The organism is Marinobacter sp. bablab_jr008 (assembly GCF_016464145.1).
GTDB lineage: Bacteria > Pseudomonadota > Gammaproteobacteria > Pseudomonadales > Oleiphilaceae > Marinobacter > Marinobacter nauticus.
In genome coordinates this window covers 113,781-171,223 of record NZ_JACDWW010000073.1, presented here as the reverse complement: position 1 = coordinate 171,223, position 57,443 = coordinate 113,781, and the positions used below count along the sequence as shown (strand labels likewise).

At 58.1% G+C, this 57,443-nt stretch carries 53 protein-coding genes and 1 tRNA gene (2 of these 54 cut by a window edge); 32 read left to right on the top strand and 22 right to left on the bottom strand.

Translation table 11 applies throughout. The features are described from left to right. A protein-coding gene (gene pgi / locus JIF53_RS14950; RefSeq protein ID WP_199453099.1) for a glucose-6-phosphate isomerase crosses the window boundary here: on the top strand, nt 1-595 show its final stretch. It extends 1,067 nt beyond the left edge of the window; only the last 595 of its 1,662 coding nucleotides appear in the window; its start codon lies off the left edge, out of view; its stop codon occupies nt 593-595. Here the strand turns inward: pgi and folK are convergent. Both folK and folB read right to left on the bottom strand, forming a co-directional pair. Further along, on the bottom strand, nt 569-1,093 hold the full coding sequence (folK, locus tag JIF53_RS14945) for a 2-amino-4-hydroxy-6-hydroxymethyldihydropteridine diphosphokinase (protein ID WP_199453097.1): 525 nt from the start codon (nt 1,091-1,093) through the stop codon (nt 569-571). The two genes, pgi and folK, sit on opposite strands and share 27 nt — an antisense overlap. Beyond that, nucleotides 1,090-1,461, bottom strand: coding sequence for a dihydroneopterin aldolase (gene folB, locus JIF53_RS14940; protein WP_121208290.1), 372 nt, complete (start codon nt 1,459-1,461; stop codon nt 1,090-1,092). Before folB ends, folK begins: the two co-directional genes overlap by 4 nt. A gap of 141 nt (nt 1,462-1,602) precedes the next feature. Between folB and plsY the strand changes: the two genes are divergently transcribed. Beyond that, nucleotides 1,603-2,196 (top strand): glycerol-3-phosphate 1-O-acyltransferase PlsY, encoded by a 594-nt coding sequence (plsY, locus tag JIF53_RS14935; protein ID WP_199453095.1) that lies wholly within the window; start codon nt 1,603-1,605, stop codon nt 2,194-2,196. A 12-nt stretch (nt 2,197-2,208) separates the two neighbouring features. Here plsY and tsaD read toward each other — a convergent pair whose 3' ends face one another. After that, nucleotides 2,209-3,264 (bottom strand): tRNA (adenosine(37)-N6)-threonylcarbamoyltransferase complex transferase subunit TsaD, encoded by a 1,056-nt coding sequence (tsaD, locus tag JIF53_RS14930; protein WP_011784191.1) that lies wholly within the window; start codon nt 3,262-3,264, stop codon nt 2,209-2,211. 233 nt (nt 3,265-3,497) lie between these two features. On the opposite strand from tsaD, the gene rpsU reads away from it, so the two are divergent. The 9 genes from rpsU to JIF53_RS14885 all read left to right on the top strand — a co-directional run bounded on the left by rpsU (nt 3,498) and on the right by JIF53_RS14885 (nt 16,363). Next, on the top strand, nt 3,498-3,713 hold the full coding sequence (rpsU, locus tag JIF53_RS14925) for a 30S ribosomal protein S21 (protein ID WP_007153483.1): 216 nt from the start codon (nt 3,498-3,500) through the stop codon (nt 3,711-3,713). A 154-nt stretch (nt 3,714-3,867) separates the two neighbouring features. Then, nucleotides 3,868-5,619, top strand: a complete 1,752-nt coding sequence (gene dnaG, locus JIF53_RS14920; RefSeq protein WP_022991890.1) for a DNA primase — start codon at nt 3,868-3,870, stop codon at nt 5,617-5,619. A gap of 118 nt (nt 5,620-5,737) precedes the next feature. Next, complete coding sequence (gene rpoD / locus JIF53_RS14915; RefSeq protein WP_199453093.1) at nt 5,738-7,594, top strand: RNA polymerase sigma factor RpoD; 1,857 nt, start codon at nt 5,738-5,740, stop codon at nt 7,592-7,594. 60 nt (nt 7,595-7,654) lie between these two features. After that, nucleotides 7,655-7,731, top strand: a tRNA-Ile gene (locus JIF53_RS14910). Nucleotides 7,732-7,914: 183 nt separating this feature from the next. Then, complete coding sequence (locus JIF53_RS14905) at nt 7,915-8,469, top strand: PEP-CTERM sorting domain-containing protein (RefSeq protein ID WP_011784179.1); 555 nt, start codon at nt 7,915-7,917, stop codon at nt 8,467-8,469. A gap of 298 nt (nt 8,470-8,767) precedes the next feature. Next, nucleotides 8,768-10,105, top strand: coding sequence for an alkane uptake protein AupA (gene aupA / locus JIF53_RS14900; protein WP_199453091.1), 1,338 nt, complete (start codon nt 8,768-8,770; stop codon nt 10,103-10,105). 11 nt (nt 10,106-10,116) lie between these two features. Further along, the gene (locus tag JIF53_RS14895; RefSeq protein WP_199453089.1) at nt 10,117-13,413 is read left to right on the top strand and encodes an Ig-like domain-containing protein; all 3,297 of its coding nucleotides are present in this window, start codon (nt 10,117-10,119) and stop codon (nt 13,411-13,413) included. Between the two features lie 164 nt (nt 13,414-13,577). Then, nucleotides 13,578-15,872 (top strand): molybdopterin-dependent oxidoreductase, encoded by a 2,295-nt coding sequence (locus JIF53_RS14890; protein ID WP_199453087.1) that lies wholly within the window; start codon nt 13,578-13,580, stop codon nt 15,870-15,872. Between the two features lie 32 nt (nt 15,873-15,904). Further along, on the top strand, nt 15,905-16,363 hold the full coding sequence (locus JIF53_RS14885) for a DUF2489 domain-containing protein (protein ID WP_011784175.1): 459 nt from the start codon (nt 15,905-15,907) through the stop codon (nt 16,361-16,363). A gap of 276 nt (nt 16,364-16,639) precedes the next feature. Here the strand turns inward: JIF53_RS14885 and JIF53_RS14880 are convergent, their stop codons facing one another. The 3 genes from JIF53_RS14880 to JIF53_RS14870 all read right to left on the bottom strand — a co-directional run bounded on the left by JIF53_RS14880 (nt 16,640) and on the right by JIF53_RS14870 (nt 21,169). Beyond that, nucleotides 16,640-18,010 (bottom strand): aminoacyl-tRNA deacylase and HDOD domain-containing protein, encoded by a 1,371-nt coding sequence (locus JIF53_RS14880; RefSeq protein ID WP_199453085.1) that lies wholly within the window; start codon nt 18,008-18,010, stop codon nt 16,640-16,642. A 116-nt stretch (nt 18,011-18,126) separates the two neighbouring features. Continuing rightward, the gene (recG, locus tag JIF53_RS14875; RefSeq protein ID WP_199453083.1) at nt 18,127-20,202 is read right to left on the bottom strand and encodes an ATP-dependent DNA helicase RecG; all 2,076 of its coding nucleotides are present in this window, start codon (nt 20,200-20,202) and stop codon (nt 18,127-18,129) included. Between the two features lie 7 nt (nt 20,203-20,209). Further along, on the bottom strand, nt 20,210-21,169 hold the full coding sequence (locus tag JIF53_RS14870; RefSeq protein WP_011784172.1) for a hydrogen peroxide-inducible genes activator: 960 nt from the start codon (nt 21,167-21,169) through the stop codon (nt 20,210-20,212). A gap of 76 nt (nt 21,170-21,245) precedes the next feature. Between JIF53_RS14870 and JIF53_RS14865 the strand changes: the two genes are divergently transcribed. After that, nucleotides 21,246-22,112, top strand: coding sequence for an NAD-dependent epimerase/dehydratase family protein (locus JIF53_RS14865; RefSeq protein WP_199453082.1), 867 nt, complete (start codon nt 21,246-21,248; stop codon nt 22,110-22,112). 3 nt (nt 22,113-22,115) lie between these two features. On the opposite strand, the gene JIF53_RS14860 is transcribed toward JIF53_RS14865, so the two are convergent. The 4 genes from JIF53_RS14860 to gmk form a co-directional block, all read right to left on the bottom strand. Beyond that, entirely contained in the window at nt 22,116-22,502 is a 387-nt protein-coding gene (locus tag JIF53_RS14860; protein ID WP_011784170.1) for a RidA family protein, read from the bottom strand. A gap of 74 nt (nt 22,503-22,576) precedes the next feature. Beyond that, nucleotides 22,577-24,775 carry a RelA/SpoT family protein gene (locus tag JIF53_RS14855; RefSeq protein WP_014420405.1) on the bottom strand — a complete coding sequence of 733 codons (2,199 nt, stop codon included), beginning with the start codon at nt 24,773-24,775 and terminating at the stop codon, nt 22,577-22,579. A 121-nt stretch (nt 24,776-24,896) separates the two neighbouring features. Beyond that, on the bottom strand, nt 24,897-25,109 hold the full coding sequence (rpoZ, locus tag JIF53_RS14850) for a DNA-directed RNA polymerase subunit omega (RefSeq protein WP_011784168.1): 213 nt from the start codon (nt 25,107-25,109) through the stop codon (nt 24,897-24,899). A gap of 88 nt (nt 25,110-25,197) precedes the next feature. Next, nucleotides 25,198-25,830 (bottom strand): guanylate kinase, encoded by a 633-nt coding sequence (gene gmk / locus JIF53_RS14845; RefSeq protein ID WP_199453080.1) that lies wholly within the window; start codon nt 25,828-25,830, stop codon nt 25,198-25,200. 146 nt (nt 25,831-25,976) lie between these two features. On the opposite strand from gmk, the gene JIF53_RS14840 reads away from it, so the two are divergent. Next, nucleotides 25,977-26,855 carry a universal stress protein gene (locus tag JIF53_RS14840; RefSeq protein WP_199453078.1) on the top strand — a complete coding sequence of 293 codons (879 nt, stop codon included), beginning with the start codon at nt 25,977-25,979 and terminating at the stop codon, nt 26,853-26,855. Between the two features lie 44 nt (nt 26,856-26,899). Here JIF53_RS14840 and JIF53_RS14835 read toward each other — a convergent pair whose 3' ends face one another. Beyond that, nucleotides 26,900-27,769 (bottom strand): YicC/YloC family endoribonuclease, encoded by an 870-nt coding sequence (locus tag JIF53_RS14835; RefSeq protein ID WP_199453076.1) that lies wholly within the window; start codon nt 27,767-27,769, stop codon nt 26,900-26,902. 182 nt (nt 27,770-27,951) lie between these two features. On the opposite strand from JIF53_RS14835, the gene rph reads away from it, so the two are divergent. After that, nucleotides 27,952-28,668, top strand: coding sequence for a ribonuclease PH (rph, locus tag JIF53_RS14830; RefSeq protein WP_011784093.1), 717 nt, complete (start codon nt 27,952-27,954; stop codon nt 28,666-28,668). Nucleotides 28,669-28,825: 157 nt separating this feature from the next. On the opposite strand, the gene JIF53_RS14825 is transcribed toward rph, so the two are convergent. Further along, the gene (locus JIF53_RS14825) at nt 28,826-29,632 is read right to left on the bottom strand and encodes an exodeoxyribonuclease III (RefSeq protein ID WP_183580139.1); all 807 of its coding nucleotides are present in this window, start codon (nt 29,630-29,632) and stop codon (nt 28,826-28,828) included. 81 nt (nt 29,633-29,713) lie between these two features. Here JIF53_RS14825 and pyrE point away from each other — a divergent pair, with 81 nt between their 5' ends. Continuing rightward, entirely contained in the window at nt 29,714-30,352 is a 639-nt protein-coding gene (pyrE, locus tag JIF53_RS14820) for an orotate phosphoribosyltransferase (RefSeq protein WP_183580136.1), read from the top strand. Nucleotides 30,353-30,355: 3 nt separating this feature from the next. After that, nucleotides 30,356-31,003, top strand: a complete 648-nt coding sequence (locus tag JIF53_RS14815; RefSeq protein WP_199453074.1) for a DUF4124 domain-containing protein — start codon at nt 30,356-30,358, stop codon at nt 31,001-31,003. A gap of 65 nt (nt 31,004-31,068) precedes the next feature. Here the strand turns inward: JIF53_RS14815 and JIF53_RS14810 are convergent, their stop codons facing one another. Next, complete coding sequence (locus JIF53_RS14810) at nt 31,069-31,488, bottom strand: hypothetical protein (protein WP_011784089.1); 420 nt, start codon at nt 31,486-31,488, stop codon at nt 31,069-31,071. Between the two features lie 263 nt (nt 31,489-31,751). Here JIF53_RS14810 and JIF53_RS14805 point away from each other — a divergent pair, with 263 nt between their 5' ends. After that, nucleotides 31,752-32,249, top strand: coding sequence for a fibronectin type III domain-containing protein (locus JIF53_RS14805; RefSeq protein WP_023008362.1), 498 nt, complete (start codon nt 31,752-31,754; stop codon nt 32,247-32,249). Between the two features lie 13 nt (nt 32,250-32,262). On the opposite strand, the gene JIF53_RS14800 is transcribed toward JIF53_RS14805, so the two are convergent. Further along, nucleotides 32,263-32,601, bottom strand: coding sequence for a DUF2782 domain-containing protein (locus JIF53_RS14800; protein WP_011784087.1), 339 nt, complete (start codon nt 32,599-32,601; stop codon nt 32,263-32,265). A gap of 85 nt (nt 32,602-32,686) precedes the next feature. Here JIF53_RS14800 and polA point away from each other — a divergent pair, with 85 nt between their 5' ends. Then, the gene (gene polA, locus JIF53_RS14795; RefSeq protein ID WP_199453072.1) at nt 32,687-35,413 is read left to right on the top strand and encodes a DNA polymerase I; all 2,727 of its coding nucleotides are present in this window, start codon (nt 32,687-32,689) and stop codon (nt 35,411-35,413) included. A 199-nt stretch (nt 35,414-35,612) separates the two neighbouring features. After that, nucleotides 35,613-35,981, top strand: coding sequence for a hypothetical protein (locus JIF53_RS14790; RefSeq protein WP_199453070.1), 369 nt, complete (start codon nt 35,613-35,615; stop codon nt 35,979-35,981). Nucleotides 35,982-36,018: 37 nt separating this feature from the next. Here JIF53_RS14790 and JIF53_RS14785 read toward each other — a convergent pair whose 3' ends face one another. The 3 genes from JIF53_RS14785 to JIF53_RS14775 all read right to left on the bottom strand — a co-directional run bounded on the left by JIF53_RS14785 (nt 36,019) and on the right by JIF53_RS14775 (nt 39,809). Further along, nucleotides 36,019-37,485: an OmpP1/FadL family transporter gene (locus tag JIF53_RS14785; RefSeq protein ID WP_181861288.1), complete on the bottom strand. Its 1,467-nt coding sequence runs from the start codon at nt 37,483-37,485 to the stop codon at nt 36,019-36,021. Between the two features lie 146 nt (nt 37,486-37,631). Further along, nucleotides 37,632-38,753: a PilT/PilU family type 4a pilus ATPase gene (locus JIF53_RS14780; RefSeq protein ID WP_011784083.1), complete on the bottom strand. Its 1,122-nt coding sequence runs from the start codon at nt 38,751-38,753 to the stop codon at nt 37,632-37,634. 21 nt (nt 38,754-38,774) lie between these two features. Beyond that, on the bottom strand, nt 38,775-39,809 hold the full coding sequence (locus JIF53_RS14775; protein WP_011784082.1) for a type IV pilus twitching motility protein PilT: 1,035 nt from the start codon (nt 39,807-39,809) through the stop codon (nt 38,775-38,777). Between the two features lie 52 nt (nt 39,810-39,861). Between JIF53_RS14775 and JIF53_RS14770 the strand changes: the two genes are divergently transcribed. The 10 genes from JIF53_RS14770 to JIF53_RS14725 all read left to right on the top strand — a co-directional run bounded on the left by JIF53_RS14770 (nt 39,862) and on the right by JIF53_RS14725 (nt 48,980). Further along, a complete protein-coding gene (locus JIF53_RS14770) occupies nt 39,862-40,575 on the top strand; it encodes a YggS family pyridoxal phosphate-dependent enzyme (RefSeq protein ID WP_199453068.1) in 714 nt (237 codons plus the stop codon). A gap of 62 nt (nt 40,576-40,637) precedes the next feature. Beyond that, nucleotides 40,638-41,471, top strand: a complete 834-nt coding sequence (gene proC / locus JIF53_RS14765) for a pyrroline-5-carboxylate reductase (RefSeq protein WP_023008365.1) — start codon at nt 40,638-40,640, stop codon at nt 41,469-41,471. A 22-nt stretch (nt 41,472-41,493) separates the two neighbouring features. Next, entirely contained in the window at nt 41,494-42,078 is a 585-nt protein-coding gene (locus tag JIF53_RS14760) for a YggT family protein (RefSeq protein WP_011784079.1), read from the top strand. A 261-nt stretch (nt 42,079-42,339) separates the two neighbouring features. Next, on the top strand, nt 42,340-44,304 hold the full coding sequence (locus tag JIF53_RS14755; RefSeq protein WP_199453066.1) for a dynamin family protein: 1,965 nt from the start codon (nt 42,340-42,342) through the stop codon (nt 44,302-44,304). Nucleotides 44,305-44,475: 171 nt separating this feature from the next. Further along, nucleotides 44,476-45,624, top strand: a complete 1,149-nt coding sequence (gene metX / locus JIF53_RS14750) for a homoserine O-succinyltransferase MetX (RefSeq protein WP_121208266.1) — start codon at nt 44,476-44,478, stop codon at nt 45,622-45,624. After that, on the top strand, nt 45,621-46,223 hold the full coding sequence (metW, locus tag JIF53_RS14745; protein ID WP_011784076.1) for a methionine biosynthesis protein MetW: 603 nt from the start codon (nt 45,621-45,623) through the stop codon (nt 46,221-46,223). The genes metX and metW overlap by 4 nt, the downstream gene beginning before the upstream one ends. Continuing rightward, the gene (locus JIF53_RS14740) at nt 46,220-46,672 is read left to right on the top strand and encodes a DUF4426 domain-containing protein (RefSeq protein ID WP_011784075.1); all 453 of its coding nucleotides are present in this window, start codon (nt 46,220-46,222) and stop codon (nt 46,670-46,672) included. The genes metW and JIF53_RS14740 overlap by 4 nt, the downstream gene beginning before the upstream one ends. Nucleotides 46,673-46,676: 4 nt before the next feature. Beyond that, nucleotides 46,677-47,276 carry an RdgB/HAM1 family non-canonical purine NTP pyrophosphatase gene (gene rdgB, locus JIF53_RS14735; RefSeq protein WP_011784074.1) on the top strand — a complete coding sequence of 200 codons (600 nt, stop codon included), beginning with the start codon at nt 46,677-46,679 and terminating at the stop codon, nt 47,274-47,276. A gap of 4 nt (nt 47,277-47,280) precedes the next feature. Next, complete coding sequence (gene hemW, locus JIF53_RS14730) at nt 47,281-48,429, top strand: radical SAM family heme chaperone HemW (protein ID WP_011784073.1); 1,149 nt, start codon at nt 47,281-47,283, stop codon at nt 48,427-48,429. Continuing rightward, nucleotides 48,429-48,980 (top strand): hypothetical protein, encoded by a 552-nt coding sequence (locus tag JIF53_RS14725; protein WP_011784072.1) that lies wholly within the window; start codon nt 48,429-48,431, stop codon nt 48,978-48,980. The genes hemW and JIF53_RS14725 overlap by 1 nt, the downstream gene beginning before the upstream one ends. A 2-nt stretch (nt 48,981-48,982) precedes the next feature. Here the strand turns inward: JIF53_RS14725 and trmB are convergent, their stop codons facing one another. From trmB to JIF53_RS14710, 3 genes are all read right to left on the bottom strand, one after another. Next, on the bottom strand, nt 48,983-49,699 hold the full coding sequence (gene trmB, locus JIF53_RS14720; protein WP_011784071.1) for a tRNA (guanosine(46)-N7)-methyltransferase TrmB: 717 nt from the start codon (nt 49,697-49,699) through the stop codon (nt 48,983-48,985). Nucleotides 49,700-49,770: 71 nt separating this feature from the next. Next, a complete protein-coding gene (locus tag JIF53_RS14715) occupies nt 49,771-51,303 on the bottom strand; it encodes a YifB family Mg chelatase-like AAA ATPase (protein ID WP_011784070.1) in 1,533 nt (510 codons plus the stop codon). Nucleotides 51,304-51,369: 66 nt separating this feature from the next. Next, on the bottom strand, nt 51,370-51,621 hold the full coding sequence (locus tag JIF53_RS14710) for an accessory factor UbiK family protein (RefSeq protein ID WP_011784069.1): 252 nt from the start codon (nt 51,619-51,621) through the stop codon (nt 51,370-51,372). Nucleotides 51,622-51,999: 378 nt separating this feature from the next. Between JIF53_RS14710 and glnK the strand changes: the two genes are divergently transcribed. Both glnK and JIF53_RS14700 read left to right on the top strand, forming a co-directional pair. Continuing rightward, nucleotides 52,000-52,338: a P-II family nitrogen regulator gene (glnK, locus tag JIF53_RS14705; protein ID WP_011784068.1), complete on the top strand. Its 339-nt coding sequence runs from the start codon at nt 52,000-52,002 to the stop codon at nt 52,336-52,338. 67 nt (nt 52,339-52,405) lie between these two features. Then, nucleotides 52,406-53,677: an ammonium transporter gene (locus JIF53_RS14700; protein WP_011784067.1), complete on the top strand. Its 1,272-nt coding sequence runs from the start codon at nt 52,406-52,408 to the stop codon at nt 53,675-53,677. Nucleotides 53,678-53,740: 63 nt separating this feature from the next. Here the strand turns inward: JIF53_RS14700 and speE are convergent, their stop codons facing one another. Further along, complete coding sequence (gene speE / locus JIF53_RS14695) at nt 53,741-54,622, bottom strand: polyamine aminopropyltransferase (protein WP_011784066.1); 882 nt, start codon at nt 54,620-54,622, stop codon at nt 53,741-53,743. 138 nt (nt 54,623-54,760) lie between these two features. On the opposite strand from speE, the gene speA reads away from it, so the two are divergent. Beyond that, nucleotides 54,761-56,674, top strand: coding sequence for a biosynthetic arginine decarboxylase (gene speA / locus JIF53_RS14690; protein ID WP_199453064.1), 1,914 nt, complete (start codon nt 54,761-54,763; stop codon nt 56,672-56,674). Nucleotides 56,675-56,701: 27 nt separating this feature from the next. Here the strand turns inward: speA and JIF53_RS14685 are convergent, their stop codons facing one another. After that, on the bottom strand, nt 56,702-57,443 hold the 3' portion of the coding sequence (locus tag JIF53_RS14685; RefSeq protein WP_153740803.1) for an AraC family transcriptional regulator. It continues 296 nt past the right edge of the window; 742 of the gene's 1,038 nt are visible here — the last part of the coding sequence; the start codon falls outside the window, past its right edge; the stop codon is at nt 56,702-56,704.

Here is a 57,443-nt window from a genome sequence, read left to right as displayed (position 1 = left end):
GGAGAGTAACGGCAAGCGCGTAACCCAGAATGGCATCAGCGTGGATTACCCTACCGGGCCCGTGCTCTGGGGCGGCGTGGGAGCTAACGGCCAGCACGCATATCACCAACTGATTCATCAGGGTACCCGGCTGATTCCTACCGACTTCATCATTCCCCTGAGGTCCCACAATCCGGTGGCCAGCCACCATGCTGCTCTGTTTGCCAATTGTCTGTCTCAGGCACGGGCCATGATGGCCGGAAAGACGGAAGCAGAGGCCGAACAGGAACTGCTGGCCGGCGGTCTTGATGGTGATGCCGCCCGCCAGCTGGCCCCACACAAGGCCATTCCCGGTAACCGGCCCTGCAACATCCTGCTGATGGAACGCCTGACTCCGCACACCCTGGGGGCACTGATTGCACTTTATGAACACCGCACCTTCGTGCAGAGCGTGATCTGGGATATTGATTGCTTTGATCAATGGGGCGTGGAGCTGGGCAAACAGATTGGCAACGAAATTCTTCCGAAACTGCTGGGCGAGAGTGAAGATGGCAGCGCTGGAGACAGCGCCACCGACAACCTGATCCGGTTATTCCGCGACCGCTCCGGAACTTGAGATCTGACGCCCCTGCCAGGTGAAATCGACGGGCCAGAGCTTCTGGTCCTTCTGGTAAGACTGCCAGAGGCTGCGATAGCTCTCTCCGCACACAGGGTGCAATTCGTCCGGAGCAATATCGGCCAGCGGCCTCAGGACAAATGCGTTTTTTAGGATTTCAGCCCGGGGCAGTTCAACCCCATCAAGGGTGCCGGTCGCATCGCCCCAGGTGAGAATATCCAGATCCAGAGTCCTTGGACTGAACTTGGGCGCCGAAGCTTTGCGGCCGTTGTCTGCCTCGAGTTTTTTGAAGCGCCGGGAAAGCTCTCCTACCGACATATTGGTATCCACACCCACCACCAGGTTCAGAAAATCCGAGCCATCGAAGCCGACCGATTCGCTCTCGTAAACCGGAGAAATGGCCAATTCTCCAAACCAACCGGCCAGAGCATCCAGCGCCGCGCTGACATGGCGATAGCGTTCAATATTACTGCCGATACTGATGTATACACGTTTCATGCCCGTGCCCCCCGCTCAATTCTCACGCCCACCGAGCGTGCGGCCGGCACAGCACCGGGCTTGCTCAACGTCAGCCTCAGCCAACGCACGCCAAACTCGCCCTGCAGCAAACGGGCAACTTCCTCTGCGGCCCGCTCCAGCAACTCCGGCTGCAGCGTTTGCAGGCACTGACTGACCCGCTCGCTAACGGCGGCGTAATCAAGTGCATCGGCAACATCGTCACTGGCGCCGGGCACCGAGTTATCCCACGCCAGTTCCAGATCCACCAGTAGCCGCTGTGTGACTTCGCGTTCCCAATCGTACACCCCGATCACGGTTTCCACCGCCAGTCCTTCGATCAGGACTGTGTCCCATTTGCCATTTGCCAAATCGGTCTCCCGAGCCTTCCACTGATGGCTGATTGAATATTACACAGGCAGACGATACTGTGACGGACAACCAGCCTGCCTTGATGCGGGCGGCATTTTCTCACAGAACACAGGGCCCAGTCTCTGTACAGCGGTTACGCCATGGACGTCTTTAGCCAACCCGTTGCGATTGTCTTGCTTTGCGCCAGCGCTTATCTGGCGGGTTCCGTGCTGTTCGCGATACCAGTGTGCCGCCTCTGGAAACTGCCAGATCCTCGCGCCCTGGGTTCCGGCAACCCCGGAGCCACCAATGTGTACCGGGCAGGTGGCTGGCAACCCGCGCTGGCAACCCTGATGCTGGATGCGTTCAAGGGCTGGTTGCCCGTCTGGCTCGGTCAAAGCCTTGGCATGTCCATTCTGGTGCAGGCCATGATTGCCCTGTGCGCGGTGACCGGACACATGATCCCGGCATTCTATCGGTTCAAAGGGGGCAAAGGTGTTGCAACGGCCCTCGGGGCAGGGTTGGCACTGGCGCCGCTCACCACCGCCATCATGGCAGGCTTATGGCTGGGCGTAATGTGGCGCTGGCGCATTTCAGCCGTGGCCTCTCTGGTGGCAATCACCAGCGGCCCGCTCATCAGCGCCCTGCTGGAACCGGAAACCCTGCCCCTGTTCGGACTGCTGACCCTGCTGATTGTGGTGCGTCACCGCAACAACCTGATTCGCCTGGCCCAGGGGCGGGAAACCGGACTCTAGCGTCTGATCAGGCTAGTCCACGAGGCCGTTCTGACGCGGTTCCGCCACTGGCGGCAAAGTGTTCATAGGCCACCGGGGGACCGCCACAATCCGCTCGCCATCCTGCTGACCGGCCTTTAGCCGCTGCGCACCGGCATAGGCAATCATGGCACCGTTGTCGGTGCAGAACTCCGGACGAGCGTAGAACACTGAACCACGCAGCTTTTCTGCCATGGCTTCCAGTGACGCCCGCAACCGCTTGTTGGCGCTGACCCCGCCGGCAATGACCAGCCGCTTACACCCTGTTTGCTCCAGGGCTCTGCGACATTTGATGACCAGGGTATCAACTACCGCAGCTTCGAACGCCAGAGCAATGTCTGCTTTTACCTGCTCATCCAGCGTACCTTTATCTTTTGCGTCGTTCACGGTGTTCAGGGTGAAGGTTTTCAGGCCGCTGAAGGAAAAATCCAGGCCGGGACGATCGGTCATCGGGCGGGGAAAACGGTACTGCCCCTCTCGACCCTTTTCCGCAAGGGCAGCTACCCGGGGGCCACCCGGATAATCCAGCCCCAGCATTTTCGCAGTTTTATCGAACGCCTCGCCGGCGGCATCATCCACCGATTCACCCAGCATCTGGTACTCACCAATGCCATCCACCCGCACTAACTGGGTATGGCCACCGGACACCAGCAGCGCGACAAACGGGAACGCCGGCGGATTGTCCTCCAGCATGGGCGCCAGTAGGTGACCTTCCATATGATGCACGCCCAACACCGGAATCCCCAGTGCAAACCCCAAGGCATGCGCCACCGAGCCGCCCACCATCAGGGCACCCACTAACCCCGGCCCGGCGGTATAGGCGATACCTTCGATATCGGAACGGGCTTTACCGGCTTGAGCCAGTACCTCATCGCATAAAGGAAGCAGCTTGCGGACATGATCCCGGGAGGCCAGCTCAGGCACCACGCCGCCATAATCGGCGTGCATACCGATTTGACTGTAAAGGGCATGGGCCAGCAGTCCCCGCTGAGCGTCAAACAGGGCTACACCGGTCTCATCGCAGGAGGTTTCAATACCAAGAATCAGCATAATGGGCACTACATCCAAGGGGTGTCGGGTACGTGGGCGGCATTTTAGCAGAAACCCGAAAGCTTCCGGCAGTTTCGTTGAACAGTGATTGACCTTGGCCAGCCCAGCGGCTATCATTGCCGCCCTAAATTAGCACTGGTCGAGTTTTAGCCAATCTGACCAGGGATCGAGCCCGTACGGCACTGGCCGACGGAACAAATTGAAACCGAATCTATCAGGTAGGTGATTTTCGAATGCCAGCTGTTAAAGTGAAAGAGAATGAGCCGTTTGACGTAGCACTGCGTCGCTTCAAGCGTTCCTGCGAGAAGGCCGGTGTACTGTCTGAAGTACGTCGTCGTGAGCACTACGAGAAGCCGACCGCTGTTCGTAAGCGTAAAGCAGCTGCTGCCGTTAAGCGTCATCTCAAGAAGCTTCAGCGGGAACAGCGCAAGTTCGAGCGTCTGTACTGAGTTCAGGCGCGCATCGACTGCACAACTGATTGCCGGAACGGCGTTTCGCCCCACCCGGCAAGCTGAAAATGCCGCCGAGGCCTGGCTTCGGCGGCATTTTTGGCTATGGCGAAAATGCCTTCGCACCCGGCACCCCGGCTGAAGTGGAGCCACCATGAGCGGATTGATCCCTCAACGCTTTGTTGAAGACCTGCTGGATCGCATTGATCTGGCGGAGCTGATCGGTTCGCGCATCACGCTGAAAAAAGCCGGAGCCAACTACAAGGCCTGCTGCCCGTTTCACGACGAGAAGACGCCATCATTTAACGTTCGACCGGACAAAGGCTTCTATCACTGTTTTGGCTGTGGAGCCCATGGCGATGCCATCAGCTTTGTTCGCGAATTTGAGGGCCTGGGTTTCACCGAAGCGGTAGAAGAACTGGCCAAGCGTGCCGGGCTGGAAGTGCCGTACGACCGAGCTGCCAAACAGGAAATGCAACAGGCGCGGACACTGACCGATGCCCTGGAGTTTGCCAACCGGTTCTATCACTCAGCACTGACCAGTCAGCAAGGCGGTTATGCCCGGGACTACCTGAAGCAGCGGGGACTGGATGAAAACATTATCCAGCAGTATCAGATTGGTTTTGCACCGGGCACCGGCACGGCACTTTACGACGCCGCCCCGAAGGATCTTAAAGCACCACTGATTGAGACCCGCACGGTGTCGGACCAGTACGGCCGCCCCAGGGATCTGTTCCGCAACCGGGTTATGTTTCCCATCCGGAACACCCGAGGCAAAACCATCGCCTTCGGCGGGCGCACGCTGGGCGACGACAAGGCCAAGTACATTAACTCGCCGGAATCGGACGTTTTCCACAAGAGCCGGGAAATCTACGGCCTGTTCGAGGCCCGGCAAGCCATTCGACAACTGGACAAGTTGCTGGTGGTCGAAGGCTATATGGATGTGATTGCGCTGGCCCAGCACGGCATCCATTACGCGGTGGCGACTCTGGGGACGGCCACCAACCAGGACAGCCTGACCGCACTGCTTCGGCACGTTCGGCATATCGTGTTCTGTTTTGACGGCGACCAGGCAGGTTTTCGGGCAGCGGACAGGGCCATGGAGAACGCCCTGGAGCTGATGGCAGACGGGCTGCACCTGCAGTTTCTCATGCTGCCAGAAGGCGAAGACCCGGACACACTGGTGCGCAAAGAAGGGCCGGACGCATTTCAGAAGCGTATTGAGGGCGCTACACCCTTCTCACGCTATCTGTTTGATCGCCAGAGCGAGGGCCTTGATCTGCAGTTGCCCGAACACCGAGGCGAACTTCGGGCACGGGTTGAGCCCTTGCTGAACAAGATGCCCCGCAGCACGTTGCGGGACGCCATGTGGCACGAAATGCTGCGCCTTTGCGGCGGCCGCAACCAGTGGCAGAACCGCCAGCAGGGCCAGAATTACAAGGCACGGGGCTGGCGCGGTGAAGGCCAAAGCCGGCCCACGGAAGAGCGGATTGACGTAAAACTCAGCAAAGACAGCACCTTGTGCCTGGCCTTGCTGGAAGCACCGGAACTGGCAACCGAAGTGAAAGCTCTGGCAGACAGCACCCGGCAGCTTGAACGCGCGGGGCGTTTTGCCCGCTGGTTACTGGAAGAAAAAATTCAGACCCGCAAGACACTGGTCGCGGGGCTGGCCACGAACAAACAGGCCAGGGACAGGTTTTACAACCTGTTTGACGAACTGGAGCACATACCGGCCCGGGAAAGCACACTGGCGGCTGCCAGAGAGCTGTTAAGCCCGAATGAAGAGGCCGCGCGTCAGCAGAGGCTGGCAACCCTGCTCCGGAACCTGGCACAGCTTTCCCCGGAAGAACGGGAGGAGCTGCGAACGCTCAGCGCCGGTACGTTAAATCCGAAGGCTGAAAGCTGAGCACTTGAAACCTGTTGCCCTGATCACCATCTAACCATTCGGTGGCAGCGCAACCGAGCGACAGCTATAATGGCTGTTTAACTTTTTTCCTTTTTAAAAGCGAGTTCACAGGGTGTCTATGTCAGGCAATTCGCAGAAATCACGTTTGAAAGACCTCATCGCACGAGGCAAGGAACAAGGTTACCTGACTTACGCCGAGGTAAACGATCACCTCCCGGAAGATATCGCAGATCCGGATCAGGTTGAAGACATTATCCGGATGATCAACGACATGGGTATCCAGGTGTGCGAAGAGACACCAGACGCGGATACCCTGCTGATGACCGAAGGTGACTCCACTGCCGACGAAGCTGCTGCCGCCGAAGCCGCTGCTGCTCTTGCCGCCGTTGAGACCGACGCTGGCCGCACCACAGATCCGGTGCGCATGTACATGCGCGAGATGGGCACTGTTGAGCTGCTGACCCGCGAAGGCGAGATCGTCATCGCCAAGCGCATCGAGGAAGGCATCCGCGACGTCATGGCCGCTGTAGCACATTTCCCGGGCACTGCCGGCACCGTGATTCAGGCCTACGACCGCATCATCGAGAATGAAGGTCGCATCAGCGACATCGTGACCGGCTTCCTCGACCCGGATGACGCCGAGCCGTTCATGGGTGAAGACACCAGCACCGAAGACACCTCTGCTGACGACAGCGATACCAGCAGCGATGACGACGATGACGACAGCACCAGCGAAGACGACAACGACAACGGGCCAGACCCGGAAGAAACCCGGCTGCGCTTCGAGCTGCTGAAAGAGAAGCTGGACGCTGCCGAGAAGGCCCTGGCCAAACACGGCCGTGGACACAAGAAAACCCAGGAAGCCCTGAACGAACTGGGCCAGGTTTTCGCCCCGTTCAAGCTGGCCAACAAGGCGTTTGACGAGCTGGTGAACGTCGTTCGTTCAACCAACGACCTGGTCCGCGAGAATGAGCGCGCCATCATGCAGATCTGTGTACGCGACTGCAAAATGCCGCGCAAAGACTTCATCAAATGGTTCCCGGGCAACGAAACTGATCTTGAGTGGGCCGGCGAAATTGCCGCCACCAAAAAGCCCTATGCGGCCGCTATCGGTGAGCGTGTGGACGAAATCGTTCGCCTGCAGAAGCGCATCCAGAACGTTCAGACCGAAGTGGATCTGGACGTAGCCGACATCAAGGAAATCAACCGCCGGGTGTCTATCGGTGAGGCGAAAGCCCGCCGCGCCAAAAAGGAAATGGTTGAGGCCAACCTGCGTCTGGTTATTTCCATCGCCAAGAAATACACCAACCGCGGCCTGCAGTTCCTGGATCTGATCCAGGAAGGCAACATTGGCCTGATGAAGGCGGTGGACAAGTTCGAGTACCGTCGTGGCTACAAGTTCTCCACCTACGCTACCTGGTGGATTCGCCAGGCCATCACCCGCTCCATCGCGGATCAGGCCCGCACGATCCGGATTCCGGTGCACATGATCGAGACGATCAACAAGCTCAACCGCATCTCCCGCCAGATGCTGCAGGAGATGGGCCGCGAGCCCACACCCGAGGAGCTGGGCGAGCGCATGGATATGCCGGAAGACAAGATCCGCAAGGTGCTGAAGATCGCCAAGGAGCCGATCTCCATGGAAACACCCATTGGTGACGACGAAGACAGCCATCTGGGCGATTTCATCGAAGATATCCAGGCTCTGTCGCCAGTGGATTCTGCCACCGCTGAAGGCCTGCGCGAAGCCACCCGCTCCGTGCTGGCCGGCCTGACCGCTCGGGAATCCAAAGTACTGCGCATGCGCTTTGGTATCGAGATGAACACCGACCACACTCTGGAAGAAGTCGGCAAGCAGTTCGACGTTACGCGGGAGCGTATCCGTCAGATCGAAGCCAAGGCCCTGCGCAAACTGCGGCACCCTTCCCGCTCCGATCACCTGCGCGGCTTCATTGACGACCAAGGCAACGGTTAATCCCCAAGACAGTAGCGGGCGCCACCCCTCGTGGGTATAATGGCGCCCGTTTTCTTTTCCGGGCCTATAGCTCAGTTGGTTAGAGCAGGGGACTCATAATCCCTTGGTCGCTGGTTCGAGTCCAGCTGGGCCCACCATCTCCCAAACTTCTGTCCAACTTATTTACACATACGCCTCCAACCTTCTCTTAAGCACTGCCCAAGCCTCTGTTTTAACGTCAAATAATCCTATTGGCACACACTGTGCTAAAAGTCAGACGTAAGTACAGATCGCGGCTTCGCCGCACTGCGTTCAGGGCTTGCCCTGAGAGAAGGTGAAAAATGAAACAGATTACAAAGCAGATAACACACGTTATTGCGGCTCTGGCATTAACCTGGTCTGCTGGGGCTATGGCCCTGATCCTTGGCCCCGCAGACGCCGACAAAACTGTCGACGTAGGCCCCCCAAATCCAGCGCTTGACGCCGGTGACGTTGCAGCCCTTTTTGGAACGTCCGACCTCACTTTGCTTTACAAGTCCAACTACGAAGGCCCGGAAGAAGGCTCCTACCAATCCTTCTACTCCACCAGTTTCACCGGAGACCCTAACAACGCGGTGATCAGCTGGGATGGCCCGGACTACATTGTGTGCCCTGAGTGCTATCTGGTTGTCAAAGACGGCAACGAGCCACAATACCTGTTCAACATCGGCAGCTGGAATGGCCAGGACGTACTGGATCTTCAGGGCTTTTATCCGAACAGAGGCGCCATTTCTCATGTAGCGATCTTTGGCAAGTCCGTTCCTGTACAGGTTCCTGAGCCAGGAACACTGGGCCTGCTGGGACTTGGCATTCTGGGCATGCTCACAATCAGAAGAAAGTTACAGAAACCTGCCTGAGTGTCGACATTCTTTACATGCCACTAAAGCTCCCTCGGGGAGCTTTTTTTGTGCCCGTTCACAAAACTGCAAACATTAAGTAACAGAAATACACAGAAGCCCACCTTTTAAGCTCATGAGTTTTCAGCCGTTTTAGACAATTCTTGAGGTACGTGGTTCTACCGACACCCTGTCGTGTCAAAAATGCCAACGTCCCGATCAGACAAGCCTCATACACTAAAACCTGAACAAGCGTACCAGTCCTGAAAGGAATCCCTCGGGACTGAGCACAAAAACAATGAGTGAACGGAGTGTATACATGGTTCTTTCCCCCCGATTCTCAGTACGGGCGGTATCCCTTGCCGTTGCAGCAGTTTCCGCCTCCCTGTCCATGCCCACCAGTGCCAGTATGGGCAACCTGGGCACCAGTTATGGTGTAATGCCGGTCGATGTGGCCACCGCCCAGTCCCTTTCGATGTTCAATGAGCAGGTTTCTGCCACCTACTACAATCCGGCAGCGCTGACGAAAGATCCTCGTGGCGAGCTTACGGCGGGTATCCTTCATTCTGAACAGGAGCTGCGCTCCGATAATCCCAACGCCAGCGGGGACATTGTCTCCGACTCCCCGAGCCAACACGTTTTGATCGGCATGAAGACCAACCTTGGGTCACTCACCCGGTTCGGGCACCCCATCTATCTCGGGTTTATTGCGGGCGTGGAAAAGTACGGTAAGGAGATGCTGGCTTTCAGCTCTGAAACCAGCGAGAGCGGACAGTTCCTTCAATACGGGAAAGAACCTTTGTTCCTTAACATCGGTGGTGCAACCCCGATCTGGCGCGGTATTTCCGCCGGTGCTTCGGTTCGGGTAACGCTCGAAGCGACCGCTAATCTTGATGCCGTCTCGACGCTGGGCGGCGAAACCAGCCGTGAGCGCCTTGCGGTCAATGCCGAGCCTTCTCTGAAGACGATTCTGGGCACGAACATCGATCTGGGCAGCACATTTTGTCCTGAATCTGACTGTTTCCTGAACGGATGGGAAACGGCGCTGACCTACCGGACGAAGTCATCGGCCTCAACCACAGTCGACTCCAACATCATCGTGACCCAGACCATCCCGGATCCCGGGCTCAGCCTGGCTGTGACAACCATCGACTCATTCCAGCCGGAAACGATTGCCATCGGCACACAATACTCCGGTGAGGGCTGGCGCATCGGCGGCAGTATCGAACAACAGAACTGGTCGGAACTGGAAGACGAATTCAGCGGCGACTCCATCAAGGATCAAGGTTCCGTGGCCTCCGGAAACCGGATCGGTTTCGACGACATCCTGATTCCCCGCCTTGGTGCGGAATATCAGTTGAACAAGAACTTCGCCCTTCGTGGCGGTGTTGCCTACGAAGAGTCTCCCCTTAAAACCACTCGTAATCCGGAGCTCAACTACCTGGATACCGACAAACTGGTGGTCGGCCTTGGTATCAGTGCCACTTACGACCGAACCCGCCTGCTCGCCTACCCGGTGCGGCTCGACCTGGGCTATCAGTACCAGCAACTGCAGGAGCGCGACTTCACCGTGGTGGACTACGACGGTGACGAAACCAGTGTCACTGCCGATGGTGATATCCACGTATTCAGCGGATCCATCACCCTGAAGTTCTGAGGAGGCTTGCCATGAAGTACAACAAGACCCTGGCACTGATTCCGGCCATTTTGCTGGCCGCCTGCGGCGGTGGCGACAAACAGTCCATTGACGAAAAACCCAGACCCGGCTCGATGGTCTATTCCTTCCCGATGGATGGGCAGGCTGATATCAGCCCGAAAGCCGACATCGTACTGCGCTTCTCTCATGCGATTACCGATGATGAAGCAACCCTGCAGAACAAGATCACCCTGCAGAGTAACGACCAGCCCCAGCCCTTTACCGTGACCTTGATCGATAATGGCAAAAGTCTGAAGCTTGAGCCTGCTAACCCGCTTGCAACCGGCGAAGAATTCACCGTAACCTTCCAGGAGCCGCTGGCCGCCGAGGGCGGCCGGCAAATCACTACTCCGAACGCGACAGGTGATGACGGCATCCAGTTCGCAACCCGTGGCGCCTATGCGGGTCTCGCGGGGCTGGCCAACACCGCAGACACTTTCGACATTGCCTGGCAAGTGCCCGCCAGCGACAGCCCATTCCAGGCCATGAATTTTTCGACCTTCCGGTTTGCCATGACGCAACCGGTTCATCCTGAATGGCAATCACTCGGCGGCAGTATTCAGCTACAGGACGCCAGCGGTGAAGAGGTTCCGGCGACGGTACTGGTTAAAGGCAACCGCATTACGGTTGACCCCTGCGTAACCCCCGAACTGTCGCAGTGCGGCAGCAAGCAGGATATTCTCGACACCGGTGAAACCTACACCCTGCATTTGACCAACCTCGCCAGCCTGACCGACAGCAGTGAGGACAACCGCTTCACCGGGGAATTCACCTTTACCCCGAGAGACACGGGCCCAACGGTTGTATTGCAACAGACTGCCGTGGATTCCGGCAACGGTGAGCTGAGCTCCGTGCTCAACGGCCAGGCCCTCAATGCCGTAACGCTCAACTCGGTACTCCAGGGCGAAGCCGGCCCCTCTCAACAAACCGGGGACCTGTTTGCCGAGCTCGCCTACGCCCCTGCGTTTGATGCTGACGAAGCACTGCCGCTGCGCATTCCCAAGGGCAGTGTGCTGGAAAGCACCAGCCTGAACGTACTCGTGGGTGGCAAGGTACAGGTTCTGGATGCCGCGACCGGCGAAGACCAGCAAACCGGCACCATCAAAGTGACCATGCTCTCGGATGCATCCGGCTACATGAGCCCGAACCAGTACACCGATGACATCAATGCCCCGCGGCATATCACCCTGTTCATGGACGTATCCATGAACACGGAGGCAGCACAGCCGAATGCCGCGCTTTCCCAGGATCTGATGGGGGTTGAACTGCGCGGTATTGCTCTGGTTCGGGACGGCGTTCTGACCATCGACGCCATCGGCATGGTGGAACCAAACCTGCTGGGCCAGGAATTCACCGATTCCACCATTGCCTTCCATCTGCAGGCCGCAACCGATGCCGACTCGGTTCTGGATGCCGAAAACCTGCGGGAACTGGATGCCACACCACCCAGCCTGGTGAGCTGGATGCCCGGCCCTGCGAACGCCGTTCCGCCAACCCGGCAGTCCATGCAGCGCCCGGGCGACCCGATCATTCTGTTCTTTGATGAGCCGCTTGATCCGAAATCAATCGAAACTGGCATCACGGTGTCGGAAAACGGCACCCCGATTGACGTTCAGCATGCTATCGACGGCACCACGGTAACCCTGAACAAAGCCGGCGGTCTGGAACATGGCAAAACCTATGATGTGAGCGTCAACGGCGTCTCCGATCTGGCCGGGAATGTCGTCGCCCTGGATACGCTGACCTTCTCACTGGATCCCATCGAAGGCAACAACGATGAGGTTCGCCCGCCACTGGCACTTACTACCTATCCCGGTTTCCCCTGCGAAACCAATCACAGCGCACTGGACCTTGCCAATGGCGTGCTTGGCCAGTGCTATGATGTGAGGGGCGATGCCTATAACGGAGGACGGTCAGCAACAGTCGACACCATGCCGGTAAGTGAAATGCCGGCGGATCGGCCCATCACCGTGGTTTTCTCAAAATCGATGGACATCAACTCCTTTATTCTCGGCCAGACCTTCGCCGTTGAGAAAGTGACTCAGTCCGGTATCGGCGCGGGAACTGTGAGCGTTGTCGAGAGCGTGCCCGGACGGCTAGAGAAAAACACTCAGCGGGTGCGGTTCTTTCCGGATCAACCCTGGGAACCCGGTGCTCACTATCGTTATACCCTGGCATCCTCAGAGAGCTCTGGCGCCTGCTCGCCCGGGAGCTACAGCGCAATCTGCGACACCGATGGCCTGGCTCTGAAAACGGATCTGCTCGAGGGTCTGAACGACCCGGATGGTGGAAATGATCCGCTGGTGATCTATTTTACGGCCACAGAAGCGGTCTCGACGGTATTCACACCGCTGAGGAACCTTCCCATTCGCGATACCAACTCGAACTTCCTGATTGACTGCAATCCCTATGACAGCAGCAAGGGTAACCGGGCATTTGAGAATACCGACGACTGCCTCGAGCCGTTTGCCCATGAAGGCAGTGATGCGGAGGGATGGGCACCCTCTGCCAACGCAACCAAGCTGGCCGTTCGCAATCAAACAGCTCAAGCCAGCGCTCTTGCCGGTGGTAATGTACCGGCGCAGGTCGGTTGTGACGCCGGCGAAGGGGTCTCCTGCCCTCGCAGCAAGTTCATTTATCAGACCTACGCCCTTAACACCGAGGTAAAAGGCCCCGGTACCTATGATCCGGATCCAACCGTTGAGGGTGATGAGATCGAGGGCATTCTTGTGGATCTCTATCCAACACTGCTCGCAACCAGCTCCATCAGCGTTTTCACCAAGATCAAGCTGGCAGGCCTTATTCCACTGCAGGAAGAAACGGTGACAAACACCCAGGTTCTCAGGATGCGTTACGCGAAAGATGATCCTTCGTGCACCGGTAGCAACTGCGCACGCAACTCACTCATTCCCGGGGTGATCGCTGAAGGCGAAAATGGACAGCCAGTGTTCATCACCAAGGCGGACCTGCTGCTGGACGCTCCAGACATGGTCATTCCACTGGGCGGCACCCATGATCTCTATGGCCGGCCATTCACTCTCGACCTCAAAGGAGACATCACCTTCTTTGATGACGGGCGTATGCAAATCGAGCAACGTAATGTGAATTTTGTTGGCAATGCGGATGAGCTTCTGGTGACAGCCAACACGGCGGGAATCTCTCAGATCGGCCTGGTAACCATCAAGTTACCGCTGGAGATTCCGGTTGGTGGCACCTACCTCAACTTCATCTCCAACCCGGTCAAAGACCTACCTGCACAGTACGAATAAAACACGGGTTACTCAGGTCTACCCTCCTCAGGCCAGTCTCCAGACTGGCCTTTTTTGTGGGCCTTTCGGGGCCACAATCGCAATCGGTTTTTCATTCCGGGTCGTTTTCCTGATAATCTGGTTGCAATATGAAACCCAACAACAAGAATTCCGGGAGAGCCTGCATGGAAAACGGCGTCCACTACCGCACCTGTCACCTCTGCGAAGCCATGTGTGGCGTTGCCATTGAGGTCAACAACGGCAAGATCACCAGTATCAAGGGCGACGACCAGGATCCTCTGAGCCAGGGCCACATCTGCCCCAAAGCCGTCGCACTTCAGGATCTGCATGAAGACCCGGAGCGCCTGAAGAAGCCGATACGCAAAACTGCCCAGGGCTGGGAAGAGCTATCCTGGGAGGACGCCTTTGATCTGGTTGCCGAGAAGCTTCATGGAATTCGGAAAACCTACGGCCGGAACAGTATCGGGGTCTACCTCGGCAACCCCAATGTTCACAATCACGGCGCGCTGATGACCACCATGCCGTTTTTGCGGGCCATCGGCACCCAGAATCGCTTCTCTGCCACGTCCAACGACCAGCTACCGCACATGTTGGCCAGCCTGGAGATGTTTGGTCACCAGATTCTGTTTCCGATTCCCGACATCGACCATACTGACCTATTCATCTGTATTGGCGGCAACCCGATGGCCTCAAACGGTAGTCTGATGACCGTACCGGACATCCGGGGCCGCCTGAAAGCACTGCGTCAACGGGGCGGGAAACTCGTGGTGATTGATCCCCGGCGCACTGAAACCGCCCGCCTGGCCGACGACTTCCATTTTATCCGGCCCGGCACCGATGCCTTCCTGCTGATGGCCATGGTACACACTCTGTTCGAAGAGAACCTAGTGGACCCTGGCGCGGCCGAGCGGCTGGTGAAAGACGTGGATCTTCTTCGCCTGGCCGCCCTGTCGTTCTCACCGGAAGCGGTAACCAGGCACACCGGCGTTGAGGCTGAGGCCATCCGGCAGCTGGCGCGACAGCTGGCCAAAACCCCACGGGCCGCCCTGTATACCCGAATGGGCACCAGCACTCAGGCGTTTGGCGGTACCACCACGTGGCTGGCGTACTGCCTGAATATCCTGACCGGCAAGCTGGATATACCCGGTGGCGTACTGTTTACCCAACCGGCGGTGGATCTGGTGGCACTCGGCGCCATGTCCGGGCAGCGCGGGCATTTCGGAAAGCGCCACAGCCGGGTTCGCGGTCTACCGGAATTTGCGGGAGAGTATCCGGCCAGCACCATGGCCGATGAAATGCTTACACCGGGCGAAGGTCAGGTCCGTGCCTTTGTGACCGTGGCCGGCAACCCTGTGCTATCAAGTCCTAACGGCCAGCGACTGGAGTCAGCCCTGGAGGGGCTGGATTTCATGGTGTCCGTGGATTACTACCTGAACGAAACCACCCGCCATGCCGATGTCATTCTGCCGCCCACGGCGGCCCTGGAGCGCAGTCACTATGATCTGATCTTCAGCCAGTTTGCCGTACGCAACGTAGCCAAGTACAGCGAAGCACTGTTTCCAGCAGCGGACGACGCCCGCCACGACTGGCAGATTCTGCTGGAGCTCGCACACCGTCTGGAGCAACAGCGCAAAGGCGGGCGCCTGCCCCTACGCTCGGAAATGGGCTGGAGGGCGTTCAAAAAACTGGGACCAGATCCGATTCTGGATCTGCTCTTGCGAACAGGCCCCTATGGTGCCGACGCCGGCCCGGTGCGCCCATTCGCCCAAACCGCCATCGAACTGGTGATGGACATTCTTCCGGAGCGTAACCCCCTCAAAGGCCTGGCCCGGCTGAGCCCACTCAACCGACGTTGGGATGAATTACCAAAAGGCCTATCACTTTCTGCTCTGAAAGCCGCACCGCATGGCATCGACCTCGGCCCCCTGCAACCGGCGTTACCGGAAAGGCTGTTCACCCGCGATGGTCTGATTCAGATGGCACCTCGCCGCTATCTCGCGGATGTGGAGCGCATGCAGGCTACCCTTGAATCTGCCCCCGCTGACGGCCTGCTGTTGATTGGCCGTCGCCATGTCCGCAGCAACAACTCGTGGATGCACAACAGCCAGCGTCTGGTCAAAGGCAAAGGCCGCTGCACCCTGCTTATCCACCCGGACGATGCCAGCAAACGAGCGTTGAACCCCGGAGATCATGCCGAGGTTTCGGTTCAGGGGCGAGACGTGGTGATCCCGGTGGAAATCACCGAAGACATTATGCCGGGTGTGGTGTCCATCCCCCACGGTTGGGGTCACCATCGATCAGGCACCGGCCAATCAGTGGCATCGTCCCACGCCGGGGTCAGCATCAACGATCTGTTGGATGATGCCCTGGTGGATCCGGTTTCGGGAACCTCGGTCTTGAACGGCCAGGCGGTTGATGTCAGAGTCTGGCAACCCGAACCTCAACAGAAACAGGCCTGATAGCGGCCTCTTGAACAAACAGGAGTGTAACCATGCCCAGAGGGCTGCAATTGGTCTTTATTGCCATCGGGCTGGTTATTATCGGTGTGTTACTGGTGTATATCTGGCGCCAATCTCGGCTGCTGTCCGAACAGCGGCTGCGCCAGAAGAAAACCGAGGAGTTTCAGGCCCGGCGCCGGGACGAAATGATTGAAAGTATCCGGATTATCGCCATGGCGGTAGAGGAAGACCAGGTTGAGTATTCCGAGGCCTGTCTGAGATTCAAGGGTCTGCTGGATTACCTGGCCCCGGAACTGCTGGAAAAACCACCCTTTCAGGTGTTCCAGACGGTGCACGACAAGATTCAGCACATGCCCACGCATCAGGCGAGGAAGAATACCGACTCTGCGACCATCCGGGAAATGGACAAAGAACGGTTTGCCGTGGAAAGGGAGCACTCCGATGAAATCCGTCAGGCTGCCACAGCAATCCGCCATCATCGCTTTGACTGACGCCCGTATTTTGTAACTTTTTGTTACCGATCGGACGCCCGCTTCAAAAATATGTCAAAGCAAATCAATAGCTTTTAGCCTCAAGGAAAGCTGACACCATGCTCATTTATGTAATCTGCATGCAGTCGCCTTTCCTTTTCCCGGAGCTTGTCTAAATTTAAAACAGGAGGCCGCTCCCACCACACTGGATCAGCCTCCCCGTTGTTTTCTCCTGACAAGTTTGGACGACTCTGCAACAAGCGGGTGAACTTGCCGGCCTCAATGGCCGGCCCTTTTTTATCCGCCCTGACTCATCATCCCGGCCATGGCCATAATGCTGTCTTTTCGGCGCACCAGCTCATCAAACTGTTCCTGAACCAGCTCCCTGTCCAGACCCAGCTCATCATAGACAGCCTGAGTTGCAGACTCACCCGCGCCCAAGGCAACACCCCGCTCGGTCAGCAACTGCCGCCCCAGCCACAAGAGACGGGCATATACATTGTGAGGCCCGTCATAGGCGGGATTCTTCTGGTAACGAATAGCCAGTGTCACTTCGTCCGGCATACCCCAGTTTTCCATCAACTGCGCCGCAATCTGCTCCCGGGTGATCCCCAGCAGGTAATGCTCGATGACACTGGAATCAATGTGCGGGCTCACCTCCAGCGAGCGGCAGACCAGCTTGAAATGCGGAGGGAACACCTGCGCCAGTACCAGATGCCCGAAGTTGTGGAGCAAACCGGCCAGATAGGCGAGACCAAACAGAGGTCGCTGCCCTCGAGGCATCATACTCGCGAGAATACCTGCAGACTGAGCCTGCCAGATGGCCTGCTGCCAGTAATCAACATAACCGTCCGGGTGATCCTGCGGGTGCTTCAGGGCACGCCCCAGTGCCAGGCCCATGGCCAGATTCATCACCAAATCAAAACCCAACACCCGGGATACTGCATCGTGGACGGAATGCACCCGCCCTGCAGCGGCGTAGAACGATGATGACGCCCAACTCACGACCTGGGCTGCCAGGCTCGGATCGCTCTCCACCACATCCACCAGGTCCCCCATTACCGCATTAGGGTTTACCCGCAGATGAATGATGCGCTGGGCAGTCTCAGGCAAGGGCGGCAGCTCCAGCGTATCCTCCAGTCGCTGCTGAATACGCAAGCCGGTGAACCTTTTGATGGCGGAATGCAGCTGGTCACGGTCGGCGGCGTGATTGTCAAGATTGACGGAGATATTTGCGATATCCACCGCAAAATCGTGTCGGGCGGCCTTTGCGGTCAACTGGCGGAAATCTTCGGCCGGCATCATCAGGCCCAGGTCCTGTTCCCCCAACTCCAGCGCAACCGCCTCGAGTTCGTCCACACGCCGGTCAACTACAGTCGGCCAACCGGTGAGTGATGGCAGCGCCGGCAACTCCTGAAGCCCGGCTTTCTGGCGGACCCGAACCTGCTCGCGCCGCTGCATCATTCTCAGATCCCGCCCCAGACGCTTGTTCAGGGCTTCCAGATCGAGCATATCGTTGCGACGGCAGATGGCCTGCAGATTACCTTGATCGTCACTGAGCAGTACCATTCGAAGCAAATGGCCGGTATCAATCTGGCTTACGCTCCGGAACGATACACCGGGGGCGTTATCACCAAGTGCCTGCTGTACCACAACAGGAAGTTCCATAGCATTCTCCGGACAAAGGTTATCAATCAGTTTTCATGCATTTTGCAGTCATTAACGCGACATTAACAGGCCAATATCGGCCACGAGCACAGGCGTTATGAAATTCATGACCAACACTATACGTCGCCATAACGAATTTTCTCACCCAGCCACCGTCTGATAAGTGCTGAGACTACCCGAGGCTCCCTCATCAGGCTCGGAGCCATGTCACGAATGGGTTCAATCCAACCCTTGTCGCGTTCAAAATCGGCCAGGCGAAACTGCATCAAGCCAGTCTGGCGAGTACCCAGCACTTCTCCAGGCCCCCGAATCTCAAGATCCTTTTCGGCGATAAAGAAGCCATCCTGACTGTCCCGCAGCGCCTGTAACCTGGCCTTGCCATTATTGGACAGGGGCGGGTGATACATCAGCACGCAGAAACTGGCTTGCTCACCGCGGCCAACCCGGCCCCGCAGCTGATGCAACTGCGCCAGCCCGAGCCGCTCCGGGTTCTCGATAATAATCAGAGAGGCATTGGGCACATCGACGCCGACCTCGATCACCGTGGTAGCTACCAGCAAGTCCAGTTCACCGTCTTTGAAACGCTCCATTACCGCGGCTTTTTCCTGGGCTTTCAGGCGGCCATGAACAAGGCCAATGGACAGGTCCGGCAACCTCTCAACCAACTCCTGGGCGGTCACTTCCGCCGCCTGGCACTGAAGCGCCTCGGATTCTTCAATCAGAGTGCATACCCAGTAGGCCTGCCGCCCTTCCCTGCAGGCCTGGCGTACCCGCTCAATGATGTCGTCCCGGCGGCTCTCCGGCAGCACAATCGTTTCAATGGGCTTACGCCCCGGCGGCAGCTCATCAATCACGGAGGTATCGAGGTCGGCATAGGCGCTCATGGCCAGGGTTCGCGGTATGGGCGTCGCCGTCATGATCAACTGGTGCGGCGCCAGCGTTCCTCCAACCCCTTTCTCTCTCAGGGCCAGCCGCTGATGCACGCCAAAACGGTGCTGTTCGTCGACAATCACCAGCGCCAGGCGCTGGAATACCACGTCATCCTGAAACAGGGCATGGGTACCAATGGCAATCTGAGCACGGCCCTCGGCGACCGCATTCAATGCTGAGTGCCGGGCCTTGCCTTTCACCTTCCCCGACAACCAGACCAGCTCCACATCCAATGGCTCCAGCCAATTACGGAAGTTCTGATAGTGCTGCTCCGCCAGAATTTCGGTAGGTGCCATCAAGGCTACCTGGGCGCCGGCTTCGATGGCTTGCAGGGCCGACAGAGCGGCGACCACGGTTTTTCCCGAGCCGACATCACCCTGAACCAGGCGAAGCATCGGCACCGGCTGGCTCAGATCCTGCCGGATATCGGCCATCACATGGCGCTGGGCACCGGTCAGACTAAACGGCAGTTGCTCCAGAAATCGCTCTGCCCGGTCTCCCGCTGGTAGCAGCGGCAAGGCCTCCCGGGCCTGTATCTGCTCCCGGACCTGCAACAGGCTAAGCTGATGCGCCAGCAACTCCTCCATCACCAGCCGCTGCTGAGCCGGGTGCTTTCCCTCTACCAGCAGATGCACCGGGGCGCCGGCCGGAGGCAAATGCACCAGGCGAACAGCCTCGGTTATGCCGGGCAACTGGTAGTCCGCCAGCAGTGCCGGGGGCAGCCAGTCCTTGATGGGGTAGCGATCCAGATAGCTCAGGGCCTGCTGACACAGCCCCCTGACCCGGGGCTGTTGAATGCCCTCGGTCAGCGGATACACCGGCGTGAGCGTCGCCTGTTCGGCCGACGGCATGGGAGGTGGATTGGTCTGGTACTCCGGATGGTAGAATTCGTAACCGGCCCGGCCCGGTCGCACTTCGCCGAAACAGCGTACTCGCGTGCCTTCAGCAAGCTGGTTTTTCTGGGCGGCATTGAAGTGAAAAAACCGCATCACCAGAAACCCGGTGTCATCCCGCAACGTCACCTGCAGGCTGCGCCGACGCCCCATCACCAGGTCGGCCTTCATGACCTCACCTTCCACAACGGCAATATCGCCGATACGCAGGCTGCCCATGGGCACTACGCGGGTGCGGTCTTCATAACGGTAGGGAAGATGGAACAGGAGATCCTGAATGGAGTGGATGCCCAGCCTGGCAAGTATTTCCGCCAGGGCGCTTCCTACGCCCTTGAGCTGGGTTACCGGGATGTCCTCCAGTGACGTCATACGGCCCTCAGGCGCTTTCAGCAACCGCCGGTGTGTCGGTTTTGGCTTTTTCAATCACCCGGCACTGGCTAGCCGCCAGTGACAGTACATCGATGGCTTTGGGCCGCGGGAAGGTTACACGCCAGGCCAGCGCCACGGTTCGGAAAGGCACCGGCGCCGCAAAAGGCCGCACCGCAAGGATATCTTCCTGGTATTTGATGGCAGTGGCGGCCGACAGCGGCAGTACCGTGATTCCCAGACCGGAGGCCACCATGTGCCGGATGGTTTCCAGCGAACTGCCCTCGGTCACCAGCTCCGGTCTGCCGTTATCCGCCCGTTTGGTGATGGCATCCACCAGGGGCGGACATGACTCCAGCACCTGATCCCGGAAACAGTGGCCGGGCCCGAGCAGCAACAATTGCTCTTTCGCCATCTCTTCGGCCGTCACCTGCTCTTTCTCTGTCAGCGGATGATCTGCTGGCAGCAGCACCACAAACGGCTCATCGTAAAGCGGCAGGGTTACTACTTCCGGCTCTTCAAACGGCAGGGCAATGATGATGGCATCCAACTCTGAGTGCCGCAGCTTCTGGCGCAGGCTGGCGGTGTAGTTCTCTTCTATGTACAGGGGCATGTCTGGCGCTGCTCTGCGCAGCTCCGGTAATAAATGCGGGAACAGGTAGGGTCCGATGGTGTAAATCGCGCCGACCTTCAATGGCGAATTGAGCTGATTCTTGCCGTCCTGCGCCATATCCTTGATCACGCCCACCTGGTCCAGAACCCGCTGGGCCTGCTCAATGATACGCTGGCCAACTTCGGTCACCCGAATACTGCTTTTGCTGCGCTCGAACAATGGGATACCGAGCTCATCCTCCAGCTTTTTAACCGCAACGCTAAGGGTCGGCTGGCTGACATGACAGCGCTCTGCGGCACGGCCAAAATGCCTTTCCCGGGCAAGTGTAACAACGTATCGTAACTCGGTGAGGGTCATGGTGAGCTCCGGTTGACGTACTCAGGTCGAAGTTTCACTTACTTTATCAGCCAAAGGATAAGGATTGAAATTGTCTATGGCAATGACTGATGACAAGCAAAAGGCACAAATTCTGGTGGCGGGCTGCGGCAAGCTCGGAGGTGACATTGCCACGGTTCTGCTGGGCGCCGGAGACGTATACGGGCTGCGCCGCAACCCGGATCGGGTTCCCCAGGGAGTGACCGGGATCGGGGCAGATCTGACCCACCCGGAATCCATGGCTGGCAAGCTTCCGGAACACCTGGACATCGTCGTCTATTGCCTGACGCCATCCAGCTACGACGAAGAGGGTTATCATCAAGCCTATGTCACTGGTCTCAAGAACCTGCTCAACGTCATCGGTGAGCAATCCCTCAAGCGGCTGATCTTCATCAGCAGCACCAGCGTCTTTGCGCAGAATGATGACAGCTGGGTCGATGAGAACAGCCCTGCCGATCCGGACCGGTTCACTGGTCAACAAATCCTCCAGGGCGAACGTACCGCCCTGAACAGCGGGCATCCAGCCACCGTTATTCGCTTCAGTGGCATTTATGGCCCCAGCCGTCAGCGTTTTCTTGAGGAAGTCCTGGAAGGCCGCATGAATCCCCAACCACCCGCACCTTTCAGCAATCGCATACACGAAGTGGATGCCGCCAACGCTGTGGCATGGCTTGCGCAAAAAGCCCTGAACGGTGAGGACCTGGAGCCACTGTACGTCGCCAGTGATTGCGAGCCGGTTCGGCTGGATGAGGTGGTTGATTGGGTGCGGACTCAGGTGCCGTGCAAAGCCCCGGTGGAAGGCGCCCGTAAAGGCGGGCGGGCCGGTAGCAAGCGCTGCAGTAATCGAAAACTGCTTCAGAGTGGCTTTGAATTCCGGTACCCCGACTATCGGGCGGGGTACCGGGAGATGATCAGCAAGCTCTGACGCTTAGCTGAGCACCATAACGGCTTCCATTTCCACCGGAACGCCTTTCGGCAGCGCGGCTACACCGACGGCGGCGCGTGCCGGATACGGCTCCTGGAAATAGGTGGCCATGATCTCGTTGACAGTGGCGAAGTTGGCCAGGTCCGTCATGTAGATATTCAGTTTGACGATGTCCTTCAGCTCGCCACCGGCCGCTTCACACACGGCTTTCAGGTTCTCGAACACCTGACGGGTCTTGGCGGCAAAGTCGCCCGCCACCACTTCCATGGTTTCCGGGTCCAGCGGAATCTGGCCAGACAGATACACGGTGTCCCCGGCTTTAACAGCCTGAGAGTAGGTACCAATCGCCTGAGGGGCGTTTTCGGTCTGGATAACAGATTTGTTGGTCATGACCTGCAATTTCCTCTTTTCCAAAACGCCAATCGTCACCTTTGGGCGTAGCCACTGTCAACCACGCAAAGGTCTCAGTGCCGAACCCGGCCGATATGGGTCACTGCACGAATATTCCGGACCCTGCGCATCACCCGCGCCAGATGCTTGCGGCCATTCACATGCACCACGAGGCTGACGATGCCGAAGCGCGCGTTCTGGTCTTCCACACTGATGCGCTCAATGTTTCCGTCTGCCATGGCAACGGCGTTCGCTACTTCGGCAATCACCCCGCGCTGGCGCTCCAGTTCAACCCGAAGCTCCACCGAGAATTCATCGGTAATGTCCTTGGCCCACTTCAGGTGGGTCAGCCGGGCACGGCCTTCATCGTCCTCCGGCAGGCGGGAACAGGTATCTGAATGAATCACCATACCGTTGCCGGAGTCCATCACACCAACCACCGGGTCCCCGGGAATGGGTTTGCAACAATTGGCAAAGCGCACCAAGAGCCCTTCGGTGCCGCGTATGGTGACGGCGCCCTGCTTGCTGTCCGGGGCATTTTCCAGGTTGGCCGGCGCGTCCATCACGTCATTGCCAGACACCAACTGACGGGCCACCAGATAGGCCATACGGTTACCCAGACCAATATCGCTGATCAGATCATCAAAGCTGTTGACCTGGTTGTGATTAACCACCGCCTGTTTCTGGGCATCGCTGATATCCGACAGTTTGGCACCAAAACCCTTGAGCGAACGTTTGAGCAGGGTGCGACCCAGCTCCATGGACTCGGTCCGCTTACGGGTTTTGAGCACATGCCGGATACTGCTTCGGGCTTTGCCGGTCACCACGAAGCTGAGCCAGGCAGGATTCGGGCGGGCGCCGGGCGCGGTGATGATTTCCACCGTCTGCCCGCTTTGCAGCGGTTGACTCAGAGATGCCAGATTGCGATTGATCCGACACGCCACAGAGGCATTGCCGATATCGGTATGGATTGCATAGGCGAAGTCCACCGGGGTGGCCCCGCTTGGCAGCTCCATGATCCGGCCCTTGGGCGTAAACACATAGATCTCGTCCGGGAACAGATCGACCTTGACGTGTTCAATGAACTCCATGGAATCATCCGCGCGTTCGCGCATTTCCATGAGCCCCTTCACCCACCGATCAACCCGGGATTGATTGATGGTGGTCACGCCGGAGGCTTCGTTTTTGTACATCCAGTGGGCAGCAATACCATTGTTGGCAATGTGCTCCATTTCCTCGGTCCGGATCTGGATCTCGATGTTCACGTGCATGCCGAACAAGGTGGTGTGAATGGACTGATAGCCATTCGACTTGGGCATGGCAATGTAATCCTTGAAACGCCCGGGCAGTGGCTTGTAGAGACTGTGTACGGCGCCAAGTATGCGATAACAGTTATCCTCGGTATCCGTAATGATCCTGAACGCATACACATCCATGATTTCATGGAAGGATTTCTGCTTGAACTTCATCTTGTTATAAATGGAGTTCAGGTGTTTCTCCCGCCCCAGAATGCGGCCCGGAAGCCCACGCTCCTCCAGCTTTTCCTGCAGCTTTCCCCGGATGTCTTCAATGATCTCCCGGTGGCTGCCACGAAGCTTCTCCACCGCCTTGGAAATGTACTTGGCGCGCATGGGATAGAGCGAGGAAAAGCCCAGATCTTCAAGCTCGGTACAGATGGAATGCATGCCCAGGCGATTGGCAATGGGCGCATAGATATCGAGGGTTTCAGTGGCGATACGCAGGCGCTTCTCGTACGGCATGGGGCCAAGGGTGCGCATGTTGTGCAGGCGATCCGCAAGCTTCACCAGAATCACCCGGATATCCTTGGCCATGGCCAGGGTCATCTTCTGGAAGTTTTCCGCCTGGGCCTCCGCCCGGGAGCGGAACTCAATCTGGGTCAGTTTGGAGACACCATCCACCAACTCGGCCACATCCTCTCCGAACTGTTCCGCCAGCGCATCTTTTGGAATGCCGGTATCTTCAATGACATCGTGAAGCATGGCTGCCATCAGGCTCTGATGGTCGAGCCGGAGGTCGGCAAGAATTCCGGCCACAGCCAGGGGGTGAGTAATATAACGGTCGCCGCTTTTACGCATCTGGCCTTCGTGGGCCTGCTCGGCGTAATAGTAAGCCCGTCGCACCTGATTGATGCGATTGGTATCGAGGTAGGAACTGAGCTCTCTGGCCAGTTCTTCTACCGTTGCCTCTGCTGCGACCACCGCGCCTCCATCGTTCTCAGTATACCGGGGACAAAAAAGCCCGAATGCGTGCATCCGGGCTTCCGTTGTCCTTCCTGGCAGGTTCTATAGTTACACTATAAAACTGCGGAGGCAGATTTCAATGCTTCTCAATTACCGGCACGTATTTTTACGCATCGCCGGCAACCGGACGAACTCAGTCGTCGTCTTCTTCCAGCAGAAGATCGCGGGTCACCTTGCCTTCTGCAATCTCACGCAGGGCAATAACGGTCGGCTTGTCATTCTCTTCCGCAACCATCGGCTCGGCACCCTTGGTGGCGATCTGGCGGGCGCGTTTGGTGGCCAGCATGACCAGCTGGAATCGGTTATCTACGTTTTCCAGACAATCTTCAACGGTAACTCGTGCCATTATCTTCCCCGAACAAAAAGAATCACTGATTTAGCAGACCGCGTAGTTTACTGGCCCCGGCTCAATTTGTATACAGTGAAAACCACCATCACCCGTGAGCGGACAAGTCCCGCAGCAACTCACCGTGGCGAACCTGCTGGGTGGCCATTTTCAGCCGCTCACTGCGGACAATGGCCAGCAGATCAGCTAATGCCACCGCAAAGTCATCGTTGACCACCAGGTAATCAAACTCGACCGCGTGCCGGCACTCTTCCTCCGCCTCCGACAGCCGCCGTTCGATGACTTCCGGCGCGTCAGTACCACGGCCAACAAGTCGCTGGCGCAGGATTTCAGCCGAGGGCGGCACAATGAAAATGCTCACACATTCCGGAATCAGCCGGCGCACCTGTTCCGCCCCCTGCCAGTCAATCTCCAGGATCACATCCTGCCCGGTAGCGAGAGTTTCCCGCACCCACACCTGGGAGGTGCCATAGTAGTTGCCGAAAACATCCGCATGCTCCAGGAAATCACCCCGGGCAATCATGGCCTCGAACTCATCCCGGCTGATGAAGTGATAGTTCACGCCATCCTGCTCTCCATCGCGCATCGGGCGAGTGGTGTGGGATACCGACACCCCCAACTGGGAATCCTGACGGAGTATTTCCGACACGAGGCTGGTCTTGCCCGCGCCGGAAGGAGCGGAAATCACAAACAGGGTACCCTGCCCACCGGCCTGCTTCATGGCTTGAAGACTCCTGAACAACAGTTTGCGGCCAACACGCATGGCCAGAAAGCGGCAAATTATACGGGGTTTGACTTATCTCCGCATCCCGGCCCGGGTTCAGCTGTTAGTATGACCGCAAACACCCACAGTAAACGGATACCGCCATGGAAAAACTCCTGATCATCATGGATCACCACCATAAAGACCAAACCGCCCTCGCCCGTGGCGTGGCACTGGCCCGGGCAACGGGCGCAGCGGTGGAGGTCGTGGCGTTTGTGCATGAATATCTGGATGCACTGCCGGGCGATCCGGAGGTACAACAACGGGCCCGACAGGCGCTCATGGAACATCGCCAGAAATGGCTGGAACAGATGCTGGCGCTGGCCGATTGCAATGATCTGAAGATCCATGCCCGAACGGTCTGGGAAAAGCACATTCACCTGTGGGTAATTGCCCAGTGCCAGAAAGAGAACGTTGGTGTCGTGGTAAAGACGGGCCATCGCTCAGAAACCTTCCTGTATACCCCAACCGACTGGCACCTGATTCGCGAGTGCCCGTCACCGGTGATGCTGGTGGCGGAGAACAAATGGAACAAGGCTCGGCCAATCCTGGCGGCGGTGGACCTGAGCTCCGACAAACCCGTGAAGAAAGCCCTGAACAATCGCATCATTGATCGCGCCTGGCATCTGGCGAAGGCTCTGGAAACAGAGCTGCACCTGGTGCACGCACTTCATACCTCGGTGGTTCTGGCCGACCTGGACATCATCGACCCTCTGGCCCACGCCAGAAAACGGGAAGCGGCCCTGAAACCGCAGATTGAACACCTGTGCAACACCTGGCACCTGATGCCGGAACAGGTCCACATCGAATCTGGCCCTGCTCAAAAGATCATTCCCAGTGTTGCCAACCGGATCAAGGCCGACATGGTCGTCGTCGGCACCACCGGTAAAACCGGCCTGGCCGCCCGTGTCATCGGCAACACGGCCGAAAAGGTGCTGACGCATTTGCGGACCGACCTGCTCGCCATCAAGCCGGCGGAGTAAACCGCACGAACGCCGGGGAGGCACCAACCACCCCGGCTTATACCTCACTCCAGATTCTGCACCTGTTCCCGCATCTGCTCGATCAACACCTTGAGATCCACCGCAATACGGGTAACCGCCGCATCGATGCTTTTGCTGCTGAGGGTGTTGGCTTCGCGGTTCAGCTCCTGCATCAGAAAATCCAGGCGCCGGCCGATAGCATCGTCGTTCTTCAAGGTGTCGGTAACCTCACTGATGTGGGCATCCAGCCGGTCCAGCTCCTCCGCCACATCACTTTTCTGGGCCAGCATGACCATTTCCTGGGCCACACGCTCCGGATCCAGCTCCACTTTCGCCTTCTCGAACCGGTCTTTCAGATTCCGCTCCTGGGCGGCCAGCAGTTGCGGCATTTTCTCACGCACCTCCGCCACCAGCTGACCCATGGTGGCCAGACGATCCTCGAACAACGGCCTCAAGCGCTCGCCTTCCCGTTCGCGCACACTCGTCAACTCAGCCACGGTATCGGCAAACAGATCTGCCGCTGCCTCCTTCGCCGCGCTGTAGTCTTTTTCGGGCAGAGACATCACCCCCGGCCAGCGCAGAATATCGAGCGCATTGATGTGGGCCGGGTTATCCAGCATACGGTTGATATGATTGGCCGCCTCGTTCACAGCCCGGGCCATCTCATCACTGATTTCAAAGCCCTGGACATCACTCTCGGCCGACTGCAGGCGCATGGAGACATCGACCTTGCCTCGCTTCAAGCCCTGCTTGCGCAATTCCTCCCGAAACCGGTTCTCAAGCTCACGGAAAGCCTCCGGCAGCCGGAATGAAGGCTCCAGATAGCGGTGATTCACGGTACGGATCTCACAGGTGAGAGTACCCCAGTCACCCTGGGTGTCCTTGCGGGCAAAAGCAGTCATGCTCCGGATCATAGTGGCTCCAGTGTTCGTCAAAAGAACGTCGAGTTTAACAGGCAAACGCCTGGAGCGGCGAACCCGACCAAAGGGGCACGCGGCCTCCCCCGCCTGCCCCTTGCTACGTGCTATACTCGATGCCCTTTCAAAACGCCCGACCGGCAATAGCCGGACATTCATATTCAGAAACAGGACACACTATGCGACCAAGCGGCAGAACGCCTGAGCAACCCAGAGACGTCCGCATCACCCGGAACTATACGCGCCACGCCGAAGGCTCGGTACTGGTGGAATTCGGCGACACCAAGGTGATCTGTACTGCCTCTGTCGAGAACAAGGTTCCACCGTTCCTTCGCGGCGAAGGCAAAGGCTGGATCACCGCCGAGTACGGCATGCTGCCCCGCTCCACCGGCAGCCGCATGGGCCGCGAAGCTGCCCGTGGAAAACAGGGTGGCCGCACCGTGGAAATCCAGCGCCTGATCGGCCGCAGCCTGCGCGCCGCAGTGGACCTCGAAGCGCTGGGCGAACACACCATCACCATCGACTGTGACGTGATCCAGGCCGACGGCGGCACCCGCACTGCTGCGATCACCGGTGGCTGCGTGGCCCTGGTAGACGCGCTGAATCACCTGGTAAAAGAGAAACGCCTGAAGAAATCACCTCTCAAACAGATGGTGGCGGCGGTATCTGTCGGTGTCTACAGGGGCACCCCGGTAGCCGATCTGGACTACCCGGAAGACTCCGAAGCTGAAACTGACATGAACGTGATCATGACCGATCAGGGCGGCTTCATTGAAATCCAGGGAACTGCGGAAGGTGCGCCGTTCGAGCAGGCAGAACTGGACGCCATGCTGGCGCTGGCAAGGAAAGCGATTGATCAGTTGTTTGAACTGCAGAAAGAAGCTTTGAGCGCATAGGCCTGACGGCCTACTGAAAGCTAGCGGGTTCGGAGGGGGAAGCCTTTCCGGGACCGTCTCCGGCCAGGGATGGCCGGAGTCGAGCGCACAGGGATGTGCTTGTAGCGTGTTCCGGAAAGGCTTCCCCCTCCGGACACGCGACCGACTATCCCAAAGCTCAGAAGCCGATTTCGATATCGTAATCCATGATCACCGGGGCATGATCAGAGAACCGGGTCTCGTCATCAATCCAGCCATCGCGAATGGTCTTTCGAATACCCGGCGTCAGCAGGTGATAATCCACCCGGATACCCGCTTTCTTACGGGAACCCTCAGTCTGCTCCGGCCACCACGTAAATTGATTGCTCTGCTTGTTGATCTCGCGGAACGCATCAATACAGCCCATCTCATCAAACAAACGATCCAGCCACGCACGCTCATGGGGCAGGAAACCGGAGAAATCGGTCTTGTGATAAAGCGGGCTGGCGTCGGTTACATGGTGAGCGGTCTGCAGATTCGCGCATAGAATAAACTGACGACGTTTGCGCAGGGTTTTCTGCATATGGATGCCAAAGGCTTCCATGAACTCGTCTTTGTGATCCAGAACCGTAAGGTCGTCTTCACCGATCAGTTCTTCCTCGCGGCCGAGGGCACAGGGCGCGAGCACGCAGGCAACGGAAACCTTGTCGAAGTCGGCCTGGATAAAGCGGCCTTCCCGGTCTGCCTGCTCATTGGCAAAGCCATACATAATGGCTTTCGGGAAATGACGGGTGTAGATGCCGACACCACCGTGCTCGTTCAGTTCACCATCAATGAAATAGGCCTCGTAGCCTTCCGGAATCAGGTTCCTGTCTTCAATTTCGTAGGCGCGCATGCGGTGGTCCTGCACACAGACCACATCAGCGTCCTGTTCGGCAAGCCAGTCAAAAAAACCCTTTTCAACAGCCTGCTCAAGACCATTGACGCTGATTGTTACTACCCGCATACGTGTTCCCTGATTCGGTTTGTGTGTATGATACCGTTTTTACGCTTTAATTAAAGATCAAACCCCGCCAGAAGCCTTGCCATGCATGACTATCAGCAAAAATTCATTGAGTTTGCCATCCAGCGGAATGTGCTGCGTTTTGGAGAATTCACACTCAAATCCGGGCGCACCAGCCCCTACTTCTTCAATGCCGGACTGTTCAACACCGGAAACGACCTGCTTGAGTTAAGCAAGGCCTATGCCGCTGCGATAGCACGCAGCGGGCTGGATTATGACATCATTTTCGGGCCTGCCTATAAGGGCATTCCGTTGGCCACGGTAACTGCCATGGCACTTGCAACAGACGGTAACAGCAAACCTTTTGCCTTTAACCGCAAAGAAAAGAAAGATCATGGTGAGGGTGGCAATATTGTTGGCGCCCCACTACAAGGTAAGGTACTGATTGTTGACGACGTGATTACCGCAGGCACGGCCATCCGGGAATCTATCGACATCATCCGGGCCGCCGGAGCCGAACCGGCCGGCGTGCTGATTGCCCTGGACCGACAGGAAAAGGGCAACGGTGAACTGTCCGCCATCCAGGAAGTCGAGAAAGAGTTCGGCATCCCCGTTGTCAGCATCATTCGTCTTGAACAGGTACTGGACTACCTGAAGGCCAATCCGGAATTTGCCGGCCATGCGGAGAACGTGGCCAGCTACCGGGACCGCTACGGAGTCTGATGAATGCGTCACCATCTGACCGTTTCTCCTGTTGTTGCCGGCGTTGCGGCTTTCGGACTGCTGTTTGCGGCCGGCGCCCAGGCAACCATGTACCGTTACACGGATGAAAACGGACGGCTGGTTATCAGCAACACCATTCCCCAGGAAGCGACCAAACGTGGTTACGATATCCTGAGCAACAACGGCCGGGTGGTCGAAACCGTTGCCCCCGCCCCCACCGCAGAAGAAATCGCCGCCCGGGAAGCCGAGAAAGAGCGCCAGAAGCAACTGGAAATCCAGCAGGAGCAGGATCGTCTGCTCCTGAAACGCTTCAGCCATCCGGATCAGGCTGTGCGCGCCATGCATCGCAAGATCCGCGAACTGGAAGGCATTATCCAGCTGAAGCGCGGGAACATTTCAGTAATTTCCAGCCAGCTCGACAGCGAGCAGAGCCGCGCGGCGGATATGGAGCGCGCCGGCCGGGACATCCCGGAAACGACGCTGGAAAAAATCCGCAGGCTCGAAGCCCAGATTCGTGATATCGAGCGGGAGATTTCCGCTCAGCGGCAGGATATCGGCAAAATGAAAAGGGCTTACGAAGAAGACATCAAGCGCCTGGAAGAAATCACCGGGGAGACACGAACACTCCCCCTGGAGCCGGAAGAAAACTAAGCTCCACTAATGACAAAGGGCGCTCAACCGAGCGCCCTTTGCGTATGACTCACCAACTCGCCGAATCACGCAGTGGCGGCAGTGGTTTTCTTGGCCGCAGGCTTGCGGGCAGTGGTCTTGCGCGCAGCCGGCTTCTTGGCCGTTACGGACTTCTTGGCATCCTGAGCGGCTTCTGAAACATCGTCGGCTGCTTCAGAAACGGCGTCCGCACCTTCGGCAGCTTCTTTTTCCAGCTTCGCAACCAGCTCAGCGGCGAAATTGCCAAAGCGGGAGTTCAGCGAACGCAGCTGCTCGAACAGGTTCTCGGAGTAGCCGTTGTAACGCTTGCGCAGGGTCTTTACGCTGTACTCACGCGCTTCCGCTTCCAGCTTTTCTGCATAATCAAACGGCTTGGACGCCAGCTTCTTCTGCTGCTCTTCAGCCGCGTTGATGCCTTTCTCAACGATGTCTTGCAGCTGTTCCTGGTAGGATTTCAGTTTACCCATGGTGGTTCTCCCTGTTTTCCGAGTCGTTTCGGCACCGCGTTTTGCAGAGCCTTTGGTAACTTTCACCTATCAAAGTACGGCTAAAAATTAGAATGTTCATACTAAACACAGATAGGGGTTTTTACCGATTATTCACTTGATCACAGAATACTCGCTGGCATAATCGCACACTGTTTTAACGAAGCCCGTCTCCCGGTTGTATTCAGGCTCCATACGAACGAATACCAGAAGGCGCACCTGCAGCGCCCCGTATGCGAGTAGTTATGAAGAGAACGCTTTATCCCAGTCCGCTGTCACGAACCGCGGCCACACTCCTTTGCCTGTTTGCCATAGTTCTGGCCGGCTGCCAGGAAGACACGCGAGCCAGTAAACTGGATTCGAAACGCGCTTCGGAGGTGGCAGACAGCCGCCTCAAACAGGCGCAGGGCGACCTGCTTGCCACGCTCGGCCAAAGCCAGCCGGACGACCAGGAAACGCCACAGCCACCTGGCGCCGACATCCCGAAAACCCTGGTCTGGAATCCACCGCTCACCCGTGAAGACGGCTCAGCACTGACGCCTGGTCAGATTGCCGGTTACCGCATCTATTACCGACTGAAACATCAGGAGAGCTTCAGCGTCATTCCGCTGAACGATGGCAGCAAAAACCGATACACCCTGTCGGAGATGGAGCCCGGCGCCTACGAGTTCTCGATCACAACCATTGATGTGGATGGCCTGGAAAGCAGGCGATCAGATCCGGTTGAGGTCAACCTGATCTGACCGGAAGGACGGGTTACCAGCGGAAGATCACCCAGCTGGGCACAAGCAGGTCGGACTCGGTATCCTGAACCCAGCCACCGCCGTCGGCCGGCACCAGGTAGTATTCCGGGCCAATTTCAGGCACCACTTTGATCTCCATCAGCTGGCCATTCACCCGATACTCATAAAACACTTCTTTCTCGCCGGGGCGAATAACAATCTCCGCACCACCCTCCGGCGGCTGGTAATCGGAAATAACCACAGGTTCCTGAGGGGTAACCACCGGGGTGGCATCCAGAGCCCCTTCATCCTGGGCCAGCAACGGCGCGGAGAAGCAGCCCCACAGCAGGGCGGAACAGGCGAATCGTTTCATTTTCGTGGTACCCTTTGGTTCATCTTTCTGGCTAGAGTTGCACAAGCTAATCCACGCTTCAATCAGAATCCGGACCTGTTTTGATATGACTGAACAAACCAACCCTCCCGTGGTTCTGGTGGACGGATCGTCTTACCTGTTCCGTGCCTACCATGCCCTGCCGCCACTGACTACCAGCAAGAATCACCCGACTGGCGCCATCAAAGGCGTAATCAGCATGTTGCGGCGGATTGAACAGGACTTTCCGGGCTCAAAAACCGTGGTGGTATTTGATGCCAAGGGTAAGACTTTCCGGCACGACATGTATGAGGAATACAAAGCCAATCGCCCCCCCATGCCGGATGATCTGGCGGTACAAATTGAACCCATTCACGAGATTGTCAGGGCGATGGGCTTACCACTGTTGATCGTGCCCGGCGTCGAGGCCGACGATGTCATCGGCACCCTGGCCCATGAAGCCACCAGCAAGGGCATCGATGTGGTCGTGTCTACCGGCGATAAAGACATGGCTCAACTGGTCAGCGACCACGTTACCCTCATCAACACCATGACCGAAACCGCCATGGACCGGGACGGGGTCGTTGAAAAGTTTGGTGTTACCCCGGAGCAGATCATCGATTACCTCGCCCTGGTGGGTGACAAAGTCGACAACATTCCCGGTGTAAACAAATGCGGCCCGAAAACCGCCGTCAAATGGCTACAGAGCTACGACAACCTCGACAACCTCATTGAGCATTCCGACGAGATCAAAGGCAAAATCGGCGAATACCTGAGGGAAGCAACCGACACCCTGCCCCTGAGCCGGGAGCTGGCCACCATCCGGACCGATGTGGAACTCGAATTCGGGCTGGAGGATCTTCAGGAACGCCAGCAGGACGACGCCAGTCTGTTGGAGCTCTTCAAAGAGTACGAATTCCGCACCTGGATCGCGGAACTGGAAAACGGCTCCTCATCAGACGAAGGCTCCCAGAGCAGCCAACCACAGCCGAAACCTTCGGTGGAAAAGCAGTATCAGGTCATTACCGAGCAGGCGGACCTGGACCAGTGGCTGAAGAAACTCAAAGATTCCGATCTGTTCGCCTTCGACACCGAAACCACCAGCCTCCGCTACATGGATGCCGAAATTGTCGGCGTTTCGTTTGCTGTTGAGCCGGGAAAGGCCGCTTACGTGCCACTGGGCCATGATTATATGGGCGCGCCGGAGCAACTGGACCGCGACTCTGTGCTGGAACAGCTGAAGCCGTTGCTTGAAGACCCGAAACACAAAAAGGTCGGGCAGAACCTCAAGTACGACAAAAACGTGCTGGCCAACCATGATATACAGCTGGAGGGCATCGCCGAGGACACCATGGTGGAGTCCTACGTACTGAATTCGGTCGGCACCCGCCACGACATGGACAGCCTGGCCCGAACCTATCTTGATGAAGAAACCATCACCTACGAATCGATTGCGGGCAAAGGCGCCAAGCAACTGACGTTCAACCAAATCGATCTGGAAAGCGCGGGGCCCTATGCCGCCGAAGACGCTGACATCACCCTGCGCCTGCACCAGACTCTCGCCCCGAGGCTGAAAGACACCGGCAAGCTGGAATCCGTCTACCGGGAAATCGACCTGCCGCTGGTGCCGGTGCTGTCCCGGATGGAACAGCGGGGCACCCTGATCAGTGCCAGCACGCTACGCCAGCACAGCCAGGAACTTGCAGAGCGCATGGCTGAACTGGAGAAGGAAGCCCACGAGGTTGCCGGCGAAGCTTTCAACCTGGGCTCCACCAAACAATTGCAGGCCATCCTTTACGACAAACTTGGCCTGCGGGTCATCAAGAAGACACCAAAGGGCGCGCCATCGACGGCCGAGCCGGTTCTGCAGGAGCTGGCCCACGAGCACGAACTGCCCCGGCTGATTGTCGAGCACCGCAGCCTGAGCAAGCTGAAGTCCACTTATACTGACACCCTGCCCGAGCTTATCCACCACCGCACCGGGCGAGTGCACACTTCCTATCATCAGGCGGTGACAGCGACAGGACGCTTGTCTTCATCGGAACCCAACCTGCAGAACATTCCGATTCGGACCCAGGAAGGCCGACGCATACGCCAGGCATTTATTGCCCCGAAAGGCTACAAGTTGCTGGCCGCTGACTACTCCCAGATTGAGCTTCGCATCATGGCTCACCTGTCTGGCGATAGAGGTCTACTGACCGCGTTCGAACACGGCGAAGACATTCACAAGGCCACCGCAGCCGAAGTCTTCGGCGTGACAGTGGATGAGGTAACCGGCGACCAGCGTCGGAGCGCCAAGGCGATCAACTTCGGGCTGATCTACGGCATGTCGGCGTTCGGACTTTCGCGCCAGCTGGAAGTGGACCGAAAAACCGCCCAGGAATACATCGACCGGTATTTCGAGCGTTACCCCGGCGTACTCAAATACATGGACAACATCCGCAAACAGGCCCATGACGACGGCTACGTGGAAACGCTCTACGGCCGCCGCCTGTACCTGCCGGAGATCAACGCACGTAACAAGCAGCTGCAGCAGGCCGCCGAGCGCACCGCCATCAACGCGCCCATGCAAGGCACGGCCGCCGACATCATCAAGCGGGCCATGATTGAGGTAGACAACTGGCTGCGCAGCGAGCACGCCGACGATGCATGCATGACCATGCAGGTACACGACGAACTGATCATCGAAGTTCGCGAAGAAGCCGTCGAGAAAGTCAAAGAAGGCCTGGTCAAGCGCATGTCCGCCGCCGCCAGCCTGGATGTGCCACTGCTGGTGGAAGCCGGTGTGGGTGACAACTGGGACCAGGCTCACTAAAAGCCCCGCAACTTCGGATAACGCCCTGTTTCTGAACAACATCCCGCTTCCGGGCACAGGAACAGGGCAGACTCTCCGCCCACACCCTCGCAGACACCAGCAAAGACGGCCATCGGCACTGAGGCACGAATTCTGCATTGTCCTCCGATGTCTCGGGGCCCTTCGCCCCATGCAGTGACACCAATGCGAGGTCCAAGCGATGAATTCCGCAACCAGCGAACGCAACTGGCTGTTCGACCCCAGTCTTCTGAAACTCGTGCATCAGTGCCGCCGGCTTATCCAGTCTGAATTCGGCGTAAAACTGCACCTTAACGAAGATGGCCTGGAGCAACACCTGGCCGAGTACGCCCGTAAAACCCGTTCAAAGCATCTGGTTCATACCTGGGAAGCGCTTAAACAGAGAGTACCGGAGCTGAATACCGCCAATATCGAAGAGGAAATTGCGCCACGGATGTACCGCGGACAACCCATAGCGGAAAAAGGTGCCAAAAAAGCTACGGAGGAAATGTCGGGAACTGACTGCCCCCGGCAGAAAAAGGTGATCTACCGGGGCCAGGTGGTGGGCTGATTCCGGAAGGAATCAGCCTCAGAGGGCTATTCGATAATCAGAAGGCTTTGCTGACTTCGAATGCGGCGCTCCAGGCGCTGAGTTCATACTTGGCCTTGTAATAGCTCGGGTCTTCGATATTGGTTCCCGGCAGATTCGCGACCTGATCCGGGTTTGCGTGCTGGTAGTTGCGCTCGGTGAACGAAGGATCGTCCGTGAACAGCAAGGTACCTACTGCAACATCCACAGTCCATCCGCTCTGGACATCCTTCCACTGCGCACCCAGGGTCAACCAGTGACGATCACTGGATGGAATCCTGGCGGTCAGGTAATCATCCACCGGAGACTCATCCCAGGCATAGCCAGCTTTCAGCGCCCATTCCGGGGTTGCCTGCCAGATGCCACCCACATTGAACTGCCAGGTATTCTTCCACTCTTCGGTGATGTGGCTGAGGATCGCTCCTTCCTGGGGTGCATTGGTTACCGCACCACCGGATTCACGGCTGACGATGTCAAGCTCCTCGAAGCGACTCCACCGTGCATAAGTGGCACCAGCCAGCAGCGTAATGTCATCGGTCAGACGATGGCGAGCACCAACCGTAATGGCCTCCGGAATCGCCAGCGGTACCTCTACCTTTTCGCTCAGCGTTGTCGTCACACCGGGCTGCCCGGGAACCGGCACACCGCTGATTTCCGCGTCGCCTTTGAGTTCGAGCTCTGTGCCTGTCTGGGCACTCAAACCAAACTGTGTTCTGTCATCGAGTTCGTAGAGAAAACCCACACGGAAGGTAACACCAATATCGTCCCCTTCAATGTCCGCATATGGATCGTCCATCCCTGCCACGGTCTGGCGGGCGAACTGGTCAGCCTGAGCCATCGGTAGGCCCTGACCCAGCGCCGCTTGCAGAGCTTGCGGATACACTTGCCCGGCGAGGTCCTGAGAACGAGTCAGACGTCCTTCGGCATAAATAACGTTGAGGCCAATGCCCATTGAAAGGCCTTTGCCGTTGTTCACCGAGAGCGACGGAGTGAAAGCAATCGCCGTCAGCTCGGTCTTGTCAGCAAAAAACCGTCCGACGAAATCATCCTCATAGTCTGCCGCCAGGCCATAAGGAGCATGAATACCAAAGCCCACGTCGATGCTGTCGTTAACCTCATGGGTCATGTAAAAGTTTGGAAGGACAGCAGGATCCGCAATATCGCCGCCGAGCTCGCCGTCGGCCATAACCTCAACACCGGGGACATTGCGACGCGCTTCAGCGCGCTTTGCCTCAGCATCAATATCCAACACCGCCGCACCAAACGAAATATTGGTGCCGGAAAGCTGGCTCATACCGGCCGGGTTGAACAGAACCGTGGTGGCGTTCTCAGGGTTGGCGGCAGCGCCGGCATTGGCCACGCCCATCTGGCTGGCGCTCTGCTCGTTCAGGGAAAAACCGCCGGCCAGGACACTGGCTGGAGCCGCTACGGCTGCCAGCGTTGCCAAACGGATTGCTTTTACGAGTGCGTTGGTATTTTTGTGCATGGTGTCTCCTTTTTTAGAATCGCGCGGAGTATACGCAGCACATGGCAACTGCCTCAAATGCCAAAGCTACTGGTTCGCGCCGCTAACCAATTACAACTTTGGTATTAGATGCCGCCCCCGGTGAACGGGGGCGGAAGACGAGGACGTCAGTCGTCCTGAATGGTGAGTTTGTCGACGGAGGAAGAGAGCTTGTCTGCACCCTGGGCGTCGGCACCCAGTTTGATCATCAGGCGCAGATCGTTAGCGGAATCGGCGTGGGCAAGGGCATCTTCGTAAGTGATGGAACCCTCGGCATACAGCTTGTACAACGCCTGATCGAAGGTCTGCATGCCAGACTCGTTCGATTTTGCCATCAACTCTTTGAGTTTGTGCACTTCGCCCTTGCGGATCAGGTCTGCCACCAGCGGGGTGTTGATCAATACCTCGATAACCGCCTTGCGCCCCTTACCGTCCGGCGTGGGAACCAGTTGCTGGGCGACGATGGCCTTCAGGTTCAGAGACAGATCCATCCAGATCTGGTTGTGCTGCTCCGGCGGAAAGAACTGGATAATCCGGTCCAGCGCCTGGTTAGCGTTGTTGGCGTGCAGGGTGGCCAGACACAGGTGGCCGGTTTCGGCGAACTGAACCGAGTATTCCATGGTCTGGCGTGTCCGCACCTCACCAATCAGAATGACATCCGGAGCCTGCCGCAAAGTGTTCTTCAGAGCCACCTCGAAGCTTTCGGTATCAATACCCACTTCCCGCTGGGTCACGATACAACCCTGGTGCTGATGCACGAATTCGATCGGGTCTTCGATGGAGATGATATGGCCGCGACTGTTGCGGTTGCGATGGCCAAGCATGGCCGCCAGCGAGGTGGACTTACCGGTACCGGTTGCACCCACAAACATGATCAGGCCACGCTTGGTCATGGCCAGATCCTTGATGATCTCCGGCAGCGACAGATCGTCAATCTGGGGGATTTTCACCTCAATCCGGCGAAGCACCATGCCGCACAGGTTGCGCTGGAAGAATGCCGACACCCGGAAGCGGCCAATGCCCCGGGCACTGATGGCAAAGTTGCATTCGTGGGTTTCTTCGAACTCGGCGCGCTGCTTGTCGTTCATGGCGCCGTAGACAAATTCCCGCGTCTGTTCTGGCGTCAGGGCATTCTTGGTAACGGGCAACACCTTACCGTTCACCTTCATGCTGGGGGGCACCCCTGCCGTGATAAACAGGTCTGAACCACCCTTTTCTACCATCAGCCGTAACAGTTTCTCGAATTCCATTTTTCTACCCAGTTTTCATTATCAGAAGTTATCAGGCATCTTCGCCTTGGCCCGCGCAGCCTCGCGGGAGATCAGACCTTTCTGCAACAAGCGCTCCAGGCACTGGTCCAGCGTCTGCATACCCAGGGAACCACCGGTCTGGATGGCCGAGTACATCTGGGCAATCTTGTCTTCCCGGATCAGGTTCCGGATGGCGGCGGTGCCGATCATGATTTCGTGGGCGGCAATACGGCCGCCGCCCATTTTCTTCATCAGGGTCTGGGAGATAACCGCCTGCAGTGATTCCGACAGCATGGAGCGAACCATGGACTTCTCCTCCGCCGGGAATACATCCACTACGCGGTCGATGGTTTTGGCGGCGGAGGTGGTGTGCAGGGTGCCGAAGACCAGGTGGCCGGTTTCCGCGGCGGTCAGCGCCAGACGAATGGTTTCCAGATCCCGGAGCTCACCCACCAGAATGATGTCGGGGTCTTCCCGCAGGGCCGAACGCAGCGCCTCGTTAAAACCCAGGGTATCCCGGTGCACTTCCCGCTGGTTCACCAGACACTTCTTGGATTCGTGCACGAATTCGATCGGGTCCTCAATGGTGAGGATGTGCTCGTAGCGGGTATCGTTGATGTAATCCATCATCGCCGCCAGGGTGGTGGACTTACCGGAACCGGTGGGCCCGGTCACCAACACCAGACCACGAGGCACGGAAGAAATGTCCTTGAAAACCTGGCCCATGCCCAGATCTTCCATGGTCAGAACTTTCGAGGGGATGGTACGGAATACCGCGCCAGCACCACGATTCTGGTTGAAGGCGTTAACCCGGAAGCGGGCCACGCCGGGGACTTCGAACGAGAAGTCGGTTTCCAGGAACTCTTCGTAGTCCTTACGCTGCTTGTCGTTCATGATGTCGTAGATCAACCCGTGCACTTCTTTGTGCTCCATGGGGGGCAGGTTGATCCGGCGCACATCGCCGTCGACACGAATCATTGGGGGCAAACCGGCAGACAGGTGCAAATCCGACGCACCCTGTTTGGCCGAAAAGGCAAGCAGTTCAGTAATATCCATAGGATTCCTCGGAGGGCTTTTTCTTTTAGTCCAGAAGCGGCAAACTCACATTATGAGCAGCATAGCAGACAACATCGGGAGCGTAACCCGACGCATACAAAAAGCAACATTGCAGGCTGGCCGGGAGCCCGGCAGCGTGCGCCTTCTGGCGGTGAGCAAGACCCGCCCGGCGGAGGATCTGAAGGCCGCTTTTGAGGCCGGCCAGGTCGCGTTTGGCGAGAACTACCTGCAGGAAGCCCTGGACAAAATGCAGGCGCTCTCCGGCATAGAGGGTATAGAGTGGCATTTCATTGGCCCGATCCAGTCCAACAAAACCCGCCAGATTGCCGAAGCCTTTGCCTGGGTTCACAGTGTGGATCGACTGAAGATCGCTCGCAGGCTCAGCGAACAACGGCCAGAGACCCTGCCGCCGCTCAACATCTGTCTGCAGGTGAACATCAACAATGAGGACAGCAAGTCCGGCTGCACGCTGGACGATCTCGATGAGCTGCTCGAAGCCATTGGCGAACTGCCCAATCTGCGCCTGCGGGGATTAATGGCAATTCCGGACCCGGACCAACCCGAGGCCGAGCTGCGGCTGAGCTTCCGGCAGCTGGCCTCCACCCTGACAAAGCTGCGGCAGGGGCATCCTGAAGCCGGCCCGCTGGACACCCTTTCCATGGGCATGTCAGATGATCTGGAAATGGCTATTGCCGAAGGTGCCACCTGGGTTCGTGTCGGTACGGCCCTGTTCGGCGCCCGCCCGGCCAAACACAGCCAGAGCTGAACGCTGCGGTTCCTGCTATCATCCGAACCAACGATTCAAACGATCAAGACCGGGAGTGAACCTTGAGCAGATCACCCACCATCTCTTTCATCGGCGCCGGCAACATGGCCAGCGCCATCATCGGCGGTATGCTGGATAGCGGATTTCAGGCCGGCGACATCTGGGTGAGCGCCCCGGATGACGGCCATCTTCAGTCAATTCGCAAACGTTTCGGCGTCAGCGTCACAACCGACAACCGCTATTGCGCCCAACAGGCGGACATTGTGGTGCTCGCGGTCAAACCCCAGGTGATGGGCGACGTCTGCCGGGACATTGCCCCGGTAGTTCAGAACACCCGCCCGCTGATGGTTTCCATTGCGGCCGGGCTGACGGCCGGCACACTGGATACCTGGCTTGGTGGCGGGCTGCCACTGGTTCGAGTGATGCCCAACACTCCGTCTCTGGTGGGCAAAGGTGCCGCCGGTCTGTTCGCCAACAGCCAGGTGAAAGACGATCAGAGAAAGGCGGTACAGAAAGTGTTCGAGAGCATCGGCTCGGCACTGTGGGTTGACGACGAAAACCTTCTGCACAGTGTCACCGCCCTTTCCGGCAGCGGCCCCGCTTATTTCTTCCTGATGCTGGAAGCACTTGAGTCCGCCGCAACCGAAGCCGGCATTGAGTCCGAAACGGCTCGCGCCCTCGCCATTCAGACCATGGCCGGGGCCGCCGAGATGGCCGCGCGCAGCGAGGATGACCCCGGCCAGCTCAAACGCAACGTGATGTCCCCTGGCGGCACAACTGAACGCGCCATCAACACCTTCGAGGAAGGCGGCCTGCGCGATCTGGTGAAAAAAGCCTACAGCGCTGCCTTCGAGCGCTCACGCGAGATGTCCAGAGAACTGGCCGATAAACAGTAACCGATAACGGAGACTCAGCTTCATGCTGGCAGATATTGTTATTACGATCCTGCTGATTGCGTCCACTTTCTATATGACCATCGTTTTGCTGCGGTTTCTGTTGCAGCTGGCGCGGGCGGATTTCTACAATCCCATTTCACAATTTGTAGTCAAGGCCACCAACCCGCCGCTGCGTCCCCTGCGGCGTTTCATTCCGGGCTGGGGCGGCATTGACGGCGCATCCCTGGTATTGGCGGTTTTAATCCAGGCCATTACCTTCTTCCTCATTCTGGTCGCACTGAACGGCGGCATTCCCGCCATCAATCCGGTTACTCTGCTGGTTTGGGCCGTACTGAACGTGCTCAGTCTGATCGTGAAGATCTACTTCTGGTCGGTCATTGCCGTGGTGGTGGTCAGCTGGATCGCCCCCCAGAGTGGCCACCCTGCCATTCAACTGGTGGCTCAGATCACCGAACCGGTGATGCGACCCGTGCGTAATATCATGCCCTCCATGGGCGGTCTGGATCTTTCGCCAATCATCGTGTTCCTGATTCTGAACGTGATTACCGTGGTCATTGATCACATGAAAGTGGCGGCCGGGCTGGGCTCAATCGGGCTCGGAATGTAACACGCGTCTCGAATATACATTTCGTTACACAATACACTGATTTGTTACTATCCATGGCCAGCAATTCAACCCACTGAATTGCTGGCCTTTTTGATAGCAAACTCAGGCCCTTTCCCGGAAATGCCGACTCGCGCACCCTCAAACATTAACAAAACAGGTTATTATTAAACGCATTTAATCTGGGCGAGCGATTGGCGACACGTGTTCACCATCACTGACTCACCCAGGACATACCCGGAAGTCGCGCAGAAGGATTATCCGATGAACCCGCAGGGAACTCTGTCGCAGCAGGTTGAGGCGTATCACAACTGGAAAAAGGAACTGATCCGGCAGATTGGCCGCTATCGGCTGTGGCTGCAGGATAACAACCTGTTTTCAGAAGACGTCAGCACCCGTATTCGTCACGGACTGGAGCTGCTCATTGAGGATGAGCTGACCATTGCTTTTGTTGGTGAATACTCCCGTGGCAAGACGGAGCTGATCAACGCCCTGTTTTTCTCGGAATACGGCCAGCGCATGCTGCCATCCCAGGCCGGGCGCACCACCATGTGTCCGACCGAGCTGTTTTTTGATCGCAGCGCCAACCAGAACTATCTGCTTTTGCTCCCGATCGAAACCCGCACGGGCGATCTGTCTCTGCAGCAGCTGCGCAAGAAACCGGAACAGTGGATTCGGCATGAGCTCGACGAGCGCAATCCGGACGTCATGCGCGAAGTGCTGGCAGAAGTTGCCCGGATCAAGAGCGTGAGCCCGGAAGAGGCCCGGCAGCTGGGCTTCGACGAGGCCATGCTGGAACACGATCGCAATAATCCCGGCAATGTGCTGGTACCGGCCTGGCGTAATGCCCAGATCAGCATTCGCCACCCCCTGTTCGAGCGCGGCCTGCGCATTCTTGATACTCCGGGCCTGAACGCCCTTGGCTCAGAACCCGAACTGACCATCAGCATGCTGCCCCGGGCCCATGCCGTTATCTTTGTGCTCAGCGCGGATACTGGCGTCACAGCCAGTGACATGACTATCTGGAAAGAGCATATCGATACCGAGCACGCCGACCACCGGGCCGGCCGGTTTGCAGTTCTCAACAAGATCGACGTTCTATGGGACGACCTTCAGGGCGAGAAGCACACCCAAGAATCCATTGACCGTGTTCGCAACTACACCGCGGACCATCTGGGCATCCGCCAGCAGGACGTTATTCCTCTCTCTGCAAAACAGGGATTGCTGGCACGGGTTCGCAAAGACAACAACCTGTTCGACCGCTCCAACATCGGTAAGCTGGAGCAGCTGATCATTCAGCGCATCCTGATGCATAAGGAGCAGCTGATTACCCAGAACCTGATCAACGACTTGCTGGGAATGCTACAGAACAGCCAGGCGGCCATGCAGTACCGCCTGGATGCCCTGGAAGAAGAACGCCAGGCCTGCGCCGGCGCCACCCTCGACAAGGCCGCGCTGTCCCGGCTCGCGGAACGGGCCCAGAAGGATTATGACTTCTACTACAAGAAGCTGATCACTCTGCGTTCATCGCGTCGGCTGATGGAATCCCAGGGTGACATGCTCACCAAGCTGGTCAGCGAAGATCGCTTTGAGCAGCACGCCAGCCAGGTACGGAAAATGATGTCGAAAAGCTGGACCACGGCCGGCATGAACCGGGCCATGGAACACTTTTTCGAACTCCTGGAGAGCGACCTCACTAACCTGCTGAGCGAAGGGCGGCTCGCGGAGAAAATGGTAGGCGCCATCTATCGCAGATACAACGAAGACACCCGCGCCCGGCACCTGGAGCCCATTCCGCTACGGGCCGGCCGGCATGTGATTGCCATTCGTGAATTGCGCAAGAAAGCCCGGCGTTTCCGCAATAACCCGAAGAATCTGCTGTCGGAACAGTCAACGGTGGTCAGCCGCTTCTTCAATGTGATGGTGAGCGAGGCCCGCACGCTGCATGGCCGGGTGCGAAAAGATGTAGAGCGCTGGCCACACGAAGCCCTGCTGCCAATCATGCAGTTCTCCATGGAACAGAAACAGCTGCTTGAGCACCAGATCCGCCGCCTGCGCGACATGGTTCGCACCGATCGGGACAGCCGGGCCGAACGCCAGCGTCTGGATCATGCCACGGCAGACCTGCGCAAGCAGCTGGAACTGGCCGACGCCATGATGCGCCAGATTCGCAAGCCGGCACCCACGATGATCCAGCAAAAAGTCGTCAATATTTCCGGCGCCATGTAACCAGGCACTGGCGAGCCGCACTACTTTGGTGCGACTCGCCAGACAGGCACCCTAAACGCCGGTTGCAGCAACCTCCCCCCGCCTTTAAACTGCAGTGCTGGCGCCAGTTCCGGTGCCAGCCAAGGCCTGTGGCCAGACACCAGTGGACCGAACCAGGAACTCATCACACCCATGCCTGATTCCCTGCCCTCGGATTCCGTGGGCCTTGTAAGCCCGAAGACCATCCACTTCGACAAGCCGTTGGAGCTGGCCTGCGGCCAGACGCTGGAAAGCTACGATCTGGTGGTGGAAACCTATGGCAAACTCAACGCCGATGCCAGCAATGCGGTACTGATCTGCCACGCACTCAGCGGCCATCACCATGCCGCTGGCTACCACTCGCTGGATGACCGCAAGCCGGGCTGGTGGGACAGCTGTATCGGCCCCGGCAAGCCCATTGATACCAACCGGTTTTTCGTGGTCAGCCTGAACAATCTCGGTGGCTGCCACGGCAGCACCGGCCCCAACTCCAACAACCCGGAAACCGGCAAACCCTATGGTCCGGATTTCCCGGTCGTTACCGTGGCTGACTGGGTCGCCAGCCAGGCCCGACTGGCGGATCATCTGGGCATTCAGCAATGGGCCGCTGTGGTTGGCGGCTCCCTCGGAGGCATGCAGGCCCTGCAGTGGAGCCTGGACTACCCGGACCGGCTACGGCATTCCGTGGTCATCGCCTCGACTCCACGCCTGACCGCACAGAACATCGCCTTCAACGAAGTCGCACGGCAAGCCATCACTTCGGACCGGGAATTTTTCGAAGGCCGCTATTACGACGAGAATCTGGTGCCGAAGCGCGGCCTGATGCTGGCCCGGATGGTTGGCCACATCACCTATCTTTCAGACGCCTCCATGGGGGAAAAATTCGGCCGTGAACTGCGTGAGGAAGCCTACAAGTTCGGTTTCGACGCCGAGTTCCAGGTGGAAAGCTACCTGCGTTACCAGGGCGAGCGCTTTTCCGAAACCTTCGACGCCAACACCTATCTGTTGATGACCCGGGCACTGGACTACTTTGACCCCGCCTACGACTTCGGCGGCGATCTGTCCAAGGCCCTGGCACCGGCACAATGTGAATACCTGGTACTGTCCTTCAGCACCGACTGGCGATTCTCGCCAGCGCGCTCCGAGGAAATGGTCAATGCCATGATTTCCGCCAGAAAGCGCGTAAGCTATGCCGAAATTGATGCACCCTGGGGCCATGATGCCTTCCTGATCCCGACCCCCAGATACACCGACATCTTTACTGCGTATATGGACCGGGTAGCACGGGAGGTCGGCGCATGAGAGCAGATCTTGAGATTATTCAACAGTGGGTGCGCCCGGGCCACCACATTCTGGACCTGGGTTGCGGCGACGGCACCCTGCTGGATTTCCTGCAACGGGAGCGCAATGCCACCGGATTTGGCCTTGAGATCAACCCGGACCACATCACCACCTGTATGGGCCGCGGCGTACGGGTGATCGAGCAGAACCTGGATACCCAGGGCCTCGACAACTTCGATGATGGCATGTTCGATATTGTCCTGATGACCCAGGCCCTGCAGGCGGTACGCCGCCCGGACAAGGTCATTGATGAAATGCTGAGGGTGGGTCGCGAAGGTATCGTCACCTTCCCCAACTTTGCCCACTGGCGACTGCGCTGGGGCCTGGCGCTGAGCGGCCGAATGCCCGAATCCGATGCACTGCCGTATAAATGGTATAACACCCCCAATATCCGCCTTTGCACTTTCAAGGATTTTGAAGCGCTGTGCCGGCAGAAAGGCATCAAGATCAAAAGCCGCCGGGTAGTGGACGGGCAGCATCAGAACAGCTGGCTGGCGCGGCTCTGGCCCAATCTGTTGGGGGAAATCGCCATATACCGCATCACACGGGAGAGCACATGATGAACCTTCTGACTGCAAGCAAGACACTGTTTCTGGCGTTCGGGCTCATGCTGGTATCGATCACCAGCCAGGCCGGGCAAAAGGATTTCGGAGAATATCAGGTGCACTGGAGCGTGCTCCCCAGCACCTTCCTGGCGCCGGAAGTGGCACAGGCCAACAATCTGCAACGCAGCCGGGGCATCGGCATCGTTAACATCTCGATCATGACCGAAGACGAGCACGGCCAGATCCAGCCCGTCAGTGGGCAGGTGGAAGGCCAGGTCTCCAACGATATCCAGCAGGTGAACTTTCTGGCGTTCCGCCGCATTCAGGAAGGTGATGCCGTGTACTTCATTGCCCAGTACCAGTATCAATCCGGAGATCTGATGACGTTCAACGTCACGGCGCGCCCCAGCGGCCACCAGGAAGATCTTCCGATCCGTTTTTCCCATACCCTGTTCAACGACTGATACCATGGCCCGCAAACTCGTCATCGCCAGCAACAACAAGGGCAAGATCGCCGAACTGACTGATCTGCTCGCGCCACTTGGCTTGCAGCCGGTCGCCCAGGGTGAGCTTGGGGTATCAGAGGCCGAAGAACCGGCCGTTACCTTCGTTGAGAATGCCATTATCAAAGCCCGCCATGCAGCGAGAGTCACTGGCCTGCCTGCGCTGGCCGACGACAGTGGCCTGGCCGTGGATGCCCTGGACGGCCGCCCGGGCGTTCGCTCCGCCCGCTTTGCCGGCGAAGAGGCAACCGACAATGATAATGTCGAGGCGTTGCTGGCAGCGTTGAAAGACACGCCTGAAGCAGAGCGCAGCGCTCAGTTTCACTGCGTTCTGGTTTATCTCCGCCATGCTGACGATCCCACGCCGATCATCTGCCATGGTCGCTGGCCAGGCCGCATTCTTGCCGAGCCGCGCGGGCAAGGCGGCTTCGGTTACGACCCGGTCTTTCTGGTACCGGAGCATGGATGCAGCGCTGCCGAGCTGACACGGGAGCAGAAAGGCAGGATCAGCCATCGGGGACGGGCTCTGGCCAGCCTTCTGGATCAACTCAGGGCGGAGCTTTAATACTGTGACCGCCACCCTGCCCGTGGCGGTCTGCCCGCCCTTGAGTCTGTACATTCACGTGCCCTGGTGCGTGCGCAAATGCCCGTACTGCGACTTCAACTCCCACGCTGTCAAGGGAGAGATTCCCGAACACGCCTACCTGAACGCCCTTCTGGAAGACCTGGATCAGGATCTGGGCCTGGTACGGGAACGCCCCATTGAAACCGTGTTCATCGGTGGCGGAACCCCGTCCCTGATGAGCGGCGCGTTCTACCACCGCCTGTTCGAGCGGCTCCGGGAACGGCTAACATTCAGCCCCGAGGCCGAAATCACCCTGGAGGCCAATCCCGGCACGCTGGAGACTGGTCGATTCGAGAGCTTCCGGGAGGCTGGCATCAATCGGCTGTCCATCGGTGTTCAAAGCTTTGATCCGGCGCAACTGAAAACCCTGGGCCGGATTCACGACAGAGCTTCGGCCCACAGCGCCATTGAAGCCGCCCGCAAGGCCGGTTTTGATAACTTCAATGTCGACTTGATGCATGGCCTGCCCGACCAGACACCGAGTCAGGCTCTGGATGATTTACAGGCAGCGTTGAGCTACCAGCCCCGGCACCTGTCCTGGTATCAGCTCACCATCGAGCCCAACACCGAGTTTTTCTCCCGACCACCCGCCCTGCCGGACGATGACCGGCTCTGGGAGATTTACCAGCTCGGGGGAGATCTGCTGCGCCAGGCGGGGATGGACGATTATGAAGTCTCCGCCTGGAGCCTGCCGGGCGCTCAGAGCCGGCATAACCTGAATTACTGGACCTTCGGGGATTATCTGGCCCTTGGGGCAGGCGGCCATGGCAAGGTGAGCCTTGCCGACGGACGCATCCTGCGATACTGGAAGACCAGGCAGCCCGACGCATATCTCAACCGGATCGGCTCCCGCACCGCTGGCAGTGAAGCCATAGAGCCGGAAGACCGGCCCCTGGAATTCATGATGAATGCGTTGAGACTAAAAAGCGGCACCGACGAAAGACTGTACGGTGAGCATACAGGTTTACCACTGTCGTCCATTGCGGTAAAACTTGAGCAGTTACGAAATGAAAACCTGATCGTCCCCGACCGTCTGCAGGCGACGGCAAAGGGGCAAAGATACCTGAACAGCCTGCTGGAGCACTTTCTCTGATGGACTCAGCCCAGCGCCCACCGCTTATTCCCATGCGCCCGATGAAGCTGCCCATGAAGGTTTCCCTGGTGGCTGCACTGGCACTGTGGCTGGTTCTGGTGGCGTTGAACCAGCCACTGCATACGTCCGCCGCGCCTCAGGGGATTGTCAGTTTACAGCTGGCCGGTACCGCCGAGCAGACTCACGCCATTCTGCGCAGCTGGCGTGACGGCAATCTCGCCATGGCACGGCTATCACTGTGGCTCGACTTTGTGTTCATCGTGGTCTATCTGGCCGCGCTGCTTCAATTAACCCGCCACTTCACCCGGGACAGACCGGGTATCCGGGAACGGATGGTCGCCCGCTGGGTGCGCGCCCTTTTTGTCATCGCAGGCATCAGCGATGTAGCGGAAAACATTGTTCTGCTTAATAACTTCAATCCGCCTTCAGACTCCCTGAGCCTGACCGCCACCATTCTGGCGCTGGTGAAATTCACCGGCCTGATACTTGGCATGGCGGGCCTCGTGGTCATCCGTGCTTCCCGCCGCAGGCCCCTGACTCACTCCCACTGAACTCAGTTGGTGCGATAAAACAACAAATCCCATACTCCGTGGCCAAGACTTTCGCCACGCTTCTCGAACTTGGTGATCGGGCGGTCATCAGGCTTGGGCGAATAACCACCTTGCTCCTGGGTATTGGCAAAGCCTTCTGACGCACTCATCACTTCCAGCATATGCTCAGCGTAGTTCTCCCAGTCAGTGGCCAGGTGCAGAATACCGCCCACCCGGAGTTTATGGCGGATGCGCTGTACAAATTCCGGCTGGATCAAGCGGCGCTTGTGATGCTTTTTCTTGTGCCACGGGTCCGGAAAGAACACCATCACCCGATCCAGACAGGCATCCGGCAGACACAGGTCAATCACATCATTGGCATCAATGCTGTATACCCGCACATTCTCAAGACCACGCGATTCCACTTCTTTCAACAAGGCGCCGACGCCAGGCAGGTGCACTTCCACGCCGATAAAATCCTGCTCGGGTGCAGCTTCGGCCATATCGGCAAGGGATTTGCCCATCCCGAAACCGATCTCCAGGTTGAGCATGTTATCGCGGCCAAACACCTCACGGGGGTCGATCATGCCATTGTCACGGCTCAGTCCGTACTTGGCCCAGTTGCGATCGAAGGCCTTCTTCTGACCTTCGGTCATCCGCCCCTGGCGCAGTACAAAGCTGCGAACACCGCGGCGTGTGGTGACCGGATTCGTATCCTGAGTCTCGTTCTGGTCAGTCATTCTGTGTCCTCAAGCTTCAAAGCGGATCTCATGGAATAAACCTGGCACACAGTTTACCAGAGTCAGCAGCTTCAGGCGGAGACAACCGACCCCTGGCCAGCCTGACGGTCGAGTTGACGGTAACCCAGCGCCTCCATCAGGTGCGACTGGCTCAGGTGTTCAGCACCCTCCAGATCCGCCAGGGTGCGGGCCAGTCGTAATATTCGATGGAGCGCCCGGGCCGACAACCCCAGTCGCTCCATGGCCCGGGTCAACAACCGCTCACTGGCGGCATCCAGCCGGCAAGCCTGATCCAGCAACGCTCCCGAGAGGGCCGAGTTGAGCATCCCACGAGCCTCCTGCCGGGCCCTGGCAGCCAGAACCCTGGCCCTGACACTGGCGCTACTCTCACCGGACACCCCGGAACCGAGCAAGACCTCTCCGGACTGCACCGGAACTTCCACATGCAGATCGAACCGATCCAGTAACGGCCCCGAGATCTTTGCCCGATAACGCATCACCTGTGCCGGCGTGCACTGGCACTCGATATTGGGGTGACCACTGTAACCACACGGGCATGGGTTCATGGCGGCCACAACCTGAAATCGCGCTGGGAAAGTGACCTGCCGCGCCGCCCGGCTGATGGAGATTTCGCCTGTTTCCATAGGCTCCCGCAGCACTTCCAGGACCCGCCGTTCAAACTCCGGCAGTTCATCGAGAAACAACACCCCCCGGTGCGCCAGAGAGATCTCGCCCGGGCGAGGACTGCTGCCACCGCCCACCAGCGCCACCGCAGACGCCGTGTGATGAGGCGCCCTGAATGGTGGCTGACGCCAGCCACCTGGCTTTAGCGGCTGGCCCGCAACGGAATGCACGCTGGCCACCTCCATGGCCGCCTCATCTGGCAAACCTGGCAGAATGCCCGGTAACCGGCTCGCCAGCATACTTTTACCGGTTCCGGGAGGGCCGAAAAACAGCAGATTGTGACCGCCAGCTGCGGCCACCTCCAGCGCCCGACGGGGCACTTGCTGGCCTCGCACCTCTGAGAGATCGGCCACAGACACCGCTGCGGCACCGTCTCCCGGCGTTTCAGATCGAGGAACAGGAACCAGTCTGGCACGGCCCGCCAGATGCTCACATACTGACAGCAGATGGCTGGCGGCAAGCACATCATCACGGCTGGCAAGGGCAGCTTCCTCGGCGTTGTCCTGAGGTAGCAACAGCGAACGGCCTGCTTCGCGAGCCGCCAGTACCGCGGGCAATATCCCCTTGAGGGGCCGAAGCGCACCATCCAGGGACAGCTCTCCGAGAAACTCGTGGCTTTCGAGGCTTTCGGGGGGAATCTGGCCGGAGGCTGCCAGGATGCCCAGGGCAATGGGCAAATCAAAACGGCCACCTTCTTTGGGCAGGTCAGCAGGCGCGAGATTGATGGTGATTCTACGGGCGGGGAATTCGAAACCGGCATTCAGCAGTGCACTGCGAACCCGATCCTTGCTTTCCCTCACTCCGGTTTCCGGCAACCCGACGATGGATAATGCCGGCAGGCCACCAGACAGGTGCACCTCAACGGTAACTGGGGGAGCAGAGACGCCAATGCTGGCGCGCGAATGGACAATAGCGAGCATGACAACCTTCCATGGCACAGAACAATCAGTCGTTGCGGGCAGCGACCCTGCCGCCCGGGCAAACCATCAGGAACTCTGGCGTTGCTCCAGTTCGGCAACACGTTTTTCCAGGGCCTCAACCTTTTCACGGGTTTTCATCAGGACCGCCTGCTGGGCATCAAATTCTTCCCGGGTCACCAGCTCCAGCCGGGACAGAACCGACATCACCGTGGCCCGGGCCTGGGTTTCAAAATCTTCCCGGGCTGCCCGAGCCATATCGGGAACAAACTGGCCAAACTGACCCTGCAACTGAGAAAAAATTTCCTGGGGCCCTTTCATCAATCACCTCTCGTATCGGTTTTTCGGCGATATCAGACTATTTTCCGTGTCGCCGGGGTGTTTGCGGGAGTGTATCACACCCTACCCCCTGCCATACTGTACCCGGTCGGCATTATAATGGCCGCGGCCGATGGCCCGACTGCGCTGTTTTGAGACAATCGCAGGCACAATGCACCACAACAGTGCATCAAGCTGCGCCATTTCGGCACAGACAATAATTAAGAGTTTGTTTTAAAAGCTATTTTTTGCGTTGGCATACCCGATGCTAAAGCCCTCGTACGCAATCCGCACAATTGATGTGCGAGGTGGCAGCATCCCGAACTCAACAACCGGCCGACGGGCCCTCACTGTTGGGACGGCTTTACCAAGGAGAAAGCAATGAAACTTGTGACAGCGATCATCAAGCCTTTCAAATTGGATGATGTCCGTGAGGCACTATCCGAGATTGGCGTACAAGGCGTAACCGTCACTGAAGTCAAAGGCTTCGGTCGGCAGAAAGGCCACACAGAGCTCTATCGTGGCGCGGAATACGTGGTGGATTTCCTGCCCAAGGTCAAAGTGGAGATCGCCATTGGCGACAACCTGCTGGACCAGGTCATCGAAGCCATCACCAAGGCAGCCAATACCGGCAAGATCGGCGACGGCAAAATATTCGTGACTGAACTGGAACAGGCTATCCGGATCCGGACAGGCGAAACCGGCGAAGAAGCGGTCTGATCCAGAACTGACACCCAGCCAACGCAAAAAACTTATAACCTGAAGAGCCTTGTGCGGAGGGCTTCCTATGGAAAGCAATCTCTTTCACCTGCAGTATGCAATAGATACCTTTTATTTTCTCGTGTGTGGCGCATTAGTCATGTGGATGGCCGCAGGCTTTGCCATGCTCGAGTCCGGCCTGGTGCGTGCTAAAAACACCACCGAAATCCTGACCAAGAACGTCGCGCTCTTTGCCGTGGCCTGCACCATGTACCTGGTGTGCGGTTACGCCATCATGTACGGCGGTAACGTCTTCCTCTCCGGCATCGCCGATGTGGACGTGGACGGCGTACTGGGTGACTTCGCCACCCGTGAAGACGGCTTCACCGGCGGCTCCATCTACTCAGCGGCCTCTGACTTCTTCTTCCAGGTCGTGTTCGTGGCCACCGCCATGTCCATCGTGTCCGGCGCGGTTGCCGAGCGCATGAAGCTGTGGGCGTTCCTGGTATTCGCGGTCTTCATGACTGGCTTTATCTACCCGCTGGAAGGCGCGTGGACCTGGGGTGGCGCCGATGTGTTCGGTATGTACAACCTCGGTGATCTTGGCTTCAGTGACTTCGCCGGCTCCGGCATCGTACACATGGCAGGTGCCGCTGCGGCCCTGGCTGGTGTATTGCTGCTTGGCCCGCGTAAAGGCAAATACGGCCCCAACGGTGAAATCCGTGCCTTCCCGGGCGCCAACATGCCGCTGGCCGCTCTGGGTACCTTCATCCTGTGGATGGGCTGGTTCGGTTTCAACGGTGGTTCTGTACTGAAACTCGGCGACGTCGCCAGTGCCAACTCCGTGGCCATGGTGTTCCTGAACACCAACGCAGCCGCTGCCGGTGGCGCTATTGCCGCCCTGATCACCGCTCGCCTGATGTTTGGCAAGGCTGATCTGACCATGCTGCTGAACGGTGCGATCGCCGGTCTGGTAGTAATCACCGCCGAGCCATCCACCCCGAGCGCGCTGACAGCCACTATCTGGGGCGCCCTGGGCGGCATCCTGGTGGTACTGAGCATCGTCACTCTGGACAAGCTGCGCATCGACGATCCGGTCGGCGCCATCTCTGCCCACGGTGTCTGTGGTCTGCTGGGCCTGCTGCTGGTACCGGTTACCAACGGCGATGTCAGCTTCAGCGGCCAAATCATCGGCGCCCTGACCATCTTCATCTGGGTATTCGTAGCCAGTCTGGTCGTCTGGGGTATCCTGAAGGCTGTCATGGGCATCCGTGTGACCGAAGAGGAAGAGTACGAAGGTGTCGACCTCTCCGAATGCGGTATGGAAGCCTATCCGGAGTTTGTCAGCGGCAAGCAGTAACACCGCTACCTATCGGAACGAAAAAGGGCGCCCTTGTGGCGCCCTTTTTCTTTAAGCTCTGGTTCAACCCTCTTCCGGGCGAACCTCATCTTCCAGCGCATCCACCATAAACTGCGGCATGGCCAAGGCACCGTGGTGCACCCCGGCATTGTAGTAACGGGTGACAAAGGGGCGGTTGTTGGCATCTTCCTCGCGGAAATACTTCAGCGGGTTTTCCTTACTGCCCATGGTGCAGCTCCACCAGCCCGTGGGGTATACCGGCTGGGGGAATGGCAATGTCTGCACATGGCCAAAACCGGCTTTGTGCATATCATCGTGAATGTCCTTGATGATGGTATTGGTGTGCAGCAGGGGGGATTCGCTCTGCTGAACGATGATACCGCCCTCCCTCAGGGCCAACATGGCATCGCGATAGAAATCCAGCGCGAACAGGCCTTCCGCAGGACCCACCGGGTCGGTACTGTCGATAATCAGCACATCAATGCTGTTCGGCTCGATATCACGCATCCACTGGATGCCATCACCGAAAAAGAAGTTGGCACGGGGGTCGCCATTAGCTTCGCACAGTTCTGGAAAATACTTCTCAGACATGCGGGTTACCCGCTCATCGATCTCCACCTGCCAGGCTTCCTGCACTCCTGGGTGTTTCAGCACTTCTTTCAGGGTGCCGCAGTCGCCACCACCGACGATGACCACTTTTTTCGGGTCCTTGTGGGTGAACAGCGCAGGATGGGTCATCATTTCGTGGTACAGGAAATTGTCCCTGGTGGTCAGCATCACACAGCCGTCCAGAACCATCAGGTTGCCGAAGGTTTCGGTTTCATAGATTTCGAGTTTCTGAAATGGCGTCTGCTCTTCATGGAGCTTGCGCTTTACCTGAAGGGAAAAAGCGGTGCCCTGGTCCTGAAATACCTCGGTGAACCAGCCTTCGTTCAATGCGGTCATGTCTGTCTCCCACTGTGTGCCGCTGCAATGTGCCGGGGCATCTGAAAGGGGCGTATTGTAGGTGCAGTGGTCAGCTCCTACAATGCAGCCTGTTACCGGCCCGCCGGCCGCCCCGGGTTCCCTGACAGGATAGCAACAATGGCTGAAACCGCTGCATCACCAGCCCACAAGGTCTACAACATCGCTCACTGGAGTGACGGATACATTTCAGTCAACGGTCAGGGCGAGGTTGAAATCTGCCCGGACCGGGGCAGAAGCGACGCCCGCATCAACCTGCCGGCGCTGACTCGCTCGCTGGCCGAAGCCGGTGTGCCCCTGCCGGTTCTGATTCGCTTTACCGATATCCTGCACGATCGGGTCAACAAGCTCTGCAATGCCTTCAACAAAGTCACTCAGGAGCAGGGCTACCGGGGCCGCTATACCGCGGTTTACCCCATCAAGGTAAACCAGCAGCGCCGGGTGGTGGAAGAACTGCTGTCAGCCGAACCGGCCGCCTCAGCCAACCAGGTGGGCCTTGAAGCCGGCAGCAAACCGGAGTTGATGGCCGTACTGGCGCTGGCAAAGCAGGCCGGTTCGGTGATTGTCTGCAACGGCTACAAGGACCGGGAGTACATCCGCCTGGCACTGATCGGCCAGAAACTGGGTCACCGGGTGTTTATCGTGGTGGAAAAGCAGTCGGAACTGCCACTGATTCTGGAAGAAGCAAAGAAGCTGGGCATTTCCCCGCTGATTGGCGTGCGAGCCCGTCTGGCGACTATTGGCAAGGGCAACTGGCAGAATACCGGGGGCGAGAAATCCAAGTTCGGTCTGTCTGCCAGCCAGGTACTGGATGTGGTGGATACCCTGAAACAGGCCGGAGCCCTGGGCACCCTGCAACTGCTGCATTTCCATCTGGGCTCACAGATTGCGAATATCCGGGACATCCAGACCGGCTTGCGTGAGTGCGCTCGCTTCTACACGGAACTGCACGCTATGGGCGCCCCCATCGGTACCGTCGATATCGGCGGCGGCCTGGGTGTCGACTACGAAGGAACCCGTTCCCGCAGTAGCTGCTCCATGAACTACAGCGTATTCGAATACGCCTACAACGTGGTGCACGTGCTGCAGTCCGAGTGTGACCGCCAGGGTATCCCGCACCCGGACCTGATCAGTGAATCCGGCCGGGCGCTCACCGCGCATCACTCGGTACTGGTCACCAATGTGATTGACCGCGAATACCCGGACAACCGCGAGCCTACGGAACCCGCTGCTGAGGCCCCCGCGCCGCTGCAGGATCTCTGGCGAGACCTGGAAAGTCTTCAGGATGAGGACTCGCCCCGCTCACTGGCGGAAATCTATCACGACATCCTGCACGCCATGGCCGATGTCCACGCCCAGTTTGCCCACGGTTTGCTGTCCCTGCAGGAGCGGGCCCAGGCCGAAACCCTGTACGTGCGCTGCTGCCGGATGCTCCGGGCCGAGCTGGACAGCGCCAACCGGGCGCACCGGGAAATCATCGACGAGCTGAACGAGAAGCTTGCTGAGAAACTGTTCGTGAACTTTTCCCTGTTCCAGTCCCTGCCCGATGTCTGGGGCATCGATCAGATCTTTCCGGTGATGCCGATCAACGGGCTTAACCGGTCACTGAACCGGCGGGCCGTGATCCAGGATATCACCTGTGACTCGGACGGCCGGATTGATCAGTACGTGGACGGCCAGGGCATCGAAACCACCTTGCCACTACCTGAACACGACCCGGAGTCTCCTTTGCTGATGGGTTTCTTCATGACCGGCGCCTATCAGGAAATTCTTGGCGATATGCACAACCTGTTTGGCGATACCCACTCGGTGGACGTGAAACTGGACCAACAGGGGCAATATCAGGTGGGGAAAGCCATTACCGGGGACACCGTGGCGAAAGTACTGCGTTATGTGAATTTCGAACCCGCCAACCTGCTTGAGGCCTACCGGCAGAAGTTCCGGCACAGCGGCCTGGCTGCAGAGCTGCAGCAAACGCTGCTGGCCGAGCTGTCCTCCGGGCTTGAGGGCTATACCTACCTGGAAGAAGGATAAGACGTCAGGATGGACGAAAAGACGTGATCAGGTCTGATTGTCCCGGCGCCAGGCCGAGGGCGACACTCCTTCCCACTTGCGAAAGGCCCGGCCGAAATTGGACGGGTCGCTGTAACCCAGATGCTCGGCAATCTCGTCAATGCTCATCGCCGAATGGCGCAACAGCAGCTCCCGGGCACGCTGATGTCGCACACTCTCCTGAAGACCATGAAAGCCTCCACCCTCGGCGGAGAGCTGCCGCCGAAGCGTTCGTGGCGACACCCCCATTTGCTGCGCCACATCCTCGAGGCCGGGCAAACGACCATCCCGGGCAGACTCCAGCAAACGCAAGACCCGATCGCTCACCGAGGCAGAAGCTTCCATCTGGCGCATTTCTTCCTCGCACTGGGCTTCTGCCACCCGGCGGGCAACCGGATTGGACAGTGACATCGGTAATCCCAGAAACGACTTGCGAAAACGCAACTGGTTTACTCCCGCCGAGAACGTGACCTTGCCGCCGAACAGATACTGGTAGCGCTCAACATCCTCGGGGCGAGGGTAATCCACCAGGCACCGCCCGCCATCCAGTAACTGAGTGCCGAATAACAGGTAATTCACATCCATCAGGGTGGCCATCACCACTTCGATATTAAACCGATGAAGCTTCTCGGTGTCGTGGTGAATCTCCAGCTGAATCACTGCATCCTCATCCTCGACAAAGAACGCCAGCGACATGTAGGCAAACCGGATCCGGAAATATTTGATCAACACCGCCAGCGCCTGCTCCAGG

Excerpts from the sequence above, each read along its gene's own strand:
- JIF53_RS14775 (WP_011784082.1), bottom strand. The coding sequence starts at position 39,809 with ATGGATATTACTGAACTGCTTGCCTTTTCGGCCAAACAGGGTGCGTCG.
- JIF53_RS14840 (WP_199453078.1), top strand. The coding sequence starts at position 25,977 with ATGGAAAAACTCCTGATCATCATGGATCACCACCATAAAGACCAAACC.
- rpoZ (WP_011784168.1), bottom strand. The coding sequence starts at position 25,109 with ATGGCACGAGTTACCGTTGAAGATTGTCTGGAAAACGTAGATAACCGA.
- JIF53_RS14805 (WP_023008362.1), top strand. The coding sequence starts at position 31,752 with ATGAAGAGAACGCTTTATCCCAGTCCGCTGTCACGAACCGCGGCCACA.
- JIF53_RS14700 (WP_011784067.1), top strand. The coding sequence starts at position 52,406 with ATGGAAAGCAATCTCTTTCACCTGCAGTATGCAATAGATACCTTTTAT.
- JIF53_RS14905 (WP_011784179.1), top strand. The coding sequence starts at position 7,915 with ATGAAACAGATTACAAAGCAGATAACACACGTTATTGCGGCTCTGGCA.
- recG (WP_199453083.1), bottom strand. The coding sequence starts at position 20,202 with ATGACGTCACTGGAGGACATCCCGGTAACCCAGCTCAAGGGCGTAGGA.
- metX (WP_121208266.1), top strand. The coding sequence starts at position 44,476 with ATGCCTGATTCCCTGCCCTCGGATTCCGTGGGCCTTGTAAGCCCGAAG.
- JIF53_RS14725 (WP_011784072.1), top strand. The coding sequence starts at position 48,429 with ATGGACTCAGCCCAGCGCCCACCGCTTATTCCCATGCGCCCGATGAAG.
- JIF53_RS14895 (WP_199453089.1), top strand. The coding sequence starts at position 10,117 with ATGAAGTACAACAAGACCCTGGCACTGATTCCGGCCATTTTGCTGGCC.
- rpoD (WP_199453093.1), top strand. The coding sequence starts at position 5,738 with ATGTCAGGCAATTCGCAGAAATCACGTTTGAAAGACCTCATCGCACGA.
- JIF53_RS14890 (WP_199453087.1), top strand. The coding sequence starts at position 13,578 with ATGGAAAACGGCGTCCACTACCGCACCTGTCACCTCTGCGAAGCCATG.
- JIF53_RS14880 (WP_199453085.1), bottom strand. The coding sequence starts at position 18,010 with ATGGAACTTCCTGTTGTGGTACAGCAGGCACTTGGTGATAACGCCCCC.
- JIF53_RS14755 (WP_199453066.1), top strand. The coding sequence starts at position 42,340 with ATGAACCCGCAGGGAACTCTGTCGCAGCAGGTTGAGGCGTATCACAAC.
- JIF53_RS14855 (WP_014420405.1), bottom strand. The coding sequence starts at position 24,775 with ATGCACGCATTCGGGCTTTTTTGTCCCCGGTATACTGAGAACGATGGA.
- trmB (WP_011784071.1), bottom strand. The coding sequence starts at position 49,699 with ATGACTGACCAGAACGAGACTCAGGATACGAATCCGGTCACCACACGC.
- tsaD (WP_011784191.1), bottom strand. The coding sequence starts at position 3,264 with ATGCTGATTCTTGGTATTGAAACCTCCTGCGATGAGACCGGTGTAGCC.
- JIF53_RS14760 (WP_011784079.1), top strand. The coding sequence starts at position 41,494 with ATGCTGGCAGATATTGTTATTACGATCCTGCTGATTGCGTCCACTTTC.
- JIF53_RS14835 (WP_199453076.1), bottom strand. The coding sequence starts at position 27,769 with ATGATCCGGAGCATGACTGCTTTTGCCCGCAAGGACACCCAGGGTGAC.
- aupA (WP_199453091.1), top strand. The coding sequence starts at position 8,768 with ATGGTTCTTTCCCCCCGATTCTCAGTACGGGCGGTATCCCTTGCCGTT.
- glnK (WP_011784068.1), top strand. The coding sequence starts at position 52,000 with ATGAAACTTGTGACAGCGATCATCAAGCCTTTCAAATTGGATGATGTC.
- metW (WP_011784076.1), top strand. The coding sequence starts at position 45,621 with ATGAGAGCAGATCTTGAGATTATTCAACAGTGGGTGCGCCCGGGCCAC.
- JIF53_RS14790 (WP_199453070.1), top strand. The coding sequence starts at position 35,613 with ATGAATTCCGCAACCAGCGAACGCAACTGGCTGTTCGACCCCAGTCTT.
- JIF53_RS14860 (WP_011784170.1), bottom strand. The coding sequence starts at position 22,502 with ATGACCAACAAATCTGTTATCCAGACCGAAAACGCCCCTCAGGCGATT.
- plsY (WP_199453095.1), top strand. The coding sequence starts at position 1,603 with ATGGACGTCTTTAGCCAACCCGTTGCGATTGTCTTGCTTTGCGCCAGC.
- rph (WP_011784093.1), top strand. The coding sequence starts at position 27,952 with ATGCGACCAAGCGGCAGAACGCCTGAGCAACCCAGAGACGTCCGCATC.
- JIF53_RS14885 (WP_011784175.1), top strand. The coding sequence starts at position 15,905 with ATGCCCAGAGGGCTGCAATTGGTCTTTATTGCCATCGGGCTGGTTATT.
- rdgB (WP_011784074.1), top strand. The coding sequence starts at position 46,677 with ATGGCCCGCAAACTCGTCATCGCCAGCAACAACAAGGGCAAGATCGCC.
- JIF53_RS14740 (WP_011784075.1), top strand. The coding sequence starts at position 46,220 with ATGATGAACCTTCTGACTGCAAGCAAGACACTGTTTCTGGCGTTCGGG.
- dnaG (WP_022991890.1), top strand. The coding sequence starts at position 3,868 with ATGAGCGGATTGATCCCTCAACGCTTTGTTGAAGACCTGCTGGATCGC.
- JIF53_RS14825 (WP_183580139.1), bottom strand. The coding sequence starts at position 29,632 with ATGCGGGTAGTAACAATCAGCGTCAATGGTCTTGAGCAGGCTGTTGAA.
- JIF53_RS14785 (WP_181861288.1), bottom strand. The coding sequence starts at position 37,485 with ATGCACAAAAATACCAACGCACTCGTAAAAGCAATCCGTTTGGCAACG.
- JIF53_RS14815 (WP_199453074.1), top strand. The coding sequence starts at position 30,356 with ATGCGTCACCATCTGACCGTTTCTCCTGTTGTTGCCGGCGTTGCGGCT.
- speA (WP_199453064.1), top strand. The coding sequence starts at position 54,761 with ATGGCTGAAACCGCTGCATCACCAGCCCACAAGGTCTACAACATCGCT.
- speE (WP_011784066.1), bottom strand. The coding sequence starts at position 54,622 with ATGACCGCATTGAACGAAGGCTGGTTCACCGAGGTATTTCAGGACCAG.
- pyrE (WP_183580136.1), top strand. The coding sequence starts at position 29,714 with ATGCATGACTATCAGCAAAAATTCATTGAGTTTGCCATCCAGCGGAAT.
- JIF53_RS14715 (WP_011784070.1), bottom strand. The coding sequence starts at position 51,303 with ATGCTCGCTATTGTCCATTCGCGCGCCAGCATTGGCGTCTCTGCTCCC.
- rpsU (WP_007153483.1), top strand. The coding sequence starts at position 3,498 with ATGCCAGCTGTTAAAGTGAAAGAGAATGAGCCGTTTGACGTAGCACTG.
- polA (WP_199453072.1), top strand. The coding sequence starts at position 32,687 with ATGACTGAACAAACCAACCCTCCCGTGGTTCTGGTGGACGGATCGTCT.
- JIF53_RS14780 (WP_011784083.1), bottom strand. The coding sequence starts at position 38,753 with ATGGAATTCGAGAAACTGTTACGGCTGATGGTAGAAAAGGGTGGTTCA.
- JIF53_RS14865 (WP_199453082.1), top strand. The coding sequence starts at position 21,246 with ATGGCAATGACTGATGACAAGCAAAAGGCACAAATTCTGGTGGCGGGC.
- folK (WP_199453097.1), bottom strand. The coding sequence starts at position 1,093 with ATGAAACGTGTATACATCAGTATCGGCAGTAATATTGAACGCTATCGC.
- JIF53_RS14770 (WP_199453068.1), top strand. The coding sequence starts at position 39,862 with ATGAGCAGCATAGCAGACAACATCGGGAGCGTAACCCGACGCATACAA.
- gmk (WP_199453080.1), bottom strand. The coding sequence starts at position 25,830 with ATGAAGCAGGCCGGTGGGCAGGGTACCCTGTTTGTGATTTCCGCTCCT.
- JIF53_RS14810 (WP_011784089.1), bottom strand. The coding sequence starts at position 31,488 with ATGGGTAAACTGAAATCCTACCAGGAACAGCTGCAAGACATCGTTGAG.
- JIF53_RS14800 (WP_011784087.1), bottom strand. The coding sequence starts at position 32,601 with ATGAAACGATTCGCCTGTTCCGCCCTGCTGTGGGGCTGCTTCTCCGCG.
- JIF53_RS14870 (WP_011784172.1), bottom strand. The coding sequence starts at position 21,169 with ATGACCCTCACCGAGTTACGATACGTTGTTACACTTGCCCGGGAAAGG.
- JIF53_RS14710 (WP_011784069.1), bottom strand. The coding sequence starts at position 51,621 with ATGAAAGGGCCCCAGGAAATTTTTTCTCAGTTGCAGGGTCAGTTTGGC.